42 protein-coding genes and 1 CRISPR repeat array (2 of these 43 only partly in view) are annotated in these 57,671 nt (G+C 70.3%); of the genes, 27 read left to right on the top strand and 15 right to left on the bottom strand.

Annotation, left to right across the window (positions count from 1 at the left end):
- Window positions 1-448, top strand: partial view of an alpha/beta hydrolase fold domain-containing protein gene (locus P7L68_RS03680; protein ID WP_371999821.1) — the 3' portion only. 545 nt of this gene lie to the left of the window's left edge; only the last 448 of its 993 coding nucleotides appear in the window; its start codon lies beyond the left edge, outside the window; its stop codon occupies window positions 446-448.
- Window positions 449-610: 162 nt separating this feature from the next.
- A CRISPR array of direct repeats spans window positions 611-789; the repeat unit is 37 nt; unit sequence GTTTGAAGCCATGACCATTTGCTCCGGTCATGGAAAC.
- A 384-nt stretch (window positions 790-1,173) separates the two neighbouring features.
- Here P7L68_RS03680 and treY read toward each other — a convergent pair.
- Window positions 1,174-3,915, bottom strand: a complete 2,742-nt coding sequence (gene treY / locus P7L68_RS03685) for a malto-oligosyltrehalose synthase (RefSeq protein ID WP_371999823.1) — start codon at window positions 3,913-3,915, stop codon at window positions 1,174-1,176.
- Between the two features lie 137 nt (window positions 3,916-4,052).
- On the opposite strand from treY, the gene P7L68_RS03690 reads away from it, so the two are divergent.
- Complete coding sequence (locus P7L68_RS03690; protein WP_371999825.1) at window positions 4,053-4,202, top strand: hypothetical protein; 150 nt, start codon at window positions 4,053-4,055, stop codon at window positions 4,200-4,202.
- Here the strand turns inward: P7L68_RS03690 and P7L68_RS03695 are convergent.
- The gene (locus P7L68_RS03695) at window positions 4,166-5,137 is read right to left on the bottom strand and encodes a GNAT family N-acetyltransferase (RefSeq protein WP_371999827.1); all 972 of its coding nucleotides are present in this window, start codon (window positions 5,135-5,137) and stop codon (window positions 4,166-4,168) included. The two genes, P7L68_RS03690 and P7L68_RS03695, sit on opposite strands and share 37 nt — an antisense overlap.
- Window positions 5,138-5,231: 94 nt before the next feature.
- Here P7L68_RS03695 and lanM point away from each other — a divergent pair, with 94 nt between their 5' ends.
- Window positions 5,232-8,429, top strand: a complete 3,198-nt coding sequence (lanM, locus tag P7L68_RS03700; RefSeq protein WP_371999829.1) for a type 2 lanthipeptide synthetase LanM — start codon at window positions 5,232-5,234, stop codon at window positions 8,427-8,429.
- Here the strand turns inward: lanM and P7L68_RS03705 are convergent.
- Complete coding sequence (locus tag P7L68_RS03705; RefSeq protein ID WP_371999831.1) at window positions 8,404-9,387, bottom strand: GNAT family N-acetyltransferase; 984 nt, start codon at window positions 9,385-9,387, stop codon at window positions 8,404-8,406. The two genes, lanM and P7L68_RS03705, sit on opposite strands and share 26 nt — an antisense overlap.
- Before the next feature lie 207 nt (window positions 9,388-9,594).
- Here P7L68_RS03705 and P7L68_RS03710 point away from each other — a divergent pair, with 207 nt between their 5' ends.
- The 19 genes from P7L68_RS03710 to P7L68_RS03800 all read left to right on the top strand — a co-directional run bounded on the left by P7L68_RS03710 (window position 9,595) and on the right by P7L68_RS03800 (window position 33,217).
- Entirely contained in the window at window positions 9,595-9,879 is a 285-nt protein-coding gene (locus P7L68_RS03710; RefSeq protein ID WP_371999832.1) for a hypothetical protein, read from the top strand.
- A gap of 118 nt (window positions 9,880-9,997) precedes the next feature.
- Window positions 9,998-10,168 carry a hypothetical protein gene (locus P7L68_RS03715; protein WP_371999834.1) on the top strand — a complete coding sequence of 57 codons (171 nt, stop codon included), beginning with the start codon at window positions 9,998-10,000 and terminating at the stop codon, window positions 10,166-10,168.
- Window positions 10,169-10,259: 91 nt separating this feature from the next.
- Window positions 10,260-10,511, top strand: coding sequence for a type II toxin-antitoxin system ParD family antitoxin (locus P7L68_RS03720; RefSeq protein WP_371999835.1), 252 nt, complete (start codon window positions 10,260-10,262; stop codon window positions 10,509-10,511).
- Window positions 10,512-10,826, top strand: coding sequence for a type II toxin-antitoxin system RelE/ParE family toxin (locus P7L68_RS03725; RefSeq protein ID WP_371999837.1), 315 nt, complete (start codon window positions 10,512-10,514; stop codon window positions 10,824-10,826). It begins immediately after the preceding gene.
- A 23-nt stretch (window positions 10,827-10,849) separates the two neighbouring features.
- The gene (locus P7L68_RS03730) at window positions 10,850-12,433 is read left to right on the top strand and encodes a glycoside hydrolase family 3 protein (RefSeq protein ID WP_371999838.1); all 1,584 of its coding nucleotides are present in this window, start codon (window positions 10,850-10,852) and stop codon (window positions 12,431-12,433) included.
- Entirely contained in the window at window positions 12,418-12,666 is a 249-nt protein-coding gene (locus P7L68_RS03735) for a glycoside hydrolase family 3 C-terminal domain-containing protein (RefSeq protein WP_371999840.1), read from the top strand. Before P7L68_RS03730 ends, P7L68_RS03735 begins: the two co-directional genes overlap by 16 nt.
- 87 nt (window positions 12,667-12,753) lie before the next feature.
- The gene (locus tag P7L68_RS03740; protein WP_371999842.1) at window positions 12,754-13,266 is read left to right on the top strand and encodes an RNA polymerase sigma factor; all 513 of its coding nucleotides are present in this window, start codon (window positions 12,754-12,756) and stop codon (window positions 13,264-13,266) included.
- Window positions 13,267-13,382: 116 nt separating this feature from the next.
- Complete coding sequence (locus P7L68_RS03745; RefSeq protein WP_371999844.1) at window positions 13,383-14,420, top strand: FecR family protein; 1,038 nt, start codon at window positions 13,383-13,385, stop codon at window positions 14,418-14,420.
- A gap of 307 nt (window positions 14,421-14,727) precedes the next feature.
- Window positions 14,728-17,727, top strand: coding sequence for a tubulin-like doman-containing protein (locus tag P7L68_RS03750; protein WP_371999846.1), 3,000 nt, complete (start codon window positions 14,728-14,730; stop codon window positions 17,725-17,727).
- A gap of 3 nt (window positions 17,728-17,730) precedes the next feature.
- Window positions 17,731-18,528, top strand: a complete 798-nt coding sequence (locus tag P7L68_RS03755) for a hypothetical protein (RefSeq protein WP_371999848.1) — start codon at window positions 17,731-17,733, stop codon at window positions 18,526-18,528.
- A 7-nt stretch (window positions 18,529-18,535) separates the two neighbouring features.
- The gene (locus P7L68_RS03760) at window positions 18,536-20,668 is read left to right on the top strand and encodes a vWA domain-containing protein (protein ID WP_371999849.1); all 2,133 of its coding nucleotides are present in this window, start codon (window positions 18,536-18,538) and stop codon (window positions 20,666-20,668) included.
- On the top strand, window positions 20,668-21,402 hold the full coding sequence (locus P7L68_RS03765) for an ABC transporter ATP-binding protein (RefSeq protein WP_371999852.1): 735 nt from the start codon (window positions 20,668-20,670) through the stop codon (window positions 21,400-21,402). The genes P7L68_RS03760 and P7L68_RS03765 overlap by 1 nt, the downstream gene beginning before the upstream one ends.
- Window positions 21,403-21,413: 11 nt before the next feature.
- Entirely contained in the window at window positions 21,414-22,673 is a 1,260-nt protein-coding gene (locus P7L68_RS03770; RefSeq protein ID WP_371999853.1) for an ABC transporter permease, read from the top strand.
- A gap of 14 nt (window positions 22,674-22,687) precedes the next feature.
- The gene (locus P7L68_RS03775; RefSeq protein WP_371999855.1) at window positions 22,688-25,330 is read left to right on the top strand and encodes an SUMF1/EgtB/PvdO family nonheme iron enzyme; all 2,643 of its coding nucleotides are present in this window, start codon (window positions 22,688-22,690) and stop codon (window positions 25,328-25,330) included.
- Window positions 25,331-25,419: 89 nt separating this feature from the next.
- Complete coding sequence (locus tag P7L68_RS03780) at window positions 25,420-26,583, top strand: SH3 domain-containing protein (RefSeq protein WP_371999856.1); 1,164 nt, start codon at window positions 25,420-25,422, stop codon at window positions 26,581-26,583.
- Window positions 26,584-26,675: 92 nt separating this feature from the next.
- On the top strand, window positions 26,676-26,984 hold the full coding sequence (locus tag P7L68_RS03785; RefSeq protein ID WP_371999857.1) for a hypothetical protein: 309 nt from the start codon (window positions 26,676-26,678) through the stop codon (window positions 26,982-26,984).
- Between the two features lie 216 nt (window positions 26,985-27,200).
- The gene (locus P7L68_RS03790; protein WP_371999859.1) at window positions 27,201-29,567 is read left to right on the top strand and encodes a TonB-dependent receptor domain-containing protein; all 2,367 of its coding nucleotides are present in this window, start codon (window positions 27,201-27,203) and stop codon (window positions 29,565-29,567) included.
- A gap of 9 nt (window positions 29,568-29,576) precedes the next feature.
- A complete protein-coding gene (locus tag P7L68_RS03795; protein ID WP_371999860.1) occupies window positions 29,577-31,445 on the top strand; it encodes an ATP-binding cassette domain-containing protein in 1,869 nt (622 codons plus the stop codon).
- A complete protein-coding gene (locus P7L68_RS03800; RefSeq protein ID WP_371999862.1) occupies window positions 31,442-33,217 on the top strand; it encodes an ABC transporter ATP-binding protein in 1,776 nt (591 codons plus the stop codon). Before P7L68_RS03795 ends, P7L68_RS03800 begins: the two co-directional genes overlap by 4 nt.
- On the opposite strand, the gene P7L68_RS03805 is transcribed toward P7L68_RS03800, so the two are convergent.
- A complete protein-coding gene (locus tag P7L68_RS03805) occupies window positions 33,218-33,970 on the bottom strand; it encodes an Asp/Glu racemase (RefSeq protein ID WP_371999863.1) in 753 nt (250 codons plus the stop codon).
- Window positions 33,971-34,112: 142 nt separating this feature from the next.
- Here P7L68_RS03805 and P7L68_RS03810 point away from each other — a divergent pair, with 142 nt between their 5' ends.
- The gene (locus P7L68_RS03810) at window positions 34,113-34,871 is read left to right on the top strand and encodes a TetR/AcrR family transcriptional regulator (RefSeq protein ID WP_371999865.1); all 759 of its coding nucleotides are present in this window, start codon (window positions 34,113-34,115) and stop codon (window positions 34,869-34,871) included.
- A 59-nt stretch (window positions 34,872-34,930) separates the two neighbouring features.
- On the opposite strand, the gene P7L68_RS03815 is transcribed toward P7L68_RS03810, so the two are convergent.
- From P7L68_RS03815 to P7L68_RS03845, 7 genes are all read right to left on the bottom strand, one after another.
- Window positions 34,931-35,191 carry a hypothetical protein gene (locus tag P7L68_RS03815; protein WP_371999867.1) on the bottom strand — a complete coding sequence of 87 codons (261 nt, stop codon included), beginning with the start codon at window positions 35,189-35,191 and terminating at the stop codon, window positions 34,931-34,933.
- Window positions 35,191-35,895: a VOC family protein gene (locus P7L68_RS03820; RefSeq protein ID WP_371999868.1), complete on the bottom strand. Its 705-nt coding sequence runs from the start codon at window positions 35,893-35,895 to the stop codon at window positions 35,191-35,193. Before P7L68_RS03820 ends, P7L68_RS03815 begins: the two co-directional genes overlap by 1 nt.
- Window positions 35,896-35,920: 25 nt before the next feature.
- Window positions 35,921-37,189, bottom strand: coding sequence for an alpha/beta hydrolase (locus P7L68_RS03825; protein ID WP_371999869.1), 1,269 nt, complete (start codon window positions 37,187-37,189; stop codon window positions 35,921-35,923).
- A gap of 7 nt (window positions 37,190-37,196) precedes the next feature.
- The gene (locus P7L68_RS03830; RefSeq protein WP_371999871.1) at window positions 37,197-37,718 is read right to left on the bottom strand and encodes an acyl-CoA thioesterase; all 522 of its coding nucleotides are present in this window, start codon (window positions 37,716-37,718) and stop codon (window positions 37,197-37,199) included.
- Entirely contained in the window at window positions 37,715-38,872 is a 1,158-nt protein-coding gene (locus P7L68_RS03835) for an FAD-dependent monooxygenase (RefSeq protein WP_371999872.1), read from the bottom strand. Before P7L68_RS03835 ends, P7L68_RS03830 begins: the two co-directional genes overlap by 4 nt.
- Before the next feature lie 60 nt (window positions 38,873-38,932).
- Window positions 38,933-40,615, bottom strand: a complete 1,683-nt coding sequence (locus tag P7L68_RS03840; protein ID WP_371999874.1) for an AMP-binding protein — start codon at window positions 40,613-40,615, stop codon at window positions 38,933-38,935.
- A 111-nt stretch (window positions 40,616-40,726) separates the two neighbouring features.
- Window positions 40,727-41,428, bottom strand: coding sequence for a TetR/AcrR family transcriptional regulator (locus P7L68_RS03845; RefSeq protein ID WP_371999875.1), 702 nt, complete (start codon window positions 41,426-41,428; stop codon window positions 40,727-40,729).
- A gap of 142 nt (window positions 41,429-41,570) precedes the next feature.
- Here P7L68_RS03845 and P7L68_RS03850 point away from each other — a divergent pair, with 142 nt between their 5' ends.
- The 4 genes from P7L68_RS03850 (at window position 41,571) to P7L68_RS03865 (ending at window position 45,551) form a co-directional block, all read left to right on the top strand.
- Window positions 41,571-42,614 carry a C4-dicarboxylate TRAP transporter substrate-binding protein gene (locus P7L68_RS03850; protein ID WP_371999876.1) on the top strand — a complete coding sequence of 348 codons (1,044 nt, stop codon included), beginning with the start codon at window positions 41,571-41,573 and terminating at the stop codon, window positions 42,612-42,614.
- Entirely contained in the window at window positions 42,599-43,114 is a 516-nt protein-coding gene (locus P7L68_RS03855) for a TRAP transporter small permease (RefSeq protein WP_371999878.1), read from the top strand. Before P7L68_RS03850 ends, P7L68_RS03855 begins: the two co-directional genes overlap by 16 nt.
- A gap of 30 nt (window positions 43,115-43,144) precedes the next feature.
- Window positions 43,145-44,035 (top strand): SMP-30/gluconolactonase/LRE family protein, encoded by an 891-nt coding sequence (locus P7L68_RS03860; protein WP_371999879.1) that lies wholly within the window; start codon window positions 43,145-43,147, stop codon window positions 44,033-44,035.
- Window positions 44,036-44,204: 169 nt separating this feature from the next.
- A complete protein-coding gene (locus tag P7L68_RS03865; RefSeq protein WP_371999881.1) occupies window positions 44,205-45,551 on the top strand; it encodes a TRAP transporter large permease in 1,347 nt (448 codons plus the stop codon).
- Here the strand turns inward: P7L68_RS03865 and P7L68_RS03870 are convergent.
- The 4 genes in view from P7L68_RS03870 to P7L68_RS03885 are tightly spaced (at most 11 nt apart) and all read right to left on the bottom strand, a layout consistent with a single transcriptional unit that may run on beyond the window.
- Window positions 45,520-46,326, bottom strand: a complete 807-nt coding sequence (locus tag P7L68_RS03870) for a thioesterase II family protein (RefSeq protein ID WP_371999883.1) — start codon at window positions 46,324-46,326, stop codon at window positions 45,520-45,522. The genes P7L68_RS03865 and P7L68_RS03870 overlap by 32 nt on opposite strands.
- An 11-nt stretch (window positions 46,327-46,337) precedes the next feature.
- Window positions 46,338-51,953, bottom strand: a complete 5,616-nt coding sequence (locus tag P7L68_RS03875; RefSeq protein ID WP_371999884.1) for a condensation domain-containing protein — start codon at window positions 51,951-51,953, stop codon at window positions 46,338-46,340.
- 8 nt (window positions 51,954-51,961) lie between these two features.
- A complete protein-coding gene (locus P7L68_RS03880; protein WP_371999885.1) occupies window positions 51,962-56,260 on the bottom strand; it encodes a type I polyketide synthase in 4,299 nt (1,432 codons plus the stop codon).
- Window positions 56,257-57,671, bottom strand: the 3' end of a protein-coding gene (locus P7L68_RS03885; protein WP_371999887.1) for a condensation domain-containing protein. The gene runs 3,235 nt beyond the window's last position; 1,415 of the gene's 4,650 nt are visible here — the last part of the coding sequence; its start codon lies beyond the right edge, outside the window; its stop codon occupies window positions 56,257-56,259. The genes P7L68_RS03880 and P7L68_RS03885 overlap by 4 nt, the downstream gene beginning before the upstream one ends.

Consider the following 57,671-nt stretch of genomic DNA (forward strand, 5'->3'; position numbering starts at 1 on the left):
GAACGGCCCGCAGCCGGTGGCGGGTCTGGCGCTTTATCCCGTGACCGATTTCCGCCCGAATGCCGGAGAAGACGTCAGCTATCCGTCGATGGCCGCCTTCGGCAGAGGCTATTTCCTCGACACCGCCACCATGGACTGGTTCTGCGATCTGTTGCTGACCGGCACCGAAGACGCCCGCGACCCCCGCGCCTCCCCCCTGCTCTGGCCGGATGTCGCCGGCACCTGCCCGATCGTGCTGGCCACCGCCGGCTTCGACCCGCTCTCCGACCAGGGCGACGCCATGGCCGACCGCCTGGCGGCCGCGGGCGTGCCGGTCGACCATCTGCGCCTGGCCGACATGATCCACAACTTCCCCGGCTATGCCGGCCTGTCGGCGGGCGCCGAAGCGGCCTTCGCGCGGGTGGTGGATGCCTTCGGGGCACGCCTCCCGGGCCGGCGGCGCGCGTAAGCCGGACGGCGAGGGGGTAACCTCGTGGAAACGCTATCTCATTGATAATCTTAAGAAATAAGTCTGGATGAAACGAGATGCATAACTGGTTATGCAAAAGGCCCGGACCCGACGGAAATCGGGCGTTTCGGAGACCTCTTGACAAGGGGTTGGAAGGGGGGAGTTTGAAGCCATGACCATTTGCTCCGGTCATGGAAACAGACCTTTTCAAGGGAAGTCTCAACTTCAGCCATGCTATGTTTGAAGCCATGACCATTTGCTCCGGTCATGGAAACTTGGTGCCGGTCTGAACGACGTCGTACACGTTTGAAGCCATGACCATTTGCTCCGGTCATGGAAACCCCGCAACCCGGTCTTCCCGGGTTGTCGATCGATTCGGCCCTTTGACCATCCGCGCGCCGCGCCGTTGATGTCCGGCGCTGTCGCTGCCAGGACCTCCACACCCTCACCACCGTCATCCCGGCGAAGGCCGGGATCCAGGTTTGTCCCCGCGTGAAGACTGCCGGACGAACTGTGCTCGCCCCGGCAGGGGGCCATTTTTCTGGCCGACACGGGCGCTGTCGCAAACCAGCCCTTCGTCTTTCCTGTGGAAGCCTACCTGGATCCCGGCCTTCGCCGGGATGACGGTAGAGGGGGCGTGCAGTGGGGTGGCGAGGTTTGGATCGGACAGGGGCGCCGGAGGGTGGGCCGGCCCCTGTCCCGCACGGGCCGAAGCTCCGGACTGGTCAAAGCCCGGTCATCACCGCAACCGGCAGCCGGGTCAGCAGGCCCGAGACCGCGAGCCCGCCCTCGCGGAGCGCCAGTCTTTCGCCCGTCAGCACCTCGTGATGCGGGCCGGTGAGCGGGCCCGGGATGTCGATCAGCGTGTCGGCCCAGCCCTCGGCCGGGATCAGCGGCGCGCCGCCCTGGGGGATCAGCCGGTCGGCGAGGCGCGAGACCAGGATGATGGCATGGGGTGGCGCGGCCCCCCGGGTCGCGGCCCCCTCTGTCGCGGTGCCCACCCGGGCGAAGGCGAGCAGATGGTCGGCCGCCGGCCCGGTCACCGTCAGCGGCAGATAGTCCCCGGTCAGGAACAGCGCCGGGTCGCGGGCGCGGAGCGCCAGGATGCGGGCGATCACCGCCTGTTTGGCGGCGTCGTGGTCGCGGGGGGATTCGAGCGCCGCCGCGGGCTCGGTTTCGGCCGCCAGCAGCCGTGCCAGGCGGTCGTGATCCACCGGCCGGCGGTTGTCGGGATCGACCAGCGACAGGTCCGTCACCTCCGATCCGCGATAGATGTCGGGAATGCCGGGGCAGGTCAGCTGCAGCACGGTCTGGGCAAGCGTATTCACCATGGCGGCGGGGGTGATCTGCCGCACCAGCCGGTCCAGCGCCTCGGGGAAGGCGCTGGCGCTGCCCATGATCGCCTGCAGGAAAGCGAGGCAGGCGGCCTCGTAGCCGGTATCCGGCTCCACCCAGTTGGAGCGGCGCTTGCTTTCGCGCAGCGCCTTCTGCCACCAGCCCTCCACCCGGGGCAGGATCTCGCCCGCGGCCGCGTTGCGCGCGGCGCGGGTGGCATCCAGCCCGGCCGGCCAGACGCCGATCAGGGTCTGGTAGAGCATCAGCTCGTCGGCCGGGTGCGGCGCCGTATGGCCGTCCAATGACGCCTGCGATGGCATGTTCATCCGCCGCCAGGCCTTCACCGTCCGGCTCCAGTCCTCCACCCTTTCCGAGAGCACGGCCAGGCGCATGCGGTTGTCTGGGCCGCGCTTGTGGTCGTGGGTGGCGGTGGCCAGCAGCCCCATGGGGTGGCGGCGCCGGCGGTCGATGCAGGCCTGGTGAAAGGCGGCGGGCGAGAGCGTCGGCGCGCCGGGCTCGGACCCCACTTCGTTGCACGACAGAAGCGGGGCCTGGCGGTAGAAGACCGTGTCTTCCACGGCCTTGGCGGCAAGCGGCGCGGTCAGCTGCTGAAAGCGGATCAGGGCTGCCCGGCGGAGCATATCGGGGTCGGCCTCATCGGTCTGGCCCGCCTCGGCCGAGGCATCGGTGCCGCCGCCCTCGATCGCCCGGCCGCCATGCAGCCAGTCGGCCAGCCGCTCCAGCGCCGGGCGGTCACCGGGCACCACATGGGCGCGGGCGCGGTCGATCGCGCCTGCGATGGTTGCGTCATCGGCGGCATCATGGCCGTCGCCGGTGTCGTAGATCCGGTAGACCGGCACCTGGATCACCACCTCGGTCAGCACCCGGCGGAGCGCCGCGGTGGTCAGATCGCGATCGCGGCGGCGCGATCGGGCGAGTGCCGCGAAGGCGCGCACGGTGCGGGCCAGATCGGCCTCGAAAGCCGTGGCCAGGATCTGGCGGCGGGCCGCCTCCACCTCCACCTCCGGGTCATCGGTCTCGGCCGTCACCTCGCGCCACAGGCTGCGCAGCGGCATGCGGCCCGAGGGATCGTGGAACAGGCCGCCAAGCTCGGCCATGAAGTCATAGCCGGTGGTGCCGTCGACCGGCCAGTCTTCGGGCAGACGCTCCCCCGGCGCCAGGATCTTTTCAACCAGGATCAGCGGCGGATGATCGGCGGCCGATGCCGGGCGGCGGTCGCGCAGGGCGTCGAGCCTGGCCCGCAGCCGCCGGCAATAGCCGCCCGGATCGGCCAGCCCGTCGATATGATCGATGCGCAGCCCGTCGATCAGCCCGGCGGCATAAAGCTCGAAGATCAGGCCGTGGGTCGCCTCGAACACCTCCGGGTCTTCGACGCGCACGCCCGCCAGCTCGCCGATGTCGAAGAACCGCCGCCAGTTCACCTCGTCGGCCGCGGTGCGCCACCAGGCGAGGCGGTAATGCTGGCGGTCGAGCAGCCGGTGCAGGGCGCGCGGCCCGCTTTCGGGCTCGTGATAGCGGTCGAGCAGCCGGTCGGCTTCGGCCGCATCGGGCGTGCCCTCGCCGAAGATCGCCGGCAGATCCTCGTCGCGGATCGGGAACCGCCGGTCATGGGCCAGGGCCCACACCCGCCCGGCCGCGTCGCGGCAGAGCCGCAGCGTGCCCGAGGCGAGTGCGCGGTCGTAATCCTCGCCCAGAAACGGCGCATGGACCTTGCCGTGCCGCTCAGGATCCGGATGGCACCAGTCGATATCGAACACCCGGGCATGGGGGCTGGCCTCGCCCTTCGCCAGCACGTCCGCCCACCACGGGTTCTCGTCGCCGCCGACCGCCATATGGTTGGGCACGATGTCGAGGATCAGCCCCATCTCGTGCCGGCGCAGCGCCGCCACCAGCCGCTCCAGCCCGGCCCGGCCGCCGATCTCGTCGGAAATCCGGGTCGGATCGATGACGTCATAGCCATGGGCAGACCCCGCGCGCGCGGCCAGGATCGGCGAGGCATAGACATGGCTGATGCCCAGCCGGTGCATATAGCCGACCAGTGCCGCGGCATCGTCGAAGGTGAACCCGGTATTGAACTGCAGGCGCATGGTGGCGCGCGGGGTGACGTTCATGATCTTCCGTGCCTTCTGCCCATTCGGCCTTCTGCCCATTCGGCCTTCTGCCCGTTCGGCCGCTGAGACGCGGCCCTCTGGCGGGGCGTCAACCGGCGCGCGGGCGTCCTGTTCCGTCAGACCGGCCGGACGGGGGCTTGGAAAAGCAGGCGGGCTATGAAGGACGGATGATTCTGATCGCCGGCGTCGCGATCGATGCCTGGCCGATCGTCGTCGCCGACCGGTCGATCCGGCGCACCGTCCGGGTCGTCTACGGCTGGACCGGCGCCTGCGGGCACACCCACTGATCAAAACTGTCCACCACCCGCAACCCCGCCCGTTCCAGCATGCGGCGTGACGCGGCATTGCCGGCATCGGCAAAGGCGGTGATCGCCTGGCGGCCATGGGTCCAGGCATGGGTGATCATCTCGCGGCAGATCAGGTCGGCGGCGCCGGAGCCCCAGTGGCGGCGCAGGCAGGCGCATTCGCTGCCGAGCAGGCCGTCATGGGCCGGGGTGAAGAGGATATAGCCGGCGAGGTCGGGGCCGCGACCGGTCATGATCAGGCCGCTTCCCGGGGCATCCAGATTGGCGCGGATCACCTGCCCTGTCATCCCGGCACCATTGCCGCGGGCGCCGAAGCAGCGGTTGTGGATATGGGCGACCTGGTCCAGCAGCCGGCCGGTCTCCGGCGCATCGGCATCGGCGGCCGTGATCAGACGGGTGGCGTAGCCGCGGGCCTCTGCCCGGCCGGCATGGGGGGCCTCGTCCGGTTGCAGGGGGGCCGGGGCGCGGTGATAGCGCAGGCGGCCCGTGCATTGCTCGAACCCCCGGGCCCGGAGCAGGCCCGCCGGCTCCGTCCGGCCGGGGAGCGGGTTGTAGCGGTAGTCGCAGACGTTGTCCGGCTCGCCGGCTTCTCGTGTCAGGGCCTGGTCGAGACAGGCGGCCAGCGCCCCGGCATCATCGGCCGGGCACCAGATCAGCAGGTTGACGATGCCGCGGCCGTCGTGCCGGCGGGTGCGGGCGCTGGTCAGCACCGCGCGCAACCGGCCGTCCAGATGCCAGAATTCGTCGCGGACCGGGTCTTCCGTCCGGGTGTTGCGGATGACCAGACGTTCGGCATAGCCGGGTTCGGCGGCCATCCGGCGCGTGTCGGGGTCGGCATGGGCGGCGAGGAAGGCTGCAAGCGTGGCGGCAGTCTCGGCCGTAAGCGGGGTGAAGGTTCCATGAGGGTAAACCGCCATCGGCGTCATGATCCCGGGTCTGCTGCAGGGAAGGGCCGATCCTGAGTATATGATCGCCACGCCCTGCCAACCACGAGATGGATACCGGGATGTGATGGCCGTTGACCTGGACTGGCCCGGCCTGGCCGCTGCCGCGGCCAGCCTCGACGAACGTCTGTCGGGCGGTTTCGACCCCGTCGATGCCCCGGACGCGGCGGCGCGGGCCGCGGCGGCGCTGGATCTCTGGGTCGATGCGGCGACATCGGGCGATCGGGCGCGGTTCGCCCGCATGCTGACCCGTCGGGGCCTGACGCTTGAGGCCGTGCTGCCGCTGCTGGGACCGGTACGGCTGAAGGCGGGGCGCGCCTTGCCCGGCTGGATCGATCAGGCCCGGCCGCTGCTGGCGGCGCTGATCGGCGGGCAGGATGGCGGCCGGCCCTGCCCGGTTGCGGCCTGGGACGAGATCCCCTTTGCCGGGCTGCTCTGGCCGGCGGTGGTGGAGGCGCGCCGGGCCCGGGGCGAACCGCCTGTGGGGCTGATCACCGATGTGGCGCTGGCGGCGCTGGACATCGCGCTGCTGCGTGGCCTGGCCGAGGTGACCGGCCAGAGCCTGTTCGAAAGTTTCGATTTCTACCGCCGCGCCGGCGGCGGGCCGGCGGAGCTGATGCCCGCGGGGGCGCCGGAGGGCTGCGGGCTGGTCGCAGGCTTTGCCGCCGCCCTGCGCGAAGGGCCGCTGCTGAACCTGATCGCCGCCCGGCCGGTGATGCTGCGCCTGGCGGCGACGATCCGCGGCCAGTGGATTGCCGCGACCGGCGATTTTCTGGCACGGCTGGCGGCGGATCGGGACCGGCTCGACGGTCTGATCGGCCGCGGGGCCGGGCGGGTGGCCGCGATCGCAACCGAGCTGTCGGACCCGCATGAGGGCGGGCGGCGGGTGATGGCGCTGACCTTCGAAAACGGCGCCCGCCTGGTGTGGAAGCCGCGATCGCTGGCCGCCGAGGCCGCCTGGCACGATCTGGTGCAGTGGTGTGCGGCCAGGGGCGCGCCGGTCAGGCTGGGGGCCGCCCCGGTGCTGGAATGCGGCAGCCATGGCTGGATGGGCTTCGTGCCCCAGGCGCCTGCCTTGACCGCGGCAGAGGCGCCGGAATTCTGGCGCCGGGCCGGCGGGCTGCTGGCGGTGATGCATCTGCTGCGCGGCAGCGACCTGCATCACGAGAACATCCACATTCACGACGGCGTGCCGGTGCCGGTGGATCTTGAGGCGATGCTGCAGCCGGATCTTGCCCTGGTGCCCGAGGCGGTGCCCGTGCTGCGCGCCGACCAGGCGGCCCGGCGCCGGCTGGAGGGCTCGGTGCTGGCGGTGGGGCTGCTCCCGCGGGAACAGCGGCTGGCCGGGCGGCCGGTGCGGATGGGCGCGCTGGCCCCGGTGGGCGAAGAGACCGTGCGGCTGACCGGGTGGACGGCGGTCAATCGCGACGCCATGGCCTTCGAGGCGCAGACCGTGACCCGGCCGACCGCCGGCATCCCGATCACCATCGACGGCCGGCCGGCGATGCCGGGGGCGGGGGCGGCGGATCTGGTCGCGGGCTATCGCGCGATGATCGACTTTCTGGCCGGAAACCGCCGCGAACTGCTGGCGGCAGAGGGGCCGCTTGCCGGTTTCGCCGCCGCCCGCATCCGCCATGTGCTGCGCCCGACCAGCTATTACGAGCAGCTGCGCCAGGCGGCGCGCCACCCCGGCGCCCAGACCGACGGCATCGCCTGGAGCCGCCATTTCGAACGCCCGATCCGGACGGCGCGCTGGGATCTGGGCGATGGACCGGGCGAGGATGCCGGCTGGGACCTGCCTGGCGCTGAACGCACCGCGCTGGCCCGCGACGACGTGCCGGTCTTCACCGGCATCGGCGCTACCGATGGTTGTTTCGCCGACGGGGCGGAGGTGGCGAAGGGCCTGCTGGAGCCGGCAGTGCTGCCGCGCCTGGCGGCCCGGCTGGACCGGATCTGCGCCGAGCTGGACATGCATACGGGCCTGATCCGCCAGGCGATGACCGGCGCCGATCTGCCGGTGTTGCCGCCGTCGCGGCCCTGGACGGAGGCTGCGGGCGGTTTCGATCCGGCGGCGGCCCGGCGGATGGTGGATGCCATCGCGGGCCGGCTGGCGGAAGATGCGATCCGCGCCGGCGGGGCGGCGGCCTGGATCGGCACGCGGATCTCGACGGATGGCGAAGCGCTGAAGCCGGCAGTTCTGGGCGATGATCTTTACGACGGCCGCATCGGCATCGCCCTGTTCCTGGCCGGTGCGGCGGCGACGGATGCGGCGGGCCGCAAGGTGCTGGGCGGGCTGGCGCTGGAGGCCCTGGCGCCGCTGCGCCACCGGCTGGCGGCGGGGCTGCCCGAAGCGGCGGACGGCCTGCATGGCATCGGCGGGTTCGACGGATGGGGCGGGGTGGTCTATGGGCTGACCCGCATCGCCGGCCTGCTGGACCGGCCGGATCTGCTGGAGGATGCCCGCCATGCGGCGGCCCGGATCACGCCCCAGGCCATCGCCGCCGACCGGGTGTTCGACATGATCGGCGGCGCGGCGGGGGCGATCTGCGGGCTGCTCGCGCTTTATCGCGCAACCGGGGATGACGCGGTTCTGGCGCGCGCGGTCGCCTGCGGCCGTCACATTCCGGCCGACGGGCGCGCCGGCTGGGCGGGGGTGGCGGGCCGTCCGCTCGCCGGCCAGTCGCATGGCGCGGCCGGCATCGTCCAGGCCCTGGCGGCGCTGGCCGCGGCGACGGGGGAGGCGGGCTTTGCCGAAACCGCGCGCCAGGGCCTCGCCTTCGAGACCGGCTTGTTCGATGCCGGGCGCGGCAACTGGCCCGACCTGCGCCGCCCGGACCGGATCACCTTTCCGGTGCAATGGTGCCACGGCGCCACCGGCATCGGCTTCGGGCGGCTCGCGGCCCTGGCCGTTCTGGACGATGGCGTGCTGGACGACGGCGCGGCGGCGCGGGATCTGGACCATGCCATCGCCTGCAGCTGCAACACCGCCGACGGCGGGCGCGACAATCTGTGCTGCGGCCAGGCCGGGCGGCTGTCGCTGCTGATCCAGGCGGCGCGGGCGCGGGGGGATGCGGCGCTGATGCAGCTGGCCGACCGGCGGCTGGCGGCCTGGCTGGCGCGCGCCGGCACGCCCGACGGCTTTGCGCTGGCCGGCGCCACGCCGCATCTCCGCCCCGGGCTGATGCAGGGGCTGGCGGGGGTGGGGCAGGTGCTGCTGGAACGGCTCTGCCCCCGGCTGATCACGCCGGTGCTGGCCCTTGAATGACGGCGGGTCCGGGGAACATCTCCACCCCGGCCCCGATCCGGCATTCCCAGAGATGATGTTCGGCGATCAGCGCCATGCCGGCGCGGTCCATCGCGCGGCGTGATGCGGCGTTGGTGACGTCGGCACAGGCCACGACGTCCAGCCCGCGCGGCGCCGAGACCCGCTCGGCCATCAGCCGGCACATGGCGTCGACGGCGCCGCTTCGCCAATGGGCGCGGGCCAGACAGGCCTCGATCACCAGAATGCTGCCCTCCATCTGCTGGAACAGAATATGGCCGGCGATCTCGCCGCCCCGCCGGGCGACGATCAGCCCGCTTCCCGGCTGTGACAGACGGCCCTGCACCACATCCGCCGTCCAGTCGGCCACCGACCCGCGCGCGCCGAGGGTACGGTTGTGGATGGCGGCCACCCGGTCCGCCACCGCCTGATCCGGCGGCTGTGCCGGATCGTCGAACAGCGCAAGTCCATAGCCGGCGTCGAGCGCCTGATCCGCCAGAACGAATTCCCCCGGCCGGGGCGGGCCGGCCGGGCGGCGGTACTCGCAAAGCCCCGGGATGCGGGTGAAGCCCCGGGCGGCGAGCCGCGCGGCCGGGGTCGGCTGGTGGGTCTGTTCCGTGATCCGGTAAAGCCGCGCCGCCGGGGCGATCCGGTCTTCCCGGTCCAGAAACACCTCCAGACAGGCGTCCGCCGCCGCAAGCCCGCCGCTGGCAGTCAGGATCTGCGCCGAGACGATGATGCAGCCGTCATGGCGCGGCGCCCGCACCAGGGTCACCGCCGCCGCCGGGGCCTGGGGGTCGCCCTGCAGCCAGGCTTCGGCGCCCTGCCGGTCCAGAAACAGCGATCTGAGGTCGGTTTTCGCCAGATAATCCCGCACATCCGGGGCTGCCTTGGCCATGAGGAAAGCGGCGAAGGCCGGCAGCGTGGTGTCGTCGACGCGGGTGAGGGGGAGGTCGTTCATGCGGGTCATCCGCCATCCTGCCGTGGTGCCTCTCCACCCGATCATGCCGGGTTGAGCGGGCGGGGCGGGCGCGGCAGAGGCGGGGCGGTAAACCGCCGTCGCCCGCCCGCCATCCCGACGCTGCGGCGGGGCGGGTCGTGACCGATGATCGGGGCGCGTCCGGGCGTACAGCCCGGCGCCGGGTTCAGACTTTCAGGAGCGATGATGATGCAGACCACGACCGACATGATGGCCGCCTGGCGCCAGACCGGCGGCGCGCTGCCCGCCGCCAGCCTCACCACCGGTGCCGACGAGCCCCTGGCGGCCGGCCCCTATTTCACCGCCACCAATGGCCGGGGTTGCATTGATGCCGATGCATCTGTTTCTGCCGCGGCAGTGACCTTCCGCGTGCCCGGCTGCGTGGCCGAGGATTGCATCGATGTCGATGCATCTGTTTCCGCCGCCGCGATCAGCTGGCATGGCGGCGTATGCCGCCCCGCGGGCGCTGCCTGACCGGATCGCCCGCCGGCCCGACGACGGCACCGGCCGTCTGTCGGGCCGCTGCCCCGATTGCGCCGTCCCCGCCCGCCTGCCAGGATCGGGATCCACCCCATCCGGAGGGCCGGCATCCATGACCGAGGCGCGTAAGGCGAAGCTGAAGGCACTGCATGAGACCATCCAGGCCGCCATTGCCGAGGGCGACGGTGTCGGCGAAGAGGAGATGGATCGCCTGCTGGATGCCGAAGAGGCGCGGCTGCGCAAGGCGCCGGCACGAACGGCAGCAGGTCCGGCAGGCAGGTAGGCGCAAGGGGCTTGCGGTTCGATGCTATTAATTGTGCAAAAACTGACATCTTGTTAGGATTGAAGACCAATCCTCCGGAGGGTCAGCTCCCATGAACGTGTCGATCGGTGCGCGCTGGGAAAGTTTCGTCGACAGCGTGGTTGAGGAAGGCCGCTATGCCTCGGCCAGTGAGGTGGTGCGCGAAGGCCTGCGCCTGGTGGAAGAGCGCGAGGCCAGGCTGAAGGCGCTACGCGACACCATTCAGGCGGCGATCGCCGAAGGCGGAGAAAACAGCGCTGCTGATGCCCGCCGGGCAATCGCTGCGGCGGTGGCGGAGATCGGATCCGGTCAGGGCTCACGCTGAGTGCCGCGCCTGATTCTGTTGACCCCAGCCGTGCGGGAATTAGCGGCGATCGCGGCTTATGTGATGCAGCGAAGCCAGGATGCGGCCATGGCCGAAGCCTTCGCCGCTGATCTGGTGATGAAGTGCGAGCATCTGGCCAGCCTGCCCGGCCTGATGGGCCGGCCCCGGCCCGAGCTGGCCGCCGGCCTGCGCAGCTTTGTCCATCGCGGCTATGTCATCTTCTTCCGCTACATCGATGACCGGTTCGAGGTGGTGACCGTGCTGGAAGGCCATCGCGACATCGACGGGCATTTTTTCGAAGAGCTGCCGCTCTGAGGGCGCGTCTGGCCGCAGCCCTGATGGCGCTGGCGCTGACGGCCGGCGGCGCCGGTGCGGCGGTGCGGCCGGACATCTGGCCGGTGCCGGCGCGGGCGCTGGCGGCCGATCCGGTGCTGGAGGCGCGGATCGATGCCCTTCTGGCGCGGATGACGCTGGAGGAAAAGGTCGGCCAGACGATCATGGCCGATGTGGCGGAGGTAACCCCCGACGATCTGGCGCGCTGGCCGCTGGGGGCGCTGTTCGCCGGGGGCAATTCCTCCCCCGGCGGTACCGGGCTGGTGCCGCGCGAGCGCTGGCTGGCGGCGGCGGATGCATATCATGCGGCATCGCTGGCGGGCAGCGGCATTCCGGTGATCTGGGGCACCGATGCGGTCCATGGCCACAACCGGCTGATCGGGGCCACGGTCTTCCCGCACAACATCGCGCTGGGGGCGGCGGGCGACCCTGATCTGGTGCGCCGGGTGGGCCGGGCGATCGCGGCCGAGGTGGCGGCGACCGGCCTGGACTGGAGCTTCGGCCCGACGCTGGCGGTGGCCCGCGATGCCCGCTGGGGGCGTGCCTATGAAAGCTTCGGCAGCGACCCTGCTCTGGTCGCCCGGCTGGCGGGGGCAGCGGTCGAGGGGTTGCAGGGGCCGGTGGAGCCCCATGTCCCGGGCCGCGATTTCCTGAAAGATGGCCGGGTGATCGCCACCGCCAAACATTTCATCGGTGATGGCGGCACCACCAAAGGCATTGATCGTGGTGATACGCAACTGCCAGAGGTTGTGTTGCGCGACATCCACGGCGCCGGCTATCCGCCGGCCCTGACCGCGGGGGTGCAGACGGTGATGGCCTCGTTCTCGTCATGGAACGGCGCCGCCCTGCATGGCCATCACGGGCTGCTGACCCGGGTGCTGAAACAGCGGATGGGTTTCGACGGCATTCTGCTGGGCGACTGGGACGGCCATGCCGCATTGCCCGGCTGCACCCCGGGCAGCTGCCCCGCGGCGATGAATGCCGGGCTCGACATGTTCATGGCCGCCACCGACTGGCGGGGGCTGTTTCAGGATACCGTCCGGCGGGTGCAGACGGGCGACATCCCCGCGGCCCGGCTGGAGGATGCGGTGCGGCGGATCCTGCGGGTCAAGATCCGCTACGGCCTGTTCGAGAAGCCGGCCCCGTCGCTGCGCGCCGCCGGCCTGCCCGAACCGGGTGCCGCGGCCCATCGCGCCCTGGCGCGCGAGGCGGTGCGCCGCAGCCTGGTGCTGCTGAAAAACGAGGACGGCCTGCTGCCGTTGCGCGCCGACCTTCGGGTGGGCGTGGTGGGGCCGGGCGCGGATGATATCGGCATGCAATCCGGTGGCTGGACGCTGGACTGGCAGGGCGGCACCGGCCGCAACCACCTGTTCCCGGGCGCGACCTCGATCTTCGGCGGCATCGCGCAGGCGGTTGCCCGGGCCGGCGGCAGCGCCGAACTGGCGCCCGACGGCCGCTTCGCCACCCGTCCGGATGTGGTGATCGCGGTCTTCGGCGAACCCCCTATGCCGAGATGGCCGGCGACCGCCCGGATCTGGATTTCGGCCGCCACGACCAGGGCCGGAGCCGGGCGATGCTGGACGCGCTGAAGGCGCAGGGCCTGCCGGTGGTCAGCGTCTTCCTGTCGGGCCGCCCCCTGTTCGTGGGGCCCGAACTGGCGGCATCCGATGCCTTCGTTCTGGCCTGGCTGCCGGGCAGCGAGGGCGCGGGCGTGGCGGATATGCTGTTTCGCGCAGCCGACGGAACCGTTGCCCACCCCTTCACCGGCCGTCTGCCGATGGCCTGGCCGGAGGCCGGCGACACGGTCCGGATTCCGGAATGAGGATGCCAATTCACGCTATTGATAATCATTCTCAAAAGAGGCACAGTCGCTGACGGCGAGAGCCCCCATGATTTCCGGAGCGGCGGCATGACGCTCGATCAACTGCTCGTCGACAGCCAGAGCGAACTGAGGCGCTATCTGAGACAGCGCTTCGGATGCGACATGCTGGCGGCAGAGGCCGTGCAGGACGCCTGCGTCCGGCTGTCGGGCGCCGCCCGGCCGGCGACCGGGACGGTGCGTCACCCGCGCGCCTACATCTTCCGGGTTGCGACCAATATCGCGCTCGACATCCTGCGTCGCGAAACGCGCGAACGCCGCCGCTTCGTGGCGCTGGACGATGCGCCCGAGGCGGTGGAGGTGCCGGTGCCGTCGGTGGAACGCAGCATCGAGCAGCGCGAGCGTCTGGCGCTGCTGCGCGGTGCCATCGACGAGCTGCCGCCCCGCTGCCGCGAAGTCTTCGTACTGCACAAGCTCGACGGGTTGAGCCATGCCGATGTCGCCGAGCGGCTGGGCATCAGCCGGAACATGGTGGAGAAGCACGTCATCCGCGCCATGCGCCATTTCCGCGACCGCCTGGACGCCGCCGGCCATGACGGCTGAGCCGGTGCCACCCGCCGGTTGCTTGCGGTGATCCGGACCTTCCGCTAGAACTTGGAGCCGCCGGACCCGCGCCCCTGCGCCGGGTCCGCCACCAGAAGGGCGGCGACGACGAGGGCATGGCCGGCGAGCATTCCTCTTCCCAAGGCGACGGACATGACGGCCGGCCCGCTCCTGTCGACGAGGAGCAGGGATGGGAACTCTATGCCCGCGCAACGTCCGGCGACGACCCCGACGGTGCGGCGGCCCGCGCCTGGGCCGGCTGGCGACGCCTTTCCCCCGATCATGAAGCCATTGCCCGCCGGATCGAGAGCGTGTGGTCCGATGCCGACGCCCTGGCGGTGGAGGTGGCCGGCCGGCCGGCGGCGATGCGCACACCCGGCCGGCCGCGGCCGCAGCGCCGGCGATCGGCGCTGAAGGCGCTGGCCGCCTCTGTGCTGATGGCGGCGGTGATCGGCTATGGCGCCCTCGCCACCCGCGGCCACTGGCAGGGGGCGATCCTGAACCTGACCCACGACGTGGCGACCGGGGTGGGGGAGCGCCGCGAACTGCTGCTGGCCGATGGCAGCCGGATGGTTCTGGACGCCGCCTCGGCGGTGGATCTTGCCATGGCGGGCGACCGGCGCGACGTGATCCTGGCCCGCGGCCGGCTGCTGGTCGAGGTGGCGCGCGATCCCGACCGCCCCTTCACCGTGACCGCGGGCACCGTCCGCGCCCTGGTGCTGGGCACCGGTTTCACGGTGGAGCGCCGGCCGAGCGGGACGGTCTCGGTCGCGGTTCTGCACGGCCGGGTGCAGGTGGCGGTTCCCCATGAGCCACGGCAGGACCCCGGCCGCTATCAGCTGGGGCCGGGCGACCGGCTGACCTTCGGCCATGGCGAGATGGCGCTGGACCGGATCGATCCCGACCGCATCGCCGCCTGGACCCGCGGCGTGCTGCTGATCGACGGCCGCCGGCTGGAGGATGCGGTGGCGATGATCGATGCCCATCGCGGCGGCGCCAGCTTCATCCCCGATCCGGATCTTGCGGCAATGCGGGTGAGCGCCAGCCTCAACCTGGATGGCGGCGGTGATGCCGCGCTCGATCGCCTGGCGGCGGCGCTGGGCCTGGCCGTGCACCGCCTGCCGGGCGGGCCGGTGGTGATCACGCGGCGCTGAGCGGCGCCATCGGTCTCCATTTCTCTCACTAAAATAATGAGCACGTTTAAACATGAAGCACGGGCAAGGGCTTGCGCGTTGTTATTCATACGCTCTATAAGGGTGTCAAACTTTCATTATGCCCCGATAAAGAGATAAAGCATGATGAAAAAGATGTCATGCGGCGCAGATTTTTCTCCCGACGATTGATTACGATAGTATGTATAAGTGATGACGTGAGAATGTGCGTGCATGACGTGGGTTTTCAAAACTCTCGTTTCAGGCCATCATTCTTGCACCTACCAATAGGCTGGGGCGAAGGTTGCCGATGGCTAATCATTTCGTAATCGGTATCGGTGGTACCGGCGGTCGCGTTATCAGATCGTTACGTAAGCGAATCTTCCAGGATTTCGGCGGCCACCGGATCCCGGATATCGGCCTGGAGTACCTGTATGTCGACTCCAGCGACGAGATGATGAGCCTGAACGACAGGAGCTGGGAGGTACTGGGCACCAATGTCCAGCTGCCGCCGGCCAGTCAGTTGAGGATCGGGCAGCAGGAGCTGCAGGCCCGCCTGAACAACATTCAGAACTATCCGGGGCTTCAGCCGTGGATCGGCGAGCGCAAGGTGTGGCGGCTGGTTCCGGCCAATGTGGTCAATGCCGGCGCCGGCGGCCAGCGCCGGCGGCTGGGGCGGTTTCTCTTCGCCTGCAACGGCGAAGCTTTCCGCGAGAAGGTCAGGCATCTGACCCGCGAACTGACCCAGCGCCACCAGCAGACCGGCGTGACCTATCATGTGGTCTGCGGCCTGGCCGGCGGCACCGGCGGTGGTGCCATCGTCGACGTGATCGCCCAGCTGATCGCCAATTCCGCCAGCCACCACGACCGGGTGATCGTCTATGCGATTCTGCCCGATGCCAATCCGCCCGCCAACTGGGACAGCGGTTCCTATCATGCCAACGGCTATGCCGCGCTGATGGAGCTGAACGCGATGATGCTGGGCCAGTACCAGCCCTATGACGTCTGCGGGTCCGGCCGGCGGATCAACTGTCGGGACAGCCGCTTCAAGGGCGTCTACGTCGTCACCAACGAGAACGAGCAGGGCCGGACGATCAATGTCCAGCATGAACTGCCCGTGATCGTGTCGGACTATCTGTTCGACAAGATCACCTCGGTGGGCGAATCGCCCGTCGAATCGCTGGAAAATCACGGGGCCAATCCCGAAACCATTCCGGGAAGCGACGTCCCCGCGCGGGCACGGAATTTCTATGCCTTCGGCATCAAGCGCGTGGCGGTGCCCGAGGAAGAGATCACCGAATATCTCAGCTATCGCTTTGCCCTGAGCGCCCTGAACCAGCTGGTCTACAACAACTGGAGCGACACGGCCGGCTATCGCAACGAAGCGCGGGCGCTGAATTACGACCAGATCGTGCGCGACCCCGACAATCAGGGCCGCTGGCGGATCACCAGCGATCATTTCGCCGGCGTGGCCCCCGTGCTGGCACAGGATTTCGAAGCCAAGCGCACCCGCCACTGGCAGGACACCATCCCCGACGAATGGCAGCAGTTCAGCGCCCGGGTGGCGCCGGTCGTGGCCGAGCTGGACCATGCCGAAACCTTCGGCGAACTTCGGACGCAGTTCGAGGCCCATTACCGCCTGGGATATCGCCGCGAAGGTGTGGGGGGCTATTACGAGGTCCGCGGCAACGGCCGGATGGAAACGGCGCGTCTGCTGGTCCGGGATATCGAGCGCGAGCTGCTGGACAACTGGCACAGCGGTTTGTATTCGCTGACCGAGATCCTGACGATCGTTCAGCGCCTGCGGGCCGATATCGACGATCGGTTGTCGCGCAGTGACGGCGTGATTGTGCAGATCCGCGGCGATGTCGGCGACGCCGAGGCGGCCTGTGCGGCCGAGCTGACGGCCTGGGGCCGGCTGGGGCTGATCGGCCGGCGGCTGCAGTGGCGGGGCATCTTCGAGCGCTACACCCAAAGCTGCATCGATCTTTACACCGCCCGGACCAAGCTGGAGGCGACGCGGTATGCGCAGGATCTGATGCGGCAGACCATCAACGAACTGAACGCGCTGGAAGGCAGCCTGCGCCGTGTCCGGACCCGGTTCGACGACGAGATGGAGCAGCTGGGCAGGGAAATCGCCGCCCGTCTGAACGATCCGCAGGCCGGCGACCTGAAGAACATCTTCGTGAAGTTCTACGAGCCCGAGCCGGTGAGGGAGGTCGTGAGGCGGCTGTGCATCAACCAGGCCACCATGAATGTGCTGGCGCAGGCGGTGCGGGAAGCCCTTCTGGGCGTCGAGCGCCTGGGCGAGGATCCGCGGCTGGAACGTCTGAACGAGGCGCTGGCCCACGGTGCCCTGTCGGGTGTGGTGCGCCAGGTGGCCGCCAGCCAGGCCAAGGCCGCCCACGACCTGAACGTGGCACTGGATCGTGACCGGATCCTGAACGTCTCGCTGATCCGGCGGCTGCGCGACCGGTTCGGCAACAGAGGAGATGAGGGGCTGACCCGGTTCTGTGTCGATCTGGTCAATGCCGCCGGGGTGTTCGCCCCCTTCAGCCTGGTGGAACGCGGCAAGGTGGGCCGGGATGCCGGCGCCGAGGATGGGGAGAGGATGGTGACCAGCACCATCATCGTCAACCGACCCGACGAGCCCGATCATGCCGAATTCCTGGCCCGGCTGGACGCGGCGTTCCGCGCGGCGAGCACCAGCGTGCTGCCGCCGCAAGCCTACAGCGCCCGGCCGCACGAATTGTCGATCGTGTCGTTCATCGGCAATTTCCCCGTGCGGCATCTGGCGATTCTACCGCTGCTGCGCGATCGCTATCGGGACCGGCTGAGGGCACAGGGCGATCTGGGCCGGCTGGAGCTGCACACCGAAGATGCGGCGGCGGACCTGCCCGATCTGTTCATTGCAGGTGCGGGCGGCTTGAACAGCCTGCCCTGGCTGATCACCGCCTGGCAGCTGGGGGTGTTGAGAGAGATCACCAACGGCCGCGGCGTCAGGGAGGTGGTGGCGGAGACCACCCGTGACGACGGCCTGCCCAATGACGACATCGTGCTGGGCCGCAACCGTTTTACCGCCCACGAGCTGATCCGCCCCCGTGAACTGGTGCAGCTTCGTAATCACTGCCAGCGGCTGCTGGCCCGTGACTATCGTCATGTCGATGCGCGGCAGGAGCTGCGCGACGGCGTGCTGACCTGGCTGGAAGAGCTTGAAGCCGCTGAACCCGACGGCCGGCGCAGCGACGCCTATATCCTTCACCGCGCCGCGGCGACGGAGATCTTCGACCGGATTCTGACGGTGGAGTGACGCATGGCGCGGGGTCCGAGTAAGTGGGTGAAGTGTGTTAACCCGAATCCATTGCCTTCGGGCGCCCTATGCCAGAAGGCCTCATCAGGCAAGCCGTTCCAGACCAGCGCCGACAGTGATTTCTGCCCCGACTGTGGCGATTACCTGATCCCGGCACCCCAGAAGAACGACCCGCTGCAGATTATGCGGCGGTTTCTGAAGGGGGCAGGCCTGATTTATGCCCTGGGAGGGCTGATCGCCGCAACGACGATCGTCGGCGGGGTGCTGCTGTGGCGTGGGGGTCTGGGGCAGCTGTGCCTGTTCGATTGCGGGCCGCCGCCCCTGACCTGCAAGACCCCCCTGGAAGAACGTGGCGTCGCCATCGCCGCCCTGGCGAAGAGGCCGGATCTGGACGCTGCGGACGCCCGCCGCACCGCGCTCCTGCTCAGGGACGAGTGCGGCGATCCGGGATCGGCGATGCACTTGCTGTGGATCGCGGCCAGACATGGCGACACGGCGGCGGTGCTGGACGTCGCCCAGACCTATGATCCGACCCGGACCGGGAGCAGCGGCGTGCCTAAAGCCGAGCCGGCCTATCTCTGGTATCGCTGCGCCCTGAACTATCCCGAGCAGGCCGCCGCGGCTGCCCGAGGGCTGGCCAATCTCAAGGCATGGGTGACCGCGCATGTGAACAATCCGGAAGGCAAGAGTGCGGTCCTGCCGCAGGCCGCGGCTTATGACCTGCTGGACGGATGGAAGGACACGTCCGCTCCGCCCGATGCGTGCATATCTGCCCATGACCAGGCCGATCGAGGGGAGTGACCGGCGCATGACGATGATCCGTTCGGCCCCCGCGGCCGCGCCGGTGCGCCATCTGACCCTGGTCCATCTGGCTCTGGCTCATCTGGCCCTGGCTCATCTGGCCCTGGCCCTGTTCGTGATCGCCCTGCTGTCGCCCGAGATCGCCCGGGCACAATCTGCGACGGCGGGCGGGCCACTGACCGAGATTGAAGGCTCGGATTTCTATCAGCGGGTGCTGTCCCTGCCCGGTGCCGAACTGCATCGCAGCCCGGATACCGCGACGACCACTGGCCGCCGCCCGCCGGTGTTCTCGGTCTATTACGTCTATGGGCACAGCCAGGTCCGCGGGCAGGACTGGGTAGAGGTGGCGGACAATATCTATGGTGACGGACGGGCCTGGCTGCCGGCGGACCTGACCGTGCCCTGGTCGACCATGCTGGTGATGGAATACGCCCCGGTCGGCCAGCGGGGCCCGTTGCTGTTCTTCGAAGAGCCCGAAGCGGTGAACGCGGTGCTGAGGGCCCGTGACAGGGAGAGGATCGTAAACAATCTGATCGAGGCCGCGCGCCAGGGGCGTGGCGAAGACGGCGTTCTGTCCTTCGAGGAAACCGGCGGTGTTGTGGGTGGCGCCCGGGCCACCGAGGCGGGCTATCTGATGCCGGTGCTGAGCTTCCAGCGCAGCAGAAAACTCGGCGTCCAGCTGTTGGAGATCGCCAGCCTGAACCGTCACGCCGGCCCCCCACCGCCGCCGCCCTCGGTGAAAACCTGCGACGGAACCCTTATACCGACGACGGACGAAAGGGCGGCGCTTCGCCATATCCGGACCGGCATCGTGTTCGTGGTCGACACCACCATCTCGATGGGCCCCTATATCGAGCGGCTGAGAGAAGCGGTGCAGATCGCCCATGACGAGCTGAAGGCGGTCGGCCTTCTTGACCGGACCAGTTTCGGGCTGATCGCCTATCGCAACGATATGAGCCGCGAGCCGCAGAAATCGCAGCTGGAATATGTCACCCGGGTGTTCCAGCCGTTGACATGCGGCGCAGAGCCGGGCCGCCTGCTGGATCGGATGGGGGCCGTGAAGCCGGCGCGCGTATCCACCCGCAGCTTCAGCGAGGACGCCATCGCCGGCCTTTACGAGGCGCTGGGTGGGCAGAATGCCGATCTCGGACCCGCGGAGCGGATGGTCTGGGAGGATGCCGACGCCCGGTTCATCTTCCTGATCACCGATGCCGGCGCCCTGCCGGCGGGCGATCCGCAGTCGAAGTATCCGGGCGTCGATCTGGCCGCCATCCACGCCGATGCCGCCGGGAAGGATGTGACCATCTTTCCGATTCACCTGATCTCGAAAGAGGCCCAGGCCCGGAACAATGTCGGGCCTGCAACCGAGCAGTACCGTCTTCTCGCCATGGATCAGGGGCAGACGAACAACTACAAATCCGTCGCGGCCGACGATGTCGAGATGTACGACAAGATCATTCGAGAGGCCATCGGCGAGGTCATCACGACCGTGAAAAAGTGGGAGAGGGGAGAGAAGCTGACGCAGCTTTCCGTGCCGCTGAACCCCGATCCCGAGACCCAGCCGATCGGCGATCTGATCGTCAACAAGATGTTCAATGTTCAGCAGCGCTTCCTGGGGCGGGTTCAGGGGGGCAGGGCCCCGCAGTTCTTCGAGGCCTGGGCGGCGGACCAGGATCTGGCCAATCCCGACCGGATGGCCTTAAGGGCATCGGTCTTTCTGACCCGCAACCAGCTGAACGCGCTGGGGCAGGAGCTGGAAGCCGTTGTTCTGGAGGCGCAGGCCGGGGGTGCCGACCCCAGCCAAGTGCTCGATGCCATACAAAGCGTGAGCGCCAGAACCGCGGTGGACCCCAATCTGAACGGGCAGCCCAAGCTTTCACGCGAGAAGCTGCAGGCCTTTCTGAATCGGCTGCCCTACACACCCCAGCTGCTGAACCTGACGCTGCAGGACTGGCTGAATATGGGGACGCAGCCCCAGACGGCGATTCTCGGCAGCATCAAGTATAAGTTGAACGCCTATCGCGAACTGAGCGCATCGGACTGCTGGACAGATATGACGCCGCGGATCCCCGGCCAGCCGTTCAGGCGGGGCGACCCAGGGCTGGAGGTCTGCGCCGTCAGCCTGGAGCGGTTGCCCTGATGTCGGCTGCGCCGGTGTTCCACCTGCAGGGTGTGGTTGCAGAGCGTCGCTCGGGCCGGGCGGTGTTCGAGGTGGAGATCGCTGAGATGTCGCTGGCCCCGGGAGAGGTGGTGGCGGTCACCGGCGCCAGCGGCTGCGGCAAGAGCACGCTGCTCGACATCCTGGCCTTCATTCTGCCGCCGCTGAGGGTGGAGACGGGCTTCGTGTTCAGGCCGCGCGTCGGCCCGCCGGTCGATGTCGCCGCCCTGGCCCGTCGCCGGGGGCTGGACCGGTTGACCGCCCTGCGCCGGCGCCATGTCGGATATGTGCCGCAGGTGGGCGGCCTGCTGCCCTATCTGGACGTGCGCCGCAATGTGATGCTGAGCCCGGCCCTGCTGGGCCAGCGGCGCGTGGCCGAGGTTCTGGCCCTGATCGACCGGTTGGGCATCACCCCGCAGCTGGACAAGTGCCCGGCCGACCTGTCGGTGGGGGAACGCCAGCGCGTGGCGATCGCCCGGGCACTGGCCCATGGCCCGGATGTGGTGATCGCCGACGAGCCGACGGCGGCGCTGGACCCCGAGAATGCCGATCTGGTGTTGAGCCTGTTCGTCGACGAGGCGCGCCGCAACGGCGTGACCGCGATTATCGCCACCCATGACTGGGATCGCGTGGACCGGTTGGGGCTGCGGCGCATTCCACATGCCATGGTCCCCACCGAACGGGAGGGGGTGGTGCGCGCCCGGTTCGGAACATGATGGCGGCGGCCATGCTGCGGTCTCTGGTCGGGCGGCCGTCCGGCCGGGTGTGGACGGCGCTGCGCATGGGCGGGCTGGCGATCGGCCTGGCGCTGCGCGACATCCGCATGGATCGGCGCCTGGTGCTGTGCATGGTGCTGGCCATGGCGGCGGTGCTGGCCCCGCTGCTGGTGCTGTTCGGGCTGAAATTCGGCATCGTCAGCGGCCTGCGTGAGCAGTTGCGCAGCCACCCGCAGATGCGCGAACTGCGCCCGGTGGGTCAGTTCCGGCTGGACGACGCCTGGTTCGACCGGCTGCGCGACCGTGACGATGTGGCCTTTCTGGTGCCCAATACCCGCTATCTGACCGCCACCATCCGGCTTGGCGACGGCGGGCGCGTGGCGCCGTTGGACACCGAGATGATCCCCACCGCCCCCGGCGACCCGCTGTTTCCGGCCGGGATTCCCATCCCCGAGACGCTGACGAAAGTGGTGTTGAGCCGGCGCGCGGCCGAGAAACTGGGGCTTGCCGCCGGCGACACGGTACCGGGGGAGATCGGACGGAGCGTGGACGACCGGCGCGAGACGCTGGCGCTTGATCTGACGGTGGTGGGGGTGCTGCCCACCGAGGCCTTCGAACGTGATGCGGCCTTTGTGCCGCTTGACCTGCTGCTGGAAACCGAACGCTATCGCGAGGGCATGGCGGCGCCGCTGATCGGCGGCACCGGCACCGCACCGCCCGAGGACCCGCGCACCTTCGCCAGCTTCCGGATCTATGCGGGGGACGTCGATCAGGTAGAGGGGCTGCGCGATCATCTGGCGGCGGAACATATCGACACCCTGACGCGGCTGAGCGACATCCGGCTGATCCAGCGTTTCGACACCGGGTTGACCTTCGTGTTCCTGATCATCGCCGTTCTGGGCGGCGGCGGCTATCTGGTCAGCCTGGCCGTGAGCCTTGCGGCGACGATGGAAACCAGAACCCGGCAGTTCGGGCTGCTGCGTCTGGTCGGTTTTCAGTCGCTCAGCATCGGCCTGTTCCCCCTGGTGCATGCGCTGATCACCGCCCTGGCCGGATCGGCCGTGGCGATCGGGGTCTATTACGCGCTGGAGCCGGCGATCAACGCGGTGTTTCAGCAGCAGCTGGGCTTCAGTGACGTGGTATCCCGCCTGACCTGGGAACATCTGGCGATCGCGATCGCGGGGTCGACCGGGGCGGCGGTTCTGGCCTCGTTTTTTGCGGCCTGGCGGGCCATGCGGGTGTCGCCGGCACAGGGGCTGCGCGATCAATGACGAAAGGAGCGGCCATGGCAGGGGTATTCGGGTCGGGCGCGCGACCGGCGCGCCATGCACGCCGCCTGATCGGAGCCGCGGCGATCCTGGGGGTGGCGGCACAGGCGATTCCACCGGCCACCGCCGAAGAGACGACGGCGCTTCCACCGTCGGCCGACGCGGCCTGGTGCGGCTATGACGACCCGGCCTGGATGCGGGAAGAGGATATCTATGCCGATGACCTGGGCCGGACCGTTCAATGCCCCGAACCGGCATCGGCCCAGACCCTGCCCGTGGAGCTGGTTCTGCCGATGCCCTGTCATCGGCGGATGGTGTTCCGCAAGGTATCGGTGTTGCAGGACAACATTCTGGACTACCCGGTGGCCAGGCTGGGCATGGTGACCGAGCCGGTGGACAACGCCGTTCTGAGCACGCTGGTGACGGCTGCTTCGTCGGAAGCCGGTGGTTCGGCGGCAACCGGCAAGGAAGATATCCGGCAGGATACAGGGCTGAGCATGAGCCTGGCCGCGGTTGTGAATCAGGCGGCAAACGGCGCCTGGACGGCACCGATCGGGGGCGGTTTCACCGATCCCGCCTCTGACAAAGCCGGCATGGAACGGGTGTATTATATCGGCAAATACGAGGTGACCGCGCCGCAATATGCCGCCTTCGCCCCAGGCGGTGCCGTGGATTGCGATGCCTCTTACAAGGCCGCTCTCTCGGTGTCGGTCGATGCGGATGCGGCGAAGAAAGATGCCATCCGCCTGGAGCCGGGCGAGGTGCTTGCGGCGAATAAAATTAACTGGTTCGACGCGGTCAACTTCGCTAACGCCTATTCCCTGTGGCTGTTGAAGGAGAATGCCGACAAGATCGCGAAAGGCGGCATCCCCCTGCTGCCCTATGAGCAGTCGGCCCCCGGATTTCTGCGCCTGCCGACCGAGGCCGAGTGGGAATTCGCCGCCCGCGGCGGGATTGCAGATCAGGCCACGCAGAACAGCCTGATGCCGCAGACGGCCAAGGGCATCGCCGCCACCCCGGACAATCTGGTCAACCGGGTTCAGCCGATAAGAGGTGGACCTCCGCTGTTTCTGGTCGGCAGTAAGATGCCCAATCTTCTGGGCCTGTACGACGTGGTCGGCAATGTGGAAGAGATCGTGCTCGATCTGTTCCGGCCGGTCGGGCCCGGGATGATGGGCGGCCAGTCCGGCGGTTTCCTCACCAGGGGCGGCAACAGCCTGATTACCGGCGCGTACTCCAGAGCGGCGGTCGGCACGCGCACGGAAAGCCGGTTCTATGTCAACGGGAGCGCGACCAGGAGCAACACGGTCGGCTTTCGGCTGGTGCTGTCGGCACACTTCTTCGTGAATGATCGTCAGAAGACGGGCTGGGGGGAGGATTCCACAAGCTGGGTCCGGGGCGGACAGCTGGCCCGGGCGCGCCTGGCGGCGGCCCGCATGCCCGAGGACGTTCCGGGCGGTGCCCGTCAGGCGGATGCCGACCGGCAGCTTGCCGGGCTGCAGACGCAGGTGGAGAGCCTGCAGGCGAAGGCGGCCACCGCGGCGCAGGAGATCGACAGGCTGAACGCGGCCAACGCCGCCTATCAGGCCCGGATCGCGGCGCTGCAGGACGATCTTGCGCCCAAGTCTGCCGCCCCTGCCGAGGACACCGCCGCCACGGCGGCTGCGCGTGAGCAACTGGCCCGGTTGCAGGCCGGGCATGAGCAGGCGCAGATGGAGATCGCCCGGCTTCAGATGGAACTGCAAGCCGAACGCGCGGCCAGCGGTGGTCGGGCGGCTGCCGCCGATGCGGCCAACCGCCTGCAGGGCGAGCTGGAGCGGGCGCAGGCGGAAGCCAAGAGGTTGCAGACCGCCTTGCAGGCGCAGCTGGTGCAGCTTGCGGCTGAACGCGACCAGGCCCGACAGAGGGCGGTGCAGCTTGAGACGGACCTTAACCGCGCCATGGCGGCCGCCGACGACGGCCGGGCCGTCGAAGCGCGCCTTGCCGGGCTGCTGAGGGAACGCGATCAGGTCCGGCAGGAGAACGACCGGCTGCGCATGGCGCTGGCGGATGCGCAAGAGGCGGCGGATCGCCAGGGCGAACTGGACCGGCAGCTGAACAGGCTGCAGGCCGATGTCCGGCAGGCGCAGGCCGATAATGCCGAAATCACCGGCAATCTGGGTGTGGCGCGCCAGCATCTGGCGGCGGCCTCTGCCGAGGCGCGGCGCGGCGCGCGCGATGTCCGCCAGGAACGGGTGCGATCGGCCATGCTGACCGTTTCGGCGATCAACATGACCGAGCGCATGATCCGCTCTGCCGCTGCCCTCGCCGATCGGGCGCGGGGCAATCTGGCGGGGCTGCCGGCGGCAGAGCGCGCCACGGCCGAGGCCAGCCTCGCCGAGATCGCCCGCCGCATCGACATTCTGGAAACGACCAATACCGCGCAGTTCCGTTTCTATCTGGGCACGGTGCTGGCATTGGGTCGTGGTGCCACCGAGGACGTGACGGCGGCGGTGGCGGCGATACGGGCGGATCTGGCGGCCCAGGGGATCGTGGTTCTGGAGCAGGCCCTCGCCCTGGTGGAGCGGCATCTGGGGGTGGCGCTTCAGGCGGGCGGGGCCGTGCCTGAAACCGTGACCCGTGGCTGGCGGGACGACATCACGGCGGTGGGGCGGATATGACGCCGGTCACGGACGACGCAGAGCGACGGCCGGCGGCCTGACCCGGTGTGGCATCAGCTGCTCTTGCGGCAGAAATGGGGGGACGGGGAATGAAGCGACGCAGTCAGACGAAGTGGATGGGGCGGACGGGCGCCGCGGGGCGCGCCGGCCTGGTGGCGGTGACGGTTGCCGCCCTGGCGATGCAGGGCTGCGTGACCACGGGGGTGCGCAGCACCTATAGCGACCCGGCCGATGCCTGTTCGGCACGGCGCGAGCCGTTGATTCAGATGGTCGAGCAGTTCAACGAGCCGATCGTGAAGGGGGCACTGATCGGGGCCGGCACCGGTGCGGCGGCGGGTGCCGGCCTCTCCTATGCCAATACCGGCAAGGTCAATCCGCTGGCCATGGCGGGTGGTGCTTTGGCCGGCGCGGTGCTCGGCGCCGGGGCCGGATATCTGGAGGCCAGGCGGCAGCAGGTGAAGACCGCGAGCGAGCTGCAGGCGGCGGTGGATGCCGATGCCCGGGAATACGGGGCGCGCAGCAATGCGCTGCGCAACGCCATCACCACGCTCTACGACTGTCGGCGCAGCCAGATTGCAAAGGTCGCCGATCAGTTCCGCACGGGCGTGATGGCCGGACCGCAGGCGAGGGGAGAGCTGGAGCGCATCCGCCAGGCCATCGCGGCCGATGACGAGCTGCTGAACAAGGCGCTGGGCACCTCGGCCTCGCGGGTGGATGAGATCGCCTCGGCCCGCGCCAGTGCCGGCGGCTATGCCAGTACCGATGCCTATCTGGGCCAGGCGGCCAGCTGGACGCCGGTGGTGGAATGGGTCGATCCCGATGCGGCGACCCCGATGGCTGCGACCACCATGTATGCCCGCGGCAGCGTGAATGTCCGCAGCGGCCCGTCGACCGGCCATGGCGTGATCGCCGGCCTGAGCCAGGGCCAGCAGGTGCGGGTGACCGGCCGTGCCGGCAAGGGCGGCAGCTGGGCCGAAGTGCAGACCGGCGGCCAGACCGGCTATGTCCTGGCCTCGCTTCTGGCCGACCGGCCGGTGGTCTCGGCCCCGGTGCAGGCCCCGGCCGTGAAGGAGGTCGAGGCCCCCGCAGCCTCGCTGACCCCCGCCAGGGCGGTGATCGTGAACGCCCCGCCGGTGGCCGAGAATCCCGCCCAGGCGATGGTTCTTGAACAGCGGCAGACCGAGGGGATGGCCCGGAGCGAGGTGGCACGCACCATGGAGGATCTCAACCATGCGATGAATCTCGTCTCCTGATCGACGGTGCCCGCCGTTGCGGGTGTGGGCGCGCGCACCGTCCGTCCGGCGATGCCGCCTGATGCCGGGAACAAGACAGGCGGAGGTGTGTGATGATCGTCTTTCTGCGATGGCTGTTCCTGGTCCCCGGGATCGTCATCCTGGCATCGGCGCTGTTTTTGTGGATCGTGTCGATGTTCCTGATCGACATGCTGCCACCGATCCTGGGGCTGCGCATGGCGTCCGTGGCGCCGCTGGTGCTGGTGGGGCTGGCGCTGCTGGTGCCGGGTCTGCTGCTCTGCCTTGTGCCGACCCGTCGCCGACAGCCGGTCCTGTCTGCGGGCCGCGGCCGCGCTGGTGGCCGGCCCCGCCCGCCGGTCGGCGGTGGCCGCAGCCCGAGGGGGCGTCTCGACCGGCTCTGACCGGCGGGGGCATGGGACCGCATGCCCCTGCCGGAAATCCCGGCCGCCCGATGTCAGGGTTCCCACCCCGCCGGACGTCTTTCCCTTCAGATGGGATGACGATCCGGGAAAGGGACCAGCGGGATCATGGACAGCCAGAGGGACAGGGGTCGCCAGAGGGACGGGGGCCGCCAAGGTGATGGGGGCAGGCCGTCGAAGGCCGGCGCGGCGGGTGTGATGCGCCCGATCGTGGTCGGGATCTGGGCCGCGACGGCCGTGATGGCCGGCGGTCCGGCGGCGATGCCGGCGCAGGCGCAGGCGCTGGCCGATCCCGCGGCGGCCCGGCCCCTGAACTTTCCGGCCCGGCCGCTGGGCGAGGCGCTGGCCGATCTGGGGGCACAGACCGGTTTCGAGGTGGTCTATCCCACAGACCTCGTCGCCGGCCGGGTCTCGGCGGCCGTGCAGGGGGTGATGACCCCCGCCGAGGCCCTTGAACGCATGCTGGCCGGCACCGGGCTTGAAGCGGTGGCGGTTGCCGGCGGCGGCACCACCCTCAGGCCGGTGAGCGGCGGCACGCCCGCGGCGGTGACGCTGGAGGCGCTGACCGTGACCGCCCAGAAACGGGAGCAGACCCCCGACGAGGTGCCCTTCGCCATGACCGTGCTGCCGCGGGTGGAGCTGGAAGAGGCCGGGGTCGAAGCCGTCGGCGACCTGTCGCGGGTGGTTCCGGGCGTCGAGATTGCCGACAATGTGCAATCGCGGCGCTACAGCACCTTCACCATCCGTGGCCTGGGCGACCGCACCTTCAACCCGGATTCCGCCTCGGTCGGCGTCTATGTCGACGAGGTGTTCCGGCCGGTGACCGCGGCGGAAATGGACCTGCTGGATGTCGAGCAGGTCGAGGTGCTGAAAGGGCCGCAGGGCACGCTTTACGGCCGCAATTCGATCGGCGGCGCGATCAACGTCACCACCCGCGCCCCGTCGATGACCGGCACCGAAGCCGAGATGGAGCTGGGCGTCGGCGATTATGCGGCAAAGGAGGCGCGGCTCTATCTGGGGGCGCCGCTGGTCCGCGACAGGCTGGCCGGCAGCGTGACCGTGGCGATGCGCGATCGCGACGGCTATGTCGACAACATCGCGCCGGGCAAGGGCGAACTTGATCCGCTGCGCAGCGAAGCGGTGCGCCTGAAGCTGGTCGCCACCCCCAATGACCGGCTGCGGCTGGAACCGGTGATCGCCTACACCAACGAGACCGGCGGCTCGCCCCTGCCGCTGCTGTCGACGGGCCTGCCCGGCCGGCGCGAGATCTATGACGAGGGGGATTTCCGCTCGGTCAGGGAGCGGACCGATCTGTCGCTGCGGGCGTCCTGGCAGGCGAGCGACGATCTGGAGCTGACCTCGATCACCGCCTTCGCCCGCACCCGCGACGTGCTGGAGACATCCAACGCCACCGCCGGTTTCGGCCGGCTGCCCGGCTCTTACGGCGACGAGGCGGAGCGGACGAAGGAAGTCTCGCAGGAAATCCGGCTCGCCACCCCCGATGACGGCCGGCCGGTCTACTGGACGCTGGGCGGCACCTGGTACCGGACCAGCTATGACAACCGGTACGACTATTACGACGTCTTCGACACCTATACCAGCCAGACGATCACCGCGGCCGATTACGACATCGAAGGCTATGCCGCCTTCGCCGATGTCGCCTGGCGGGCGACGGAGCGGCTGACCTTCACCCTGGGCGGGCGCTACACCCACGAGGAGAAGGAGCTGACCCTGGACGATTACGGCAGCTATTTCGGCCTGGAAGGCCGGGCGATCGAGCATCAGCAGGGCAGTTTCGTCGCTTTCAGCCCCGCGGTTTCGGCGCGCTATGCCGTCACCTCCGACATCACCGCCTATGCCCGCATCGCCCATGGCTTCAAGCCGGGCGGCTTCGTGGTCTACGGGCTGGGCGATCCCATCGCCGGCACGAAGAACACCGGCTTCGCCTCGGAGAGCGCGGTCACCTATGAAATCGGCATGAAGAGCCATCTTCTCGACCAGCGGCTGGATCTGGATGTGGCGCTCTATCACAGCGACGTCTCGGACCAGCAGTACCAGACCTATGACGGCGCCACGCTGCAATTCCTCTACGACAATGCCGATGTCCGGATCTGGGGTGCCGAGGTTCAGGCCCGCGCCTGGATCACCGACCGGTTCGACGTTTCGGCGTCGCTGGGGCTGATCGATGCCGAATACACCGCCGAGGAGGTGTCGGGCATCCGGGCCAAGGGCAAGAAGGTTCAGCAGGTGCCGGATTACGACCTGAACCTGGCGGCCCGCTATGTCCAGCCGCTGGAAGACGGGATGGATCTGGTCGGCCGGGCCGAATGGGCGCTGACGGGGCAGAGCTATTTCGATGTCGGCAACACCATCTCGCAGGCGCCCTATTCGGTGGTCAATCTGCGGCTTGGGCTTGAAACCCCGCGCTGGGACCTGTCGGCCTGGGTCCGCAACGTCTTCGACGAGGATTACGCCCAGTGGGGCTATGTCGAGGCGTCGCCCCGCGCGGCCTGGTATATGGGCCCGCCCCGGACCTTCGGTGTCCGCGGCCGGCTGAAGTTCTGAGGCCGGCCGATGGGCGCGGTGACGCATGCGTTCCGGCTGCTCCGCCGCCTGCTGGCTTTTGCCGGCGGGCGGCGCTATCGGTTGTGGCTGGCGGTGGGGCTGGCGGCCCTGGCCGCGATCACCGGGCTTGCGCCCGCGGTCGCGGTGGGCCGGGCGGTGGCGATCGCGGCAGACCCTGACGCCATGGCCGCGACCGGCCTGGCCGGCCCGGTGCTGCTGTTGATCCTGGCCATGCCCGCGCGCTGGATCCTGATGCTGGCGGCAAGCGGCCTGTCGCATGCCGTCGCCTATGACGTGATCCACGGCTTCCGGCTGGCGGTGGTCGAGGCGCTGGGCCGGCTGCCGCTGGCCCGGATCGGCGCCGAGGGCTCGGGCGCCCTGCGCAAGGCGCTGCACGAGGATCTGGACCGGATCGAGCTGGTGGTCGGCCATCAGACGGTCGACGCGGCCGGCGCCGTTGCCGCCCCCCTGGCGGCGGTGGCGCTGATCGCCTGGATCGACCCGGTGATGGCGCTGGCCGCCGTGGTCACCCTGCCGGTGGCCGTCTGGTTCCAGAAGGCGATGTGGCGCGGCATCGACGATGTGGTGCTGCGCTATGTGATGGCGGCCGCGGCGATGAACGGCGCCGTGGTCGAACATATCCGCGGCATGGCGGTGGTGAAATCGGTCGCCGGGCGGGGCGGTTCGGTGGGCGGGACCGCCGCGAAGGTGCGAGCTTATGGCGCGGCCATGACCGCCATGGGGGCCGCGATCACCGGCCGCTGGACCGGCTTTCGCGTGGCGCTGGGGGCCGGGCTTGCGGTCATGCTGCCGGTGGCGCTGTGGCGCCATGCGGCGGGCGCCATCACCCTGCCCGACATGGTGCTGGTGCTGATGGCCGGGATCGGCATCGCGCAGCCGCTGCTGGCCCTGACCACGCTCGCCTCTCTGCTCAAGCTGCTGGAGGCGGGGCTGGCGGCACCGCTGGCGCTGATCGACACGCCGGTCGCCGCCGGGCGGCGCGACCTGCCGGCGGGGCTGGAGCCGCGGCTCCGCTACCAGTCGGTCGGGCTGGACCGGGGCGGACGGGCGGTGCTCGACGATGTCTGCGTCGAGGTGCCGCCCGGCGGTTTCGTGGCCCTGGTGGGGCCGAGCGGCGCCGGCAAGACCAGCCTGGCCGAAATGGCCGCGCGCTTCACCGACCCCGATCGCGGCCGGGTGACGATCGGCGGCGTGGATCTGGCCGGGCTGGAGCCCGAGGCGGTGGGGCAGCTGGTGTCGATCCTGACCCAGGAGGTGCAGCTGCTGAACGACAGTGCCGCCGGCAATCTGCGCCTGGCCCGCCCGGAGGCGACCCCGGCGGAGATGGCCGCGGCCGCGCGCGCCGCCGGCATTCACGAGGTGATCATGCGCCTGCCCGAGGGCTACGACACGCCGCTGGGCGAACGCGGCCAGCGGCTGTCGGGCGGAGAGCGCCAGCGCCTGGCGCTGGCCCGGGCCCTGCTGCGCGAGGCACCGGTGCTGGTGCTGGACGAGGCGACGGCCCATGCCGACCCCGAGACCGAGGCGGCGATCCTGGCGGCGCTTCGCCGCCTGCGCGGGCGCACGACCATCCTTGTGGTCGCCCATCGCCTGGCCACCATCGCCGATGCCGACCGGATCGTGGTGCTGGCGGGCGGCCGGGTGGCCGATCAGGGCCGGCATGACGAATTGCTGGCGCGCTGCCCGCTTTATGCGGAGATGTGGCGGACGGAGACGGCGGCGCGCGGCTGGCGGTTGCGGGCCAGAGACGGGATGGCCAGAGACGGGATGGCCAGAGACGGGGCGGCCAGCGACGGGATGGCCAGAGACGGGGCGGCCAGCGACGGGATGGCCGGAGAGGGGGAGGGCCGGCCATGATGTTTGCGGCGGTGAAACTGGTGCTCGATCAGGCCCCGGCGGCCGACCGCCGGCGGCTCTGGCGCGGCATCGCCTGGACGGTGGCCGAGGGGCTGGCCGCGGCGGTTCCCTTCCTGGTGCTCTACCAGGCGGTTGCGGATGCCGTGGCCGGCCCCCTGGAGGGGGCGGAGATCGCGGGCGTCGCCGCGGCGATGGTGGCGGCACTGGCCGTGCAGTGGATCTGCGGCCGGCACGCCGGCCACGAGGTTCACGGCGCGGTCTATGCGATGACCGCAGAGCTGCGCCTGCGGCTGCTCGACCATCTGGGCCGGCTGCCTCTGGGCCTGTTCGTCGACCGGCGGGTGGGCGATCTGGCCGATGCCGCCACCGACAAGGTCCAGCTGCTGGAACAGATGCTGACCCAGGCGCTGGGGCAGCTGGTGGCGATGATCGCGGTGCCGGCTGTGGTGCTGGCCCTGGTGCTGGCGATCGATCCGCTTTCGGCGCTGATCCTGGCGGCGGGGCCGCCGGCCGGCCTGATCGCCAGCCGCTGGCTGGAACGCGCCTTTACCGGCGGGGCCACGCGCCGCCTGGCGGTGGCCGCAGAGGCCGGCGCCCTGCTGGTGGAACATGTCCAGGCGCTGAAGGCGATCCGGATCTTTGCCGCCGGCCGCGCCCGCGAAGGCCGGGTCGCCGCCGCTTTCGGCCGGCTGCGCGACCTGTCGATCGGGGTGGAGATGCGGGCCGGCATCGCCCTCGGCCTGTTCGCGGTGATGACGGAGCTTGCCTTCGTCGTGCTGGTGGCGGTGGATCTGGAGCGCAGGCTGGCGGGCGGTCTCGGCCTCGCCGGTTTTGCGACCCTGATGATCCTGGCGATGCGCTGGTATGACGCGCTGACCCGGGCCGCGGTCCATCGGGTGCAGATGCTCTATATGGGCCGGGGGGCCGAACGGGTGCAGGCGCTGCTGGCGCTGCCGCCGATGCCGGTTCTGCCGGGCCCCGGCGCGGCGGGTGGCGCCCTGCCGGTGCTGCCCGACCGGCCGGACATCCGGCTGGAGGCGGTGTGTTTCGGTTATGCCGGCCCCCGGGGACCGATGGTGCTGGAGGACGTCTCGCTCACCGTGCCGGCCGGCAGTTTCACGGCCCTGGTCGGCGCCTCGGGGGCCGGGAAGTCGACGCTGGTGGAGCTGATCGCCCGCTTCCACGACGTCACCGCCGGCCGGATCCTGCTTGGCGGCGTCGATATCCGCCATCTGCCGCCCGAAAGCCTGGCGGCGCGGATCTCCATGGTGTTTCAGGACGTCTGGCTGTTCGATCTCAGCATCCGCGACAATATTCGTCTGGGTCGCCCCGGCGCGACGGATGCCGAGGTGGAAGGCGCCGCCCGCGCAGCCGCGGCCCACGACTTCATCGCGGCCCTGCCCGAAGGTTATGACACACGGGCGGGCGAGGGCGGCCAGCGCCTCTCGGGCGGGGAGCGTCAGCGGATCTCGATCGCCCGTGCCCTGCTGGCCGATGCGCCGGTCCTGCTGCTCGACGAGGCGACGGCGGCGCTCGACGCCGCCAACGCCGCCGCGGTGCAGGCCGGGCTCGACAGCCTGGTGCGGGACCGCACGCTGGTGGTGATCGCCCACAGCCTGGCCAGCGTCACCGCCGCCGACCAGATCGTGGTCCTGGACCAGGGCCGCATCGTGGAGCGCGGCCGCCACCAGGAGCTTCTGGCCCTCGGCGGCCGCTATGCGGCACTCTGGCGGGCGGAGCGGGTGGCCGCGGAACGGGCGGCGGCGGAATAGTCAGCCGGCCGCGGCCTCTGCGACGAGCGGCCCCGGCTCGTAACCGAGCCGGCGGAGCATGCTGCGTGCGGTGCATTCGGCGGTGGAGGTGACCGGCTTGCCGAGCCTGCGCCCTGCCGCCGCCAGCACGTCGAAACTGGGCATCTGGACACAGGCCGACATCACCACGCAGTCGGCCGCCCGGGTGTCGAGCCCGTCGAGGGCGGCAAGCAGCCGCTCGCCCGGGATGCGGCCGACCTCCTGATTGTCGGTCACGCCGAAATTGCGGTAGTCGATCACCTCGATGCCCTCGGCCGCGACATAATCGGCGACGATCCGGGCCAGGCCGTCGGCATAGGGCATCAGCAGCGACACCCGCCGATGGCCCAGGCGGGTGAGTTCGTCGCACAGCGCGCCGGCCGAGGTCACCACCGGAAAGGGCCGGCCGCCTTCGGCGGCAATGGCGCCGAGGGCGGCCTCGGAACTGCGGTGATAGCCCGGACCCATCGCCATGATCGCGACCAGGCAGGCATAGCCGGCGACGTCGATCGGTGCGTCGGAGAGTTCCGCGGCGCAGCGGCGGCTGTCGGCATCCATCGCCGCCAGCTCGTCGAGGGTGACATGCTTCATGCGCATGCGCGAGGCGTGGAACGTGAAGCGCAGATCGTCGCGCGCCGCCGACCAGCGGTTCAGGAAGGCGGGGATCTCGGTCTCCATGGTGGTGTTGGAGCTTGGCACGATCTGGCCGATCCGGTGGATCCTGGAGGTGGTCATCGGTCATCCTTCACAGGCTGAGGGTGGCGGAAGGTCAGACATCGCCGCAGGGTTTCTGACGCAGATGCAGGAAAGGCGATGCGTGTGTGCGGCGCGGCGTGATAGGAAGGAAGCAGTCATCGAAGAGGAGAGAGGCAGGCGTATGGCCAGGACGGCGAAGGCCGGGACGAACGGGACGCCCGAGGCGCCTGAGACGCAGACAACCGATGCGCCGCGCGACATGCGCAAGGCGCTGGTCGAGAAGCAGATCATGGAGCAGGCCTGCATCCTGTTCGCCCGCAAGGGCTTCGACGGCACCACGCTGACCGATGTCGCCGATGCCGTCGGCCTGACCCGCGCTGCGGTCTATTACTACTTCCGCAACAAGGAGGCGCTGCTGGAGGCGATCGTGGTCGAGGCGACCGCGGCGCCGCTGGCGGAAAGCGCCGCCTGGCGCGAAACCGCGCCCGAAGATCCGGTCGAACGGCTGCGCAGCTTCGTCGAGATGCGGGTGCGGGGCGTGCTCGCCCGCCAGCTCAAGATGCGGATGATCCAGGTGACCGAGGCCGTGCTGCCGCCCGACATGGCCGAACGCCATACCGAGGCCAGACGGCGGGTGCTGGCGGAATACCGCGCCATCCTGCGCGAGGGCATGGAGGCGGGGGCATTCCGGGCGCAGGACGAACGTGTGGCGGCACTCGCGATCATCGGCATGGTGAACTGGACGGTGAACTGGTTCTCTCCCGGCCGCGGGGCCGAGCTTGCGGCGGTGGCGCGCCAGATCGCCGACATGGCGGTCCAGTCGGTGATCTCGCCGCGCAGCGAGCGCAACCGGCTGTCGGATCCGAAAACCGCGCTGGCGGCGCTGCGCGACGATGTCGAACAGCTGGCCCTGCTGCTTGCCACCGATCAAAAGGCCTGACGCCGGGGGGAGGGACCGGCGCCAGGCACCCCCTTCCGGGATGGAAGGGGGAAGAGGTGTCAGAGCGGCTGGTTGGTGCCGATGACCGTGACGGTGTCGCGGCCCCATTCGACGACTTCGCCGTCCAGGCCGCCGGTGAACATCCCGTACCAGAGAGCGGGCTTCATCCCCAATGCCTTGCGTTCGAACGTCATCGGACCATCGGTTTCGATCATCCAGTAGCCCTTGCGGGGCTCGGAGATGCGATAGCCGTCACGGCCGCGCGACACGTCGACCAGCGGCCTGAATTCAGGCACATCCACAACATAAAGACGGGGCATCACGCTTCCTCCAGCCAGGCGTCGACCAGGGCGGCCTTGCGCCGCCACACGGCATCGATATCGGTCATCCGCGTGCCGGAGGCGCGGGCGGCGTCTTCAAGCTCGATGGCGGCACGCAATGTCAGCTCGGCGTCCTCGGCATCGATCCGTTCGATCGCGCGCAGACGCAGCGTCACCTCCAGCGGATAACCGTTCGGGTCGAGGAAATAGATCGATTCGATACCTTCATGCCGGGTATAGGGCGAAACGATGATGCCCCGGGCCTCCAGCGTATTCTTCCAGCGCTCCAGCTCCTCGCGGCTCTCCACCCCCCATGCGGTGTGGGTGGCCGCATAGAAATAGTGGTCTTCGGACATGTACTTCTCGGGCCGGTCGGTCCCGATATAGTAGAAGAAGGCGATGGTCGCACCATTGCCGGCATCGAAGAAGAAGTGCAGGAAGTCGGGATGGTTCTGCTGGCCCCAGCCGCGGGCGCTGATCGTGTGGATCAGCTTCAGGCCCAGGATGTCGCGGTAGAAGGTCACCGTCTCGCGCAGCTTCCAGGTGGGGCGGGCGGTGTGGTCGACACCGTGCAGGCAGAGCTGCACCCCGTCTTCCGCGGCAGGCTTCAGGGCCGAGACCTGGATGCCCTCGGTCCGGAAGGCGCGGTTCGTTGAGAAGGCCGTGTCCTGACGTGCCTTCTTGTGGATGATGTCAGCGGTCATCTGAACGGTCCTCTTCTGGACGGGGTCAGGCAAAGCCCTTGTCGGACAGCCATGCCGCGATGGCATCGCCGGCCACGATCTGCCCGTTGGGCCGGGCCGGATCGACGGCGCGCCCGTGATGGTTGCCGTGAACGCGCAGCCTGGATTTGTCGTCGCTGCCGATCAGGCCGAACAGATGTCCGGCATCGGCCGGGAACACGCTGTTGTCGCCGGTGTATTCCACCATCAGCACCGGTTGGCCGATATCGGGCGCGCAGGCCTCCATCGAGGCGTTGGTGGAAAAGGCCGACCAGTTCGACAGCCAGCTTTCCGGCGTGCAGACCCGGGCGAAGCCGACCGAGCCGTAATTGCTGACCACCTGATTGGCGCCCCAGAGCGTGCCATAGGCGCGGTCGGACGGGTCGAGCGACAGGTCGAAACAGCGCGGATCGGCATCGGTGCGCCAGACCTGGAAGATCGGCGAGAAGGCGGCGAGGATGGCGTCCGCGCGTCCGCCGCCGGCCTTGGCGGCGCTGCGCGCCGCGGCCTTGCGGGCAAGCAGCGCCCTGGCCCTCTCGTCGATGCGCCGCACCCGCGCCGCCTGGGCCGCACGATACCGGGACAGAAATTCCGGGCTGTAGGACGATGAGTCCGGTGCCGGCCGGAAGCCGTTGTCGGGGGAGAAGGGATCGAGCGCCGGATCGATCGAGAGGGGATCGTCCTCGTCGGTCACCGACGGGTCGATGCAGGCGAGCAGCAGCGCCCCCTGGCCCAGATGCGACGAGACCAGGATCACGCCGTCGGGCGGCGGCATCGACGCCCGGTCCAGACCGGTGGGCCGGCCGGCGGGCGAACGGGCGATGCGGTCTTCGGGGGCGCGGGCGGATTGCTGGCAGTAATAGGCGGCAAGCGGTCCGCCCCCTGAGATGCCGAGCAGCACGGTCTGCGCGTAGCCGGCCTGGCGGCGCAGGAAATCCTGGCCGGCCGCCATGTCGTGCAGCGCGGTTTCGTGCTCCAGCCGGATGTCGTTGCCCGGGCTGCGCGACCCTTGGACCCAGACCGCGACACCGGCCGCGAGCAGGTCGGGCACGATGTACTGGGTGACGCCCATTTCCCGCGGATGCATCAGGCAGACCACGCTCCGCTCGGCCCCGCGGCGGAACAGGAAGCCGGTGACGGGCGCGCCGTCGGCGGTGGTGAGCGCATGGGCGGTCATCTGCGTGCCGGCCGGCAGCCGCGCCGGATCCCATGTGGTGCCGCGCAGCCCGGCCGTGGTGGTGGCCTGGCGGCGGAGAGCCGTGTCGGGACTGGTCATGCGGGGATCATCCCTTCGCGAACCGCGTGGCGGGGGAAAGCTTGTGCAGGATTCCGGGAATCGGGCTGGAGCGCGCGGCATAGGCGTCGAGCGCGGCACGGATCTCCGGCGGCACCGGCACGGCGATGGTGCGGTCGTCTGCCGAAACATGAATCGACGTCATCCGGCCGAGGAAGACCGGGCGGGCGTCGTCGACCCGCCGGGCGGCGATCAGCAGATGCACGGTATGGGCGCCCGTGCCCGCCGGATGAACTTCCATGTCGAACTGGTCGCCGGGCCAGAGCGAACTCAGAAACTCCAGCTCCAGCCCCTTGCCGGGGGCGCGGTGGCTGATGCCCGGCGGCAGGGCCGGCTTCAGCACGTGCTCGCCGAACAGGTGACAGGCATCCAGCATGTAGAGCGGGAAATGGCCGGCATAGACCACGCCGGCCGGGTCACAATCCGACCAGCGGGCGGCGCGGCGGACGACGAAGGGTCGCAGAGAGACGACACCTTCCTGGGCCGGGGGGACGGTCTCATGGGCGGTCATGCGGTCAGTCCCAGTTCTGCGTCCTGCGCGCGGCGCGGGGCGATGTGGCGGACATAGAATTCGGGCGCATAGTCCTTCAGCCGGTGGTCATCGACCCGGCCGGTGCGGGTGAGGAAGTCGTGGACGAAGCTGACCAGATCGGTCTGCATGGCCTGACGCACGCCTTCATACCAGTCGTAGCTGCGGACGGTGGCGTCGGTGAACAGGTCGCGCACCGGCCGGCGGGCCGCCACATAGCGGTCCAGTGCCACGGCCACCGGCCCCCCCTTCATCAGCGCGTCATGCAGGGCCACGGCGTCGTCCATGGCAAGCCGGGTGCCGGAGCCGATCGAGAAATGCGCGACGCGGAGCGCATCGCCGATCAGCACCGCGCGCCCATCGGTCCAGCGCTCGGCGATCTGGGCGTCGAAGCGCCGCCAGATCGACTTGTTCTCAAGCAGGCGGCCGCCATCCAGCACGTCGGCATAGATGTCTTCCATCAGGGCCTTGCGCTGCCCGTCGGTCATGCGGTCCAGGCCGCAGGTCTCCCAGGTCCGGGCATCGCATTCCGCCACGAAGGTGCTGAGCCCGTCGGCATAGGTGTAGTAATGGGCGATGAAGCAGCCGCCGCGATGATAGCGGAACATCAGCGCATTGGGTTTCAGCGCGCGGTCGACGCCGTACCAGGCATAACGATTGCCGAGCAGGCGGGATTTGACGGGAAAGGCGTCGGGCCAGAGCGTGCGGACCACGGAATTGGCGCCGTCGGCGCCGACGATGAGATCGTAGCCGTCGAGATCCGTCACCGTGGTGATCCGGCGGTCGTGCACCACCTCCACCCCGACTTCGTCGCAGAGCCGGCCCAGGATCTGCAGCAGGGTCAGCCGGGCGATGGCGCCCGAACTGCCCGGATAGTTCAGCAGCAGGGTGTCGCCGTTCAGCCCGATCTGCTGGCTGCTGCCGATCACCATCGCGTCGGCAAGGGCGTCGACGCTTTCAGGGTCCACGTCCCGCAGACGATCCCGGGCCGGGCCGGCAAGGACCACCCCGAAGCCATAGGTCGCGTCACGCGGGTTCTGTTCAAACACCCGGACCTCCGCGCCCGGCTGGCTGCGCTTGATCAGCCGGGCAAAGAACAGGCCGGCGGGTCCGCCGCCAACGATGGCGATCTTCATGTCTGAGGCTCCTTCACGCTCGTAACGGGCGCCATGGCACCGGGCAGTTTCGGGCCGGGATCAGGCCGAAGCAGCGGCGGAGGCACGCTCTTCGCGCAGAATCGCGGCAATGCGATCACACAACAGGGGTTTGGAGGGCTTGCCCGAGCCGGTCATCGGGAATTCGGTCACGGTCTCGATCCGCTCAGGCCATTTGAACTTGGCCATGCCGAGGGATTCCAGGAAGGCGCCGGCTTCGCGTATATCGGGCGCGGTGGCACCGGGTGCCGGGATCACGAAGGCGCACATCCGCTCGCTGTAGATCGGATCGGGCATCGGCACGCACAGCACCGAGGCGATGGCCGGATGGTCCATCAGGGCCCGTTCCACCTCGGAGCAGTTGATCTTTTCGCCGCCGCGGTTGACGACGTCCTTCACCCGGCCATCAAAGGTGACATAGGCGACGCCGTCGATACGCCGGATGCTCATCAGGTCGCCGGAGCGGACATAGCCGTCGGCAGTGAAGGCCTCGCGGTTGCGGTCCTCGGCGTCATAATAGCCCCGTGTGGAACTGGGGCCGCGGAAAACCATCTCCCCGACCTCGCCCTCGGGCAAGGGCTCGCCCGACTCCGGATCCTGAATACGGATGTCGGTATGGGGATCGATCGGCCGGCCGACCGTGTCGCACAGGACGTCGAGCGGGGCGCCGACGGCGGTGTAGCAGATGATCCCCTCGGTCATGCCATAAAGGTTGACGATCGGGGCGCCGGTCTTTTCGGCCATCAGGCGCGGGAAGCCGGGGGCAATCTGCACGGCCTGGCGCAGATCCTCGGCCGACAGCAGGTCATCCGCCAGCAACCGGTACATCAGCGGTGCCGGCACCGCCATCAGGTTCGGACGGCGCGCCCGGATCAGTGCGGCCATCCCTTCGGGCGTCGGCGCCGGCGTACACACCACCTCGCCGCCTGCCCAGAATGTCGACCCCCAATAGCACACGATCGGCGCGTTGTGCATCATCGGCGCGGCCGAGAACGAAATCGTCTCGTGGCTCAGATTCTGGAACGCCCCGGCCGTCCTGATCTGCCACAGATACTCGTTGTGGAAGCGCGGGATGATCTTGGGGATGCCGCTGGTGCCGCCCGAGAGCTGGAAGACCGCCACCTGGGCCGGATCGCGCTCAACCTCCGCCAGCAGGTCGCGCGCCGCGGCGAGGTCGATACCGTCGATCAACCCCTTGAGCTCCCGGAAGCCGGGCCGGTCGTTCGCCGGGCCACGGGCGACGATGACATGTTCGAGCCCGGGTGCCGCCTGCTGCATGTCCTGCGCGAAGGCGGCGAAGTCGAATCTGGCCTCGTCCGTGCAGATGAAATGCGCCCGGGCGCCGGAATGCCGCGCCAGATAACCGATCTCCAGCGCCCGGTGTGCGGTCAGCGTGCAGACCGGGATCACGCCCGCCTTCAGGCAGGCGAGCAGAGAGAGCACCAGTTCGCGGCTGTTGGAGATCTGGAAGATCGCCCGGTCGAGCGGCCGCAGGCCCAGGGCGAGCAGGGCGCCGCCGAGACGGGTCGACAGCACATCCAGCTCACCGAGGGTCCAGGTCCCGTCGGGATCGGTCACCGACGGCCGGTCGGGATGGCGCGCCGCCAGCTGTTCCCAGGCTTCGGGCATGGTGAGGGTATCGAAGAGGCCGAGCGCGTCATAGCGGGCGGTATCTGCCGCCGACGGGTAGACGACACCCGGGATCGGGGTCCGGACGCTGGGCATTGTTTCCTCCTGTGTCTGTTCTTTGACCAGACCATAGCGCCGTCCGGCGGGAGGAATCAACGACAACGTCGATTATTCTTCATTGGCGTCGAATTTTTTTGCGCCCTCGATTCAAAGCATCCGCTCCAGCCGTGCGATCTGGTCGCGCATGCCCTCAAGCAGGGCCTCGACCGAGGCAGCGGGGGCTTCGCCACGGTCGGCTTCAAGCGTGCGAACCGCCATGTCGCCGATGATGTCGGCCAGTTCCGCCGCAGCCGGGGGACGGTCGGGGCTGTACCACTGCGCCGTCCAGGCCGCCATGCCGATCACGGCGAGCGCCGCCACCCGATCGTCGACCGGGCGGAACACGCCGGCCCGGATGCCGTCGCGGATGATCCGGCGGCAATCTTCAAGATAACGGCGCTTCGAGGCGATGTGACGCGCGGCCAGGGCGGGCGGCAGGGCGGCTTCGGTTACCGCGATCATCTGCATCAGCACCTGGCGCTCCAGCGTGCCGACCACCTGGCGGCGCACCGCCTGGCGAAGTTCCGCCACCGGGTCGTCCGAGGCCGTGTCGCGGGATGCAAGCAGGGTCTGGACCGGGCGCTCCGACACTTCGGTCACGATCGCTTCCAGCAGGGCTTCCTTGTTCTCGAAATAGTAGTAGATCGCCGCCCGGCTCAGCCCCACCGCATCGGCGATGTCGGTGAGGCTGGTCCCGTCGAAGCCCTTGCGTGCAAACAGCGTGCACGCCTTGTCCTTGATTTCACGCTCCAGCAGGGCCTTGCGCCGCTCCCGCACCGTGCCGGATCCGGTTCCGTCCGTCGCGTTCATGCCTGTTCCTCGTCCTTGCCCCGTCCTTCGGGAAATTGCGCCGCGCCCCGTCGCGGCTGTTGACATCTTCGCAGATTTTAAACGAGATAGTTAAAAGTTTCACGCGGACGTAGATTCGCGGAACTGACGGGAGAAAACGGACATGATGGGCACATTCCAACGCCTCCGCAGCATTGCGGTGGTGACGGCCGGACTCGCTCTTGCGACGCCGGCGATGGCCGGCCAGACGCTCACCTACAGCGAATATGGTCCGGAACGCGCAATCCTGGGGACGACCCTCAACAAATTCGCTCAGGACCTGCGGGACGCGACCGATGGCGATCTTACGGTCAGGATCACCTATGGCGGCGCGCTGATCGCCTTGCGCGACGTCCTGCGCGGTCTCGGCGATGGTGTCGCCGATATGGGCACGGTGGTCGCGGTCAGCACACCGGTCGAACTGTTCAACTTCCGGGTCGGCGATCTGCCGATGGGCAGTTCCGACCCCTGGGTCGGCATGAAGGTGATGCAGGAACTGGCCGCGACCAACCCGACGATCCGGCGGGAGTTCGCCGATCAGAATCTCCGGCTGATCGCCAATTTCACCACCACGGCCGTGGTGCTGATCTGTACCGAGCCACTGAAAACCCTGGCCGATCTCAAAGGGCGGAAGGTCCGGTCCAATCCGCCTCACTCTTTCGCATTCGAGCATTTCGGGGCGATCTCGACCTCGGTCGCCTTTACCGATGTCTACCAGTCGCTGGACCGCGGGCTGATCGACTGCGCCCAGACCTATATCCCCTCGATCATTCCCTATCGCCATTTCGAGGTCGCCAAACACGTCACCCTGCTGGATTTCGGCCAGAATCTGGGTCTCGCCACGGCGATCAACGAACGCCGCTTCCAGCGGCTGACCGCCGATCAGCAGGCGAAGCTGCTCGACGCCGCAGACCGGCTTTCGGTAAACACCGCCCGCCTGAATATCGACACCATCGCCTCTGCCCGGGCACAGCTTGAGAACAGCTATGGCGTGACCTTCCATACGCTGTCGCCCGAAGATCACGCCCGCCTGCTCGATGCCGGCAAGATCACCGTCGATGCCTTCCTGGAGAAGGGGGATCCGGCGGTGCTCGACCAGTTCATGGCGCTTCAGGCGAAGTATCGGGCCGAGCTGGAAACGGAGGGTTATCCGTGGACGCGCAAGTGAGCGCGGCCACCGCCCGGCCGGTCCCCTGGCTTCGCCTCGCCGAACGGGCGCTGGCTGCGGTCGGGGTCGCAGCTCTGGCCTTCAGCGTGATCTATGTCGGCAGTGCGGTGCTCGGCACGCTGCTGGGCGTGGTACCGCCGGACGAGGATCTGCTGGTCGCAGAGGCCATGGTGGTCGTGGCCTTCCTGCCGCAATGGCTGCTGGTCCGCCGCCGCCGCCATGTGGCGGTAGAGGCGCTGACCCGCAGCCTGCCCGCGGGGCTTCAGCGGGGGCTCGACGTCTTCGCGGCGCTTTGCGGTGTGCTGGCCTATGGGGTGCTGGGCTGGGCGGCCTGGATCGCCTTCGGCCGGGCCTGGCTCAGCGGCGCGCTTTACATCGGTGAGCTTGAACTCATGACCTGGCCCGGCCGGCTGCTGGTGGTGGTCGGCCTGGCGGGCGGCTTTGCCGCCTGTCTGCTGGATCTGATCCGTGCCCTGACCGCACGGGCCGAAGACCGGTAGACACAAGACTCCACATCAGGGGAAAATCAGATGACGGAACAGCTTATCCCGGCCCGCAAGGTGGCCGACGGACTGGTCTTCGGCGAAGGTATCCGCTGGCAGGGCGACAGGATCGTTCTGTCCGACATGATCGGCCGCCGCGTGGTGAGGGTGGATCCGGCGGATGGGCGGATCGAGACCCTGCTTGAGGTTTCGGGCCAGCCGAACGGACTGGCCGTCGCAGAGACTATGGATGTCTTCATCCTGTCGATGTTCGACGGCAAGGTCCTGCGCTACGGCAATGACGGGGCGGTTTCCGTCCATGCGGACCTGTCGTCGGTCGTGACGGGTTATCTTGGCGATGCCGTGCTCGATGCCGGTGGCACGCTCTATGTCGACGATGTCGGCAGCCGCATCCTTCATGGCGAACCGCCATCGGCCAACGGCCGGGTCATTCGCATCACCGCGGATGGACGGGTGGACACGCTGCTGACCGGGCTGTCCTTCCCGAACGGCATCGTCATTTCCGCCGATGGCCGGCGGCTCTATCTGGCACAGAGCCTGTCGCAGCCGCCGTCGATCCGCAGCTACAGCATCGGCGAGGACGGCAGTCTTGCCGACGAACAATTGTTCGTCGTTCCGCCGGCTCCGACGGATGGCATGGGCATCGATGATGACGACGGCGTCTGGGCATGCGTCGCCGCCGGCGATGCGGGTGTCTACCGGTACGACCGGACCGGTCGGCTGACACATCGTGTGGTGATCGAAGGCTATGAGCCGATCTCGTGCTCCATCGGCGGCCCGGACGGCCGGACCATGGCGATCACCGCCATCCAGGCGCTGCACGGAAAAAGCATTTTCGACGAAATGCGTGCCGGACGGGTGCAGGCCGCCGTCTTCCTGGCCGACGTGCCGTTCGAGAAGCGGATGGCGCGTCCCTGACGCCGGAAACGTTCCCCGGACATTCCCGGAGCCCGTGTGCGTGGTCGCGCACGCTCCGGGGCGGGCATGGCGTCCGGCCGATGCCGCCGGGGCCTGAACAGACGGTCGCGAACATGTTCGACCGCTTACGCCACACGGCATGTCCGACAGCCCTGCGGAAGGAAACCGAATGACGCCGGCCTATGCCATTGGTGCAACCCTCGTCGCCGTGCTCGGCTTCGTGGGCCTGCGCGTGCCGATCGCCTTCGCCCTGATCCTGGGGGCGGCAATCGGGCTGCTTTTCGTCTATGGCTGGTATCCGGGCGAAGCTTTCGATCCCGAAGCCGCCTTCCGGCCGATGATGTCGGTTCTGGCCGACGTTCCGTTCCAGTTCGTCCACAGCTATGAACTCAGCACCATCCCGCTCTATATCCTGCTCGGTGCCGTGGCGCACAAGGCGGGAATCACCACCGACGTCTTCCGGTCGATGCGGGTGCTGCTCGGGCGGATGCCGGGCGGGCTGGCGGTCGCCTGCATCTTCGGCTGCGGCGGTTTTTCGGCGCTGTCGGGATCCAGCCTCGCCTGTGCCGCGGCCATGGGCCGGATCTCGATCCCCGAGATGATCGACAACGGCTATGACCGGCGGCTGGCCGCCGGCACGGTGGCGATGGGCGGCACGGTCGGCTCGATGATTCCGCCCTCGATCCCCTTTCTGCTGTTCGCGATCCTGGCCGAGGTGTCGGTGGGGCAGCTGCTGCTGGCGGGCATCCTGCCGGGGCTGCTCACCCTGCTCGGCTATGTGATCACGGTGCAGATCTGGGTGCGGCTGCGCCCCGAAGCGGCCCCCGGGCGCATGGCGCGGGTGTCGGCCCGCGACATGCTGGGGGCGGTCCTCGGCCTCTGGCCGGCGACCCTGCTGTTCGCGATCATCGCGATCGGCATCTTCACCGGCCTGTTCACCACCATTCAGTCGGCGGCGGTGAGCGTGATTGCCGCCACCCTGATCGGCATCGCCCGCGGCGCGCTACGCCTGCGTGACATGTACGAGGCGCTGGAGGATGCCGTCTCGCAATCGGCCCAGCTTTTCGTCATGGCCTTCGGCGCCAAGGTGCTGATCACGCTGGTTGCGGCGTCCGACCTGACCTCCGGCCTGGTGGGCTGGACACAGCATGCCGGGCTGGAGCCCTGGCAGGTGATGGCGGCGATCATCGTGCTGTTCCTGATCCTGGGCATGTTCCTCGACCCGTCGGGCATCCTGCTGCTGATGGTGCCGATCACCCTGCCGATCGTGTCGGGCCTTGGCTACGACCTGATCTGGTATGCGGTGATCGTGGTGAAACTGCTGGAGATCGGGCTGGTGACGCCGCCCATGGGGTTGAACGCCTTCATGGTCAATGCCGCCGTGCCGCGCAGCCATGCGGTGGATCTGCGCGAGGTCTTCGCCGGCATCGCGCCCTTCCTGGTGCTGGAAGCGGTGGTGACGGGGCTGCTGCTCGGCTTTCCGATCATCTCGCTGCTGATCCCCGGCATGATGTAAGGCGGGATGTAAGGCGGGCATTGCCGGCCATGGCCGCGAATGCCTGCCGGAGCGGGGCCTGCATGGCCGGGCCCTGATCCAGGATCTGGAAATGACCGCCGGGGATCCGCACCACGTCGACCGGGCCGGTGGTGACCTCGGACCACGCGGCCAGGCGGGCCGGGGTGGCATCGGCATCCGCCAGCCCCGCGATCGCCAGGATCGGGCAGGCGAGCGGCGGGGTGGGGTCGACCCGGTGGGTTTCGAGCAGCCGGTAATCGGCCCGCAGCACCGGCAGCACCCAGTCGAGCAGTTCGGCATGCTCGAAGACCTCGGGCGGGGTGCCGCCCAGGCGGCGCATCTCGGCCACCAGCCCGTCGCGGGGCAGAAGGTGGCGGCCCTCCGGTGCCGGAAGATGGGGCGCCTGACGGCCGCTCATGATCGCGAGCACCGGCCCCCGGCCCGCCGCCTCCAGACGGCGGGCCAGCTCGAAGGCGAGCACCGTGCCCATGCTGTGGCCCATCACCACCAGCGGCAGATCGGCCAGCGGCAGCACCTCGCGGCTGAGGTCGGCGGCAAGCCCGGCCATCGTGTCCGCCGGCGGTTCGGCGAAACGCATGCCCCGGCCGGGCAGTTCGACCGGCCAGATTTCGACGTCGTCGGGCACGCCGGCCGTCCAATGGGCGGCCGGATCGCCGGTCGGGCGGCAGAGATCCGCCGTGCCGCCCGCATGATGGAGAACCACCATGCGGGCGGACGCGGCGGCGTGGCGGCGGATATGGCGGAACCAGGCCATGGGATCGTCTCTCATTCGGCGGCACGGATGCCGGCCGCGGGCAGAAGCCCGGCATCGGCAAGCGCATCGAGGCACAGGCGGAGGCCGGCCCGGTCCAGGGCCGGAAGGCCAAGGCCCAGCGCGGCCAGCCGGGCATGGGTGCGGGTCGCGTCGACCGGCCGCTGCCGGGCGATGTGGTCGGTTTCGGCCAGCAGCGGCACCAATGCGGCCAGGTCGGCATCCTCCGGCCGGGTCGCCGCCAGCCGGCGGACCCGGCCGGTCCAGTCGGCGGTGGCGATGCGCGGCAGGGCGAAGCCCCGGCCCCGCAGCACCTCTGCGACATCATCCCAGTCGAGCGGCGCGCCGCCCGACAGATGGGTGATGCGGCCGGCCTGCGCGTCGCCGCCGCCGCCCGGGCCGGCCTTGGCCAGCGCCAGGAAGGCGTCGGCAAGATCGTCGGGACGGACCAGATCCAGCACCCGGCCGGTTTCCGGCATGGCATCGACCAGCGCCATGGCCCGGATCAGCCGCCAGGTCATCTCCCCCGCATCGACCCGATGATGCAGGCGGTCGCCGGCAATGGTGGTGGCGCGGTGCAGCATCACCGGCCAGCCGCGGGCGATTGCCCGGCAGAGCAGGCGGTCCGCCGCCCAGCGGCTGGCCAGATAGCCCGTGCCGAGCCCGTCGGGGCCGCCCGGGTCGCCGGCCTCGTCGAAGGGGGGCGCATCGGCGGCGGTATGGTCGACGATGCCGAAACTGCCCAGATAATGCACCGGTTTTGCCCGGCCCCCGGCCGCGAAGGCCAGCACCTCGCGGATGCCCTGGACATTGGCGGTGCGCAGGCGCGCATAGTCTTCGGCGAAATGGATGCGCGCGCCGGTGTGCAGCACGACATCGATCTCCCGGGAAAGCGCCGCCCATCTGCCGGGGGCAAGGCCAAGCGCCGGCCGGTCGAGGCGGCCCGCGATCACCGTCAGCCGCCGGGCGCGGTCGGGGGTCCAGAGGCCCCAGGCCCCGAGCCGGGCGGTGAGGGCGCGCAGGGCGGCCGCATCATCCGCGGCCTCTTCGATCACCGTTACCCGTGCCGCCGGATCATCGAGGGCGCGGGCCAGGATCCAGCCCGCGACCAGCGCGGGAACCCCGGTCATCAGGAGTGCGGCCGGACCGTCCGGCCAGGACGGAACCGGCCCCGGCGGGGGCGAGAGGTCATCCACGAGCGAGAGGTCGTCGCGCGGATCGGCAGCGGTACCGGCAGCGGCACCGGCTGCGACATCGCCGCCGTGGCCGGCCGCCAGGCGGTCGATCAGGGCGGCCTGGTCGGCCAGAACCGGGCTTGCATAGGCGGTCTTCAGCGGGAAATCGATGCCGAAGGCCCGGCCGACGCTGAAGGCCAGCTGGGTGGCGAGCAGGGAATTGCCGCCCAGCGCCAGGAAATCATCCTCCCGCGCAACGCCGGCGGTCTTGAGCAGCCCCGACCAGATGCCGGCCAGCCGGCGTTCGGTGGCGGTGGCGGGCGGCGTGCCGGCCCCGCCGCGGCGGCGGATCGCGCTGCGGGCGGCACCGTCCAGCGCCTGACGGTCGATCTTGCCCGTGGGGGTGCGCGGCCAGTCGTCGTGCAGCAGCACCAGATCCGGCACCATGGCCGGCGGCAACACCGCCTCCAGATGGCTGCGGAGCGCAAGGGTCAGCCGTTCCGCCGCAGCCAGGCGTTCGGGATGGCTGACCAGATCATCGAGCGGACGGGCGTCTTCCCCCGCCGGCCAGACGACCGGCGGCCCGGCCGGCCCCCGCCGGAACACCGCCCGGAAGCCGAGGCCATCGGCATCGAGCTGGAGATCGAGCGTATATCCCGCCCGGTCGGCCAGATCGTACAGTTGTTCGGGATCCGCACCACAGCCGGCGGGATCGGCATCCGCCGCTGCGACCCGGCGCCGCCAGTCGCCGGCATCCGCCGCCTGATCCAGCAGCTGCGCGGCCAGATGCGGCCGGAAGAGGCGGCGATGGGGAATGCCGGTCACCGCCAGCATCTCCGGTCCGGCCGCCAGGGCTGCGGCCAGGGCATCCGGCCCGACCCAGGGAATGGCGGCGGGCAGCGCCGCCGTGGCGGTGACGCCCTGCCGGATCAGCGCGTCGAAACGGCAGGCGGTGAGTTCATTGTCGGCGAAACCCCGCCGGGGCATGGTCTGCACCGCCGCCCCGGGCAGGATGCCGGCCGCAAGCCGCGCCACCGCCGACGGATGCAGCACGAGTTCGGTTTCGGCCGCAAGCGCCGCCCCGATCCGGTCGCGGATCGCCGCCCGGTCGAGGGCATCGGGCGCGGTGCGGAACAGAATGTCGGTCCTGAGCGCCGGATTGGCGGCCAGATTGCGCAGATCGCCCAGAAACACCCGGCCATCCGGCGCCAGGACCGGTTTCAGGGCGGCGAGCATGCGCGCCAGATGGCCGATATCCGGCAGGTACTGCACCACCGAATTCACCACCACCAGATCGAAACCGCCCGGGGGCACCAGCGCCGCCGGCAGCACGGCCGTCGCCTCGCAGAGCGCCAGGCGGACATGGCCGAGATCCGGCCGGCGGGCCTGAAGCCCGCGGATGGTGTCGAGGGCTGCGGCCGAGATGTCGGTGCCGAGAAAGGCCTCGGTGCCGGGGGCGATGCGGGCCAGCAGGAAGCCCTGGCCGCAGCCGATTTCCAGCACCCGGCGCGGTGCCAGCGCCCGGATGCGGGCAACGGTCGTCTCCACCCATTCGGCCATCTGATCCGCCGGGATCGGGCTGCCGTCATGGCTGTTGCGCCAGATGCGGTAATCGGCCAGCGGGTCGGCGCCGTCGCGGGCGATGCCGGCATATTCGCCGTCATAGACCGTGCGCCAGCGGGCAACGGCAAGTTCCGGATCGCCGGCCGGCCCGCCACCGGTCGTGACATGGGCGATCAGCCGGCGGTCGGGCAGGTCGGTGCCGCCGCAATCGATCGCCGCCGCCACGGCGTCCTGCACCTCGGGATGGTCACGCAGCCGGGACTCGATCTCGCCCGGTTCGATCCGCATGCCGCGGATCTTGATCTGGCCGTCACGGCGGCCGCGATGGATCAGCCGGCCCTGGCCGTCCAGTGCCACCAGATCACCGGTGGCGTGGCGGGGGCCGTCATCCGCGGGCTGGAAGGCGTGGGCGGTGCGGTCGGCATCGCCATGATAGCCGAGGGCGAGCACCGTGCCCCGGACGTGCAGCTCCCCCACAGCCCCCACCGGCACCGGCCGGCCGGCCGGATCCAGCACCGCCAGCCGGGCGCCGGGCAGCGGCCGGCCGATCGGCACCGGCCCGTCATCGCCGCGGGACAGGCGGGTTGCGGTCACATCGGCGGTCACCTCGCTCGATCCGTAGAGATTGAGCAGCAGGGCGTCGGGAGCGAGGCGGCTATACAGTTGTTGGACGAGTGATCGGGACAATGCTTCGCCGCTGAGATGTAGAACCCGGAGCGGCCAGGATGTCTCCGGCGCCGGATCGGCGGCGAGCATGACGGCGGCCACCGAGGGTGTGAGCACCAGGCGGGTGACGCCCTGCCGGCGGATTTCCGCCAGCAGGGCCGCCGGATCGCGCGCGACCGCGGGCGCCGGGACCAGGGCGGGGAAACCGGCCGCCAGCGGGTGGAGCAGTTCGGCCAGTGCATCGACGAAGGCGGGGGAGGTCTTCAGGCAGGCAAGGTCGCCGGCCGCCGCGGGCAGGCTGTCCATCGCCCAGCGCAGCCGGTTGAGCAGCGCGTCGCGGGCAAGCAGCACGCCCTTGGGCCGGCCGGTCGAACCCGAGGTGTGGATCAGCACGGCGGGGGCGCGGGCCGCCAGGCGCGCCGGAGCCGCGGCGCGGGCGGCGAATGCCGGCCGGCCGGCCAGGACGGTCGCGGGATCGAGCCGGGCGAGGCCCGGCACATCCCCGGTGCCGGCCAGCACCCGGATGCCGGCGCCCCGGGCAAGCTCTGCGATCGACGCCGTCGGTCGGGCCGGGTCGAGCGGGGCGGCGACCACCCCCCGGCGCAGGGCACCGAGCAGGGCGCCGGCCAGCGCCCGGCCGGGCGGCAGGGCCAGCGCCAGGATGTCGCCGGCTTTCAGCCCGGCCTCGGCCATGGCGGCATCCCAGGCCGCGGCGTCGGCCAGCAGATCCGCCGCGGCGACGGTGCCGTCGGCCCCGATCAGCGCCGGAGCGGCCCCCCTTGCGCCGAGGCCGCGGGCCAGCTCGTCGAAGAGGTCATCCTCTGCCCGCAGCAGCGCCGGCCCGCCGTCGACGACCGCGGCGCCGTCGGTCTCAAGCCCGATCGCGGCCATCCGGCGGTCGGGATCGGCGGTGAGCGCCCGGATCAACCCGACCAGCCGGTCGAGCAGCAGGCCGGCCTCGGCGCCGGTGATCCGGCGCGGGTCGTGGGCAAGGCGCAGCCGGATTTCCGCGCCGGGGAAGCCGGCCAGCATCAGCGGATAGCTGGTCTTCTCGAAGGTCGCCCGTTCGGTGAAGCGGATGCCGCGGGTGGCGAAGGGGTCCAGGGAGGCGAGCGGCATGTTCTCCCACACCGTCATCGACGTCAGCAGCTCGATGCCCGGGGCGATGCCGGCGGCGGCGCGGATCCCGGTCAGCGGCAGATGGTCGTGCTGGCGGGCCTCTACCAGCAGCGCCTGGACCCGGCGCAGCCAGTCCGCCGCCGTCGCCTCGTCGTCGATCGTGACCGCCACCGGCAGAATGGCGAGCAGGGGGCCGAAGATCTGTTCGACACCCGGAATCTCTGCCGGCCGGCTGGTCGATGTCGTGGCGAAGAGCGCCCGGGGCTGGGCGTCGTGGCGGGCGAGCAGCAGGCCCCAGGCGGCCTGGAACAGGCTGGCCTCGGTGATGCCGATCCGGCGCGCGGCAGCCTGGATGGCGGCGGTCTGGTCGCGCGGCAGCACCCGTTCCACCAGGCCGTGATCCTGGGGCCCGGCATCGGCGGCGGCCGGGCCGCGGTCGAACGGCAGGCGGGCGGGGGCTGCACCGTCGAGCGTGCGCGCCCAGAAATCGCGCGCGGCGGCGGTGTCGCGGCCGGCCAGCCAGTCGACATAGTGCCTGAGCGGCGGGGCGGGCGGCAGGGCGGGCGCCGTACCGCCGCCCGCATAGACCCGCGCGACATCGCCGAAGGCGAGGCCGAGCGACCAGCCGTCGGCGACGACGTGATGCAGCGTCGTCACCACCGCATGGGTTCCGGCCCCCAGGCGCGCAATGGTGAGGCGGATGAGGGGGGCCCGGTCCAGGGCGAAGCCGCGCGCCCGATCCTCGGCCAGGAAGGCATCGAGCCGGGCGAGCGGGTCGGCCTCGCCGGACCAGTCGGCGATGGTGACCGGCAGCACCGCCTTGCGGCGCACCACCTGAAGCGCCCGGTCGAAACCCTGCCAGTGGAAAGAGGCGCGCAGGGCGGCATGGCGATCGACCGCTTCCTGCCAGCCGCCGGCATAGAGCGCCGGATCGAACGGCCCCGTGACCAGGGCGGCGTATTGCTGCAGATACATCGCAGCCCCCGGTTCCCGGAGCACATGATGCAGCATGCCCTGTTGCAGGGGCGTGACCGGGTGGATGTCTTCGACATCCGGACGGCCTGCGGGGGGGATGGTGGCGGTTGGGGCGGCGGGTGTCGTCGACATGATGCGGCTCACTCGGCAAGGCTGGCGAGAAGGTCGTCGAGACCGGACTGATCGAGCCCGGCCGACGCGAAATCCGAGGGGGTGAGGCGGCCGGCGGCGGGATCCAGGCAATGGGCGACCAGACCGGCCAGCCGGTCGAGGATCTGCCGGCCGAGCGCCGTCAGCGCCGCGGCGTCGCGGTCGGTGGCCGCCAGCCTGAGATGCAGCCGCCCCCCGGCGAACCAGGCGAGCAGTTCCAGCGCATGGCCGCCCGGGGCGCCGGGGGCGCGGACCAGATCGGCGGCCGTGGCGGTGACGATCCGGCCGGGCGGGGCGGTATCGAGCGGCCCCAGATAGGACAGCCGCGGATCGGACTGCCGCCCGGCCGGCGACAGCCGCGGCGGCAGGTCGTCCAGCAGATCCATGGCGCCGAGCCGCGCGCGGGCGGTGCGCAGCGCCTCTTTGGCGGCCGGGATGGCGTTGTCGGGGCCGGCGGCAATCCCGGCCGGAACCGCCACGGCGACGCTGGCGGCAAAGGGCCCGACGGCGCGGGAGAGGTCGAACCCCGCCTCGCGGCCCGACGAGGCGACCCAGAGCAGATCACCGGCCAGCACCGATGCGGCGGCGGCCCAGACCAGTTCTTCGGTGGTGGTGCGATAGGCCTGCGCGGCCGGGCCGGCCAGGCTGGCGCTGATATCGGCATCGAGGGCCAGATCGGCCACGGCCTGCGGCCCCGCCGCTGCCGGCCGGGCCGGGCCGGCAGCGGCGGCCAGCCTGTCGAGCGCGGCGCGCAGTGCCGCATCCTGCCGGGCGGCCGGCATGGCCGCGGCGGCCCAGGCCGGGAAGCCCGGCCCGGCCGGGGGCAGGGCGGCGTCGGGCCGGTCGAGCAGCCGGTCGAGACCGGTCGCCAGCAGATCGGCCGAGGCGGCATCGGCTATGGCGGCATCCACCGCCAGCCAGAGCCGGTCGGGCCGGTCGGTGAGGGCAAGACATACCGGCCCGCCCGCCGCCCGAAGGGCATCGGCCACGGTGGCGGCGTCGTCGGCCAGCGGACCGGCCAGCAGCCGTGCTGCCGGCGGCGGATCGGCCGCGATCACCGGCCGCCCGCCCGGGCGGGTCAGGCGCAGCATGGGATGATGGCGGGCAAGCGCGGTCATCGCCTGGGCGGCGGTGGCCCGATCAACCGGTCGGGCAAGATCCAGCCGGCGCAGATGCAGCGTGGCGGGCGCCGCCTCTGCCGCCCAGGCGGCAAGGCCTGGGGTTGCGGTGACCGGGCCGTCGGCGGGCGTCTCGTCCGGGTCGCCGATCGGCTGCACCATCCGGGCGAGGCCGGCGACGGTGCGGGCCTCGAAGACCGATTTGGCGGTGAGCGCCAGCCCGGCTTCGGCGGCGAGGCGGACCATGCGCAGCACCATGATCGAATTGCCGCCGAGTTCGACGAAATCGTCGTCGCGGCCGATCGGGGCGATGTAGAGCAGTTCGGACCAGATGGCGGCCAGCGCGGTTTCGACCGGGCCTTCGGGTGCCGCCCAGGCGCTGGCGAGATCGGGGCGCGGCTGGGCCGGGATGGCGGCGGGGCCGGCCGCCGGCGCCGCGGCCTCCGCGGCCGCAGGGGCGGCTGCGCGCCCGCCCGCGTCCAGTGCGGCGATGGCGGCGTCTTCGGGCGTCGGCAGCCAGTGGCGGGTGCGGGCGAAGGGATAGCCCGGCAGTGAAACCGGCCGCGGCCCGGCCGCATCTTCGGCCGGGTCGAGGGCGATGTCGTGGCCGGCGACCCAGAGCCGGGCTGCGGCCGAGAGCAGGGCCGTGCGGTCGGCGAGCGGATCGCCGGCCGCGGCCCGGGCCGGCGGCAGCAGGGTGACGACCGGGGCGAGGCCGGCCGCGGCGGCGAAGGCGGCGACACCCGAGGGCGGGCCCGTTTCGACCAGCAGGCAGGCATCGCCGAGTGCCGCAAGGGCTGCGGCGAAGCGCACCGGCCGGCGGATCTGCCCCGCCCACCAGCCGGGATCGGTGGCATCTGCGGCAGTGAGCGGCCGGCCGTCGACCGATGAGATCAACACCCGCAGCGGTGCCTGGCGCGGGGTCGCCGCGACCGCCGCCGCCATCACGTCGAGCGCGGGCGCCATCAGCGCGGTGTGGAAGGCGCGGCTGGTGCGCAGCCGGGTGGTATCGATCCCGGCCGCGCGGGCGGCCTCGTCCAGCGCCGCGATCGCCGCGGGGCTGCCGCCGGCGACCACGGCATCGGGCGCGTTGATCACCGCAATTTCCAGCACCGCGGCCGGCCCCAGGGGCCGGCGGACGCCGTCGATCAGCGCCTGCACCCGGGCATCGGATGCGGCCAGATGCAGCATCGCTCCTTCGGGCGTCGCGGCCATGGCGCGGCCCCGCACAACCGCCAGCCGGCAGGCATCGGCATCGGTGAAGATGCCGGCCAGGGCGGCGGCGGCCAGCTCGCCGATGCTGTGGCCGGCCAGGCGTTCGGGCCTGAGCCCGCGCGCGTCCAGCAGCCGGGCGAGGGTGAGTTCCACCGCGACCAGCAGCGGCTGGGTGTTGCGGGTATCGGCCAGAACCGCGGCATCGCCTTCGGCGATCAGCCGGGCCAGATCCGGCCCGCCGGCTGCCCGCACCGCCTCGGCAAGCGGCCGGAAGATCCGGGCGGCCTGGGGATCGGTGGCGAGCAGGCCGCGCATCAGCCCGGGATACTGGCTGCCCTGGCCGGGCAGGATCAGGGCGACCGGGCTTCCGGTCGCCGTGCCGGCGATTACCCGGCCGGCGGCAAGCGCCTCGGCGGCCGCGGCCCGGTCATGGGCGACCACGGCGCGGCGGTGGCGGAAGGTCTTGCGGCCATGGCGGAGCGTCCAGGCCGCGTCGGCGAGCGGCAGATCCGGCCGCTCGGCCAGCCAGGCGCCCAGGCGGGCAACGGCCGCATCGGCGGCGCGGGCATCGGCGCCCGAAACCGCGAGCAGCTGGACGGGCGAGGCGGCCGGCCGGCCGGCCGGCAGCGGCGCCTCTTCCAGCACGACATGGGCATTGGTGCCGCCGACACCGAAGCTCGACACCGCGGCACGGCGCGGCATCCGCCCGCGCGGCCAGGGGATCGGCTGCGACACCAGCCGGAAGGGCCGGCGGTCGAGATCGAGCGCCGGATTTGGCCGGTTGGTGTGCGGCGTCGCCGGGATCAGCCCGCGATCGAGCACCAGCGCGGTCTTGATCAGCCCCGCCAGCCCCGCCACCGTATCCATATGGCCCAGATTGCCCTTGAGCGCGCCGACCGGAACCAGCCCCGGAACCAGCGCCCGCGGGTCGGCCGCCGCCGCCCGCCAGGCCTGGTCGAGGGCGGCGATTTCGATCGGATCGCCCAGCCGGGTGGCGGTGCCATGGGCTTCGACATAGCCGATCGCGGTGGGGTCGACGCCTGCGACCGCCAGGGCCTCGGCGATCACGGCGGCCTGGCCGTCGACGCCCGGGGCTGCGAAACCGACCCGGGTGGCGCCGTCATTGTTGACCGCACTGCCGCGGATCACCGCGATGATCCGGTCGCCGGCCGCCAGCGCGTCGTCGAGCCGGCGGAGCATCACCGCCGCGACGCCGCTTGCGAAGATGGTGCCGTCGCCGGCCGCATCGAAGGGCCGGCACAGACCGTCGGGCGACCGGATCCCGCCCTCGGTATAAAGATAGCCCAGCCGGTTGGGGATCAGCACCGTGCAGGCCCCGACCAGGGCACGGTCGCAATCGCGTGAGAGCAGGCTCTGGCAGGCGAGATGGGTGGCGACCAGAGAGGAGGAACAGGCGGTCTGCACGGTGATCGCCGGGCCGTTCAGGCCGAATTCATAGGCGATGCGGGTGGCGGCGTAATCCTTGTCGTTGGCGATGACCACCTCGACCGGATCGATGCTGCCGTCATGGACCCGCGGCATGACGTTGGCGATCAGATAGCCCGAGATGTTGACGCTGGCGAAGACGCCGGTGCGGATACCGTCGCGGTCGCCGGGGATGATCGCGGCATCCTCGAACGCCGCCCAGGCGGTTTCCAGCAGCAGGCGCTGCTGCGGGTCCATGAAGGCGGCATCACGCGGGGGCATGCGGAAGAAGCCGGCATCGAAACAGTCGGGATCGTCCAGCCCCGACATCATCGGCACATAGCCCGGGCGATCGTGGATGCGGGCATGGATCGAGCGGGCGAGCACATCGGCCGGCACCGGCTTCATCGCCGTGCCGCCGGTTTCGAGCAGCCGCCACAGCGCCTCGATATCGCAGGCCGCAGGGAAGCGGCCGGCCATGCCGATGATCGCGATGGCCTCGGGGCCGGCGCCGTCGGTGGTTTCGGTCATCGGGTGGCTCCGCGGTGCGGGGTGGGGCGCAGCCGGACGGCCCGCCTGGCGCGGGCGCGGGCCATGGCGTCGTCGGTCGCGGTATCGGCGGGCGGGCCGCTGCGATCCAGATGGGCGGCGAGCGAACGAATGTCCGGATATCGGAAAAGAACGACCAGAGGCAGGTCCTGGCCGGTTTCCCGTGCGATGCGCGCCTGCACCTCTGCCAGCAGCAGGGAATTGCCGCCCAGCCCGAAGAAATTGTCGTCGATGCCGACCTCGTCGAGGCCCAGAACGGCGCGCCAGATCGCCGCCAGCCGCTTCTCGGTGGTGGAGCCCGCTTCGACCAGGCGGCCGGTGGCGGCATGGGCGCGGGCGGTGGGCGGCGGCAGGCGGCGCCGGTCGATCTTGCCCGTGGCCGTGCGTGGCCAGGCATCCAGCAGCACCACCACATCGGGCACCATGGCCGGCGGCAGCGTACGCGCCAGATGGTCGCGCAAGGCAAGCTTCAGATCGGCGGCATCGGCCAGCCGCTCGGGATGGCTGGCCAGATCGTCGAGCGCGGGCGACGCCTCCGGCCGGATCGCTGCATGAGCGACCGGCTGGAGATCGCCGTCCGGCCGGCCGTTGCCGACGGCCCGCCGGAACATGGCGGTGAAGCGGGTGCCGTCCGCCCCCTCGCCATGATCGAGATGCAGATCCAGCTGCCAGCCGTGGCGGGCGGCCAGATCGTGCAGGGTTTCGGGATCGGTGCCGGCCTCGGTGTCCGGCAGGGCGTCGCAGGCAGCCGCCACCGCCTGCCGCCAGTCGGCGGCATCGGCCGGCAGGCCGGCGGGATCCCGGGCGGGATCGACCAGATCGCGCGCGATCCGCCCGGCGGCAAGGCGGCGATGGGGGATGCCGGTCACGGTCAGCCCGCCCGCCCCGGTTTCTGTGGCCAGGGCGGATTCAAGCGCATCCAGACCCGCCCAGGAGGCGGCCTCCGCCACCGGGGCTGCGGTGGCGGCGGCGTTCAGATGGATGATCGCGTCGTAGCGATGGGCGGTGAGTTCGTTGCAGGCCCGGCCCCGCCGCGGCAGGGTGGCGACCGCAGACCCGGGCCAGTGGCGGCCGGCCAGCACCGGCACCGCCCGCGGATGCAGCACCAGTTCGGGCTCGGCGGCGATCCGCGCCGCAACCCGGTCGCGCAGGGCGGGGCCGTCGAGCCGGTCTTCGGCGCGGCGGTGCAGCACCTCGGCATGGAAGGCGGGCAGGCTGCCCAGGTTGCGCAGATCGCCGAGCAGGATGCGGGCATCCGGGGCGAGCACCGGCACCAGCGCCGCCAGCACCCGGTCCAGATGCGTGATCGAGGGCAGGTACTGCACGACCGAGTTCAGCACCACCACGTCGAAGCCGCCCGGCGGCACGGCCCCGGCCGGCAGGGGATCGGCGG

Origin of the sequence: Tistrella mobilis (assembly GCF_041468085.1) — a bacterium.
Lineage (GTDB): Bacteria > Pseudomonadota > Alphaproteobacteria > Tistrellales > Tistrellaceae > Tistrella > Tistrella mobilis_A.

What these genes read in the sequence shown, in the direction of transcription:
- P7L68_RS03735 (WP_371999840.1), top strand. Translation starts at nt 12,418, where the DNA reads ATGCTGGACGCGCTGAAGGCGCAGGGCCTGCCGGTGGTCAGCGTCTTC.
- P7L68_RS03795 (WP_371999860.1), top strand. Translation starts at nt 29,577, where the DNA reads ATGGGCGCGGTGACGCATGCGTTCCGGCTGCTCCGCCGCCTGCTGGCT.
- P7L68_RS03845 (WP_371999875.1), bottom strand. Translation starts at nt 41,428, where the DNA reads ATGAACGCGACGGACGGAACCGGATCCGGCACGGTGCGGGAGCGGCGC.
- P7L68_RS03775 (WP_371999855.1), top strand. Translation starts at nt 22,688, where the DNA reads ATGGCAGGGGTATTCGGGTCGGGCGCGCGACCGGCGCGCCATGCACGC.
- P7L68_RS03875 (WP_371999884.1), bottom strand. Translation starts at nt 51,953, where the DNA reads ATGTCGACGACACCCGCCGCCCCAACCGCCACCATCCCCCCCGCAGGC.
- P7L68_RS03750 (WP_371999846.1), top strand. Translation starts at nt 14,728, where the DNA reads ATGGCTAATCATTTCGTAATCGGTATCGGTGGTACCGGCGGTCGCGTT.
- P7L68_RS03715 (WP_371999834.1), top strand. Translation starts at nt 9,998, where the DNA reads ATGACCGAGGCGCGTAAGGCGAAGCTGAAGGCACTGCATGAGACCATC.
- P7L68_RS03820 (WP_371999868.1), bottom strand. Translation starts at nt 35,895, where the DNA reads ATGACCGCTGACATCATCCACAAGAAGGCACGTCAGGACACGGCCTTC.
- P7L68_RS03765 (WP_371999852.1), top strand. Translation starts at nt 20,668, where the DNA reads ATGTCGGCTGCGCCGGTGTTCCACCTGCAGGGTGTGGTTGCAGAGCGT.
- P7L68_RS03825 (WP_371999869.1), bottom strand. Translation starts at nt 37,189, where the DNA reads ATGACCAGTCCCGACACGGCTCTCCGCCGCCAGGCCACCACCACGGCC.
- P7L68_RS03730 (WP_371999838.1), top strand. Translation starts at nt 10,850, where the DNA reads ATGGCGCTGGCGCTGACGGCCGGCGGCGCCGGTGCGGCGGTGCGGCCG.
- P7L68_RS03880 (WP_371999885.1), bottom strand. Translation starts at nt 56,260, where the DNA reads ATGACCGAAACCACCGACGGCGCCGGCCCCGAGGCCATCGCGATCATC.
- P7L68_RS03830 (WP_371999871.1), bottom strand. Translation starts at nt 37,718, where the DNA reads ATGACCGCCCATGAGACCGTCCCCCCGGCCCAGGAAGGTGTCGTCTCT.
- P7L68_RS03705 (WP_371999831.1), bottom strand. Translation starts at nt 9,387, where the DNA reads ATGAACGACCTCCCCCTCACCCGCGTCGACGACACCACGCTGCCGGCC.
- P7L68_RS03720 (WP_371999835.1), top strand. Translation starts at nt 10,260, where the DNA reads ATGAACGTGTCGATCGGTGCGCGCTGGGAAAGTTTCGTCGACAGCGTG.
- P7L68_RS03870 (WP_371999883.1), bottom strand. Translation starts at nt 46,326, where the DNA reads ATGGCCTGGTTCCGCCATATCCGCCGCCACGCCGCCGCGTCCGCCCGC.
- P7L68_RS03790 (WP_371999859.1), top strand. Translation starts at nt 27,201, where the DNA reads ATGCGCCCGATCGTGGTCGGGATCTGGGCCGCGACGGCCGTGATGGCC.
- P7L68_RS03835 (WP_371999872.1), bottom strand. Translation starts at nt 38,872, where the DNA reads ATGAAGATCGCCATCGTTGGCGGCGGACCCGCCGGCCTGTTCTTTGCC.
- P7L68_RS03865 (WP_371999881.1), top strand. Translation starts at nt 44,205, where the DNA reads ATGACGCCGGCCTATGCCATTGGTGCAACCCTCGTCGCCGTGCTCGGC.
- P7L68_RS03850 (WP_371999876.1), top strand. Translation starts at nt 41,571, where the DNA reads ATGATGGGCACATTCCAACGCCTCCGCAGCATTGCGGTGGTGACGGCC.
- P7L68_RS03745 (WP_371999844.1), top strand. Translation starts at nt 13,383, where the DNA reads ATGGCCGGCGAGCATTCCTCTTCCCAAGGCGACGGACATGACGGCCGG.
- P7L68_RS03815 (WP_371999867.1), bottom strand. Translation starts at nt 35,191, where the DNA reads ATGCCCCGTCTTTATGTTGTGGATGTGCCTGAATTCAGGCCGCTGGTC.
- P7L68_RS03810 (WP_371999865.1), top strand. Translation starts at nt 34,113, where the DNA reads ATGGCCAGGACGGCGAAGGCCGGGACGAACGGGACGCCCGAGGCGCCT.
- P7L68_RS03740 (WP_371999842.1), top strand. Translation starts at nt 12,754, where the DNA reads ATGACGCTCGATCAACTGCTCGTCGACAGCCAGAGCGAACTGAGGCGC.
- lanM (WP_371999829.1), top strand. Translation starts at nt 5,232, where the DNA reads ATGGCCGTTGACCTGGACTGGCCCGGCCTGGCCGCTGCCGCGGCCAGC.
- P7L68_RS03760 (WP_371999849.1), top strand. Translation starts at nt 18,536, where the DNA reads ATGACGATGATCCGTTCGGCCCCCGCGGCCGCGCCGGTGCGCCATCTG.
- P7L68_RS03840 (WP_371999874.1), bottom strand. Translation starts at nt 40,615, where the DNA reads ATGCCCAGCGTCCGGACCCCGATCCCGGGTGTCGTCTACCCGTCGGCG.
- P7L68_RS03780 (WP_371999856.1), top strand. Translation starts at nt 25,420, where the DNA reads ATGAAGCGACGCAGTCAGACGAAGTGGATGGGGCGGACGGGCGCCGCG.
- P7L68_RS03710 (WP_371999832.1), top strand. Translation starts at nt 9,595, where the DNA reads ATGCAGACCACGACCGACATGATGGCCGCCTGGCGCCAGACCGGCGGC.
- P7L68_RS03805 (WP_371999863.1), bottom strand. Translation starts at nt 33,970, where the DNA reads ATGACCACCTCCAGGATCCACCGGATCGGCCAGATCGTGCCAAGCTCC.
- P7L68_RS03770 (WP_371999853.1), top strand. Translation starts at nt 21,414, where the DNA reads ATGCTGCGGTCTCTGGTCGGGCGGCCGTCCGGCCGGGTGTGGACGGCG.
- treY (WP_371999823.1), bottom strand. Translation starts at nt 3,915, where the DNA reads ATGAACGTCACCCCGCGCGCCACCATGCGCCTGCAGTTCAATACCGGG.
- P7L68_RS03785 (WP_371999857.1), top strand. Translation starts at nt 26,676, where the DNA reads ATGATCGTCTTTCTGCGATGGCTGTTCCTGGTCCCCGGGATCGTCATC.
- P7L68_RS03860 (WP_371999879.1), top strand. Translation starts at nt 43,145, where the DNA reads ATGACGGAACAGCTTATCCCGGCCCGCAAGGTGGCCGACGGACTGGTC.
- P7L68_RS03755 (WP_371999848.1), top strand. Translation starts at nt 17,731, where the DNA reads ATGGCGCGGGGTCCGAGTAAGTGGGTGAAGTGTGTTAACCCGAATCCA.
- P7L68_RS03800 (WP_371999862.1), top strand. Translation starts at nt 31,442, where the DNA reads ATGATGTTTGCGGCGGTGAAACTGGTGCTCGATCAGGCCCCGGCGGCC.
- P7L68_RS03695 (WP_371999827.1), bottom strand. Translation starts at nt 5,137, where the DNA reads ATGGCGGTTTACCCTCATGGAACCTTCACCCCGCTTACGGCCGAGACT.